This window comes from Actinomycetes bacterium (assembly GCA_035489715.1).
GTDB lineage: Bacteria > Actinomycetota > Actinomycetes > JACCUZ01 > JACCUZ01 > DATHAP01.
Genome location: DATHAP010000035.1, coordinates 1 through 40743 on the forward strand (window position 1 = coordinate 1; position 40743 = coordinate 40743).

The window sequence follows — 40743 nt, forward strand, 5'->3', positions numbered from 1 at the left end:
AGCCGCGACAGACATGGACAAGTGTTGACTTGACGCTCTATGCGCCCACGCGCATGGTGAAGCAGGGGTCGATCAAGGGGGGTCGAGACGCGCATGCCCGCGAACGACAGCGCGCAGGGACGATCGGGGGGCGACCGGCCGACGGACGGGTCCCCGTCCGGGTCCGCCGGCGACGGTGCGTCGCGACGGCTGATGGGGCGACGCCGCAACGGCCGCTACGACCCGCGGATCCTGGACCGGTCGGTCATCGCCATCCCGCTGCTCGACGACATCGACGACGCGCTGGAGGAGGCGCCGACGGAGACCATGCCGGTCGTCATCGACGTCAACCTGAACTACCCCGGCGGCCGGCCGGCAGCCACCAAGCGCACCCTCGAGCTGATCACCGCCGCGATCAAGACGGCGGGCAAGGGCGATGTCGTGCAGGGCTCCCCGGACCGGGCCCGCGGGGGGCAGTACATCGTCGCGGACCTGCAGCCCGCCGTGATCCGCGAGCTGGCCGTGCTCGACCGGTCGGTGGCAGCTGACAAGGGGACGCCGACCGCGATCTTCCACATCTGGCCCGACTTCGAGGCCCACACCCTGCTGGACCGCTCGGTGTCGACCGTCAAGGCCGACGCTGCCCGCGCGTCGTTCGCGGCCCAGGGCGAGAGCATCACCTGGGCGGTGCTGGACACGGGGGTCGACGTCAAGCACCGGCACTTCAAGCAGCACGGCAACACCGACGTCGCGCCGCTGCGGCACCGCGACTTCACCGGCACCGGCAAGGCGACCGTCGACGTGAACGGGCACGGGACCCACGTCGCGGGCATCATCGCCGGCTACGCCGCGGGCACGAAGAGCAAGCCGCTCGTCGCGGTGCGCTTCGAGCGCGACCAGAAGGGCGACGTGACCGAGCGCCGGGCGGCGCTGGAGTGCCTCTCCGGGATCGCGCCGATGTGCTCGATCGTGAGCTACAAGGTCCTCACTGACGACGGGGTCGGTCGCACCAGCGACATCCTCACCGCGCTGGAGCACATCCAGACGGTCAACGACCACGGCCGGATGATCAAGGTTCACGGCGTGAACCTCAGCCTCGGCTACGACTTCGACCCCGAGTGGTTCGCCTGCGGGCAGAGCCCGCTCTGCGTCGAGATCGACCGCCTGGTGCGCAGCGGGGTGGTCGTCGTGGTGGCGGCCGGCAACACCGGCTACGCCTACGCGGCGGACGCCCTGCAGAAGCGGGCGATCGCCGCGGCCCGCGCCCTGACCGTCAACGACCCGGGCAACGCCGACCTCGCCATCACGGTCGGCTCCACCCACCGCGAGATGCCCCACGTGTACGGCGTCTCCTACTTCTCATCGAAGGGACCGACCGGCGACGGGCGCGCCAAGCCCGACCTGGTGGCACCGGGGGAGCGGATCCTGTCCGCGGCGGCCGGCCGGATGAGGGAGGCCGCCGGCACGTCGGGAGACGGGGAAACCGACGGCGGGGCCGGCCCGACCGACGGCGTCGACTACGTGGAGTCGAGCGGCACCAGCATGGCAGCGCCGCACGTGTCGGGCGTGATCGCCGCCTTTCTGTCGATCCGTCGGGAGTTCATCGGCAGGCCCGAGCGGGTCAAGCACATCTTCACGTCCACGGCGACCGACCTCGGCCGGGTCCGGGACTTCCAGGGGCACGGCCTCGTCGATGCCATGCGTGCGATCCAGTCCGTCTGATCGACCCGTCTGGGGGACGTCATGTCAGCGCTCGACCACTACGACTACCACCCGCTGCAGGTCGCGAAGGACGGGTCGCTGGTCGACCGCGACCAGGTGCGCGCGCTGCGCCGGCTGGCCGACGAATCGACCGACGTGCTGGTCCTGGCCCACGGCTGGAACAACGACATGGAGGAGGCGCACGCCCTCTACGAGCGCATCGCGACCAGGCTGGACGATGTGCGCGGCCGGCCCGACGCCGGTGGCTCCGACCGGTCGGTCGCGATCTGCGGCGTGCTGTGGCCGTCCAAGCGCTTCGCCGAGCGGTCGCTGATCTCGGGCGGGGCTGCCGCGGCAGGTGCGGCCGACCCGCACCTCAGCGAGGACGTGCTCGACCTCGCAAGCGCGTTCGACGGCGTGGAGGCCGAGGCCGCCCTCAAGGAGGCGGCCGACCTGGCGCCCGAGCTGGAGCGCTCGGCGCAGGCCCGCCGCCGCTACGCCGACCTGCTGCGGTCGCTGGTGACGCGCGAGGAGAGCGAGCCGTCGGACGCGATCGACCAGTTCTTCGACCTCGACGGTGACGAGCTGATGGACAGGATCGAGGCCGCGGCCCTGGACCTGATGACCGAGATGCCTCCGCCGGAGGAGACCGGGGCGACCGCGGCGAACGGCTCTGCCGACGGCCTGGGGCTGGGCGCCGGCTTCGGCTCGGCGCAGGGGCTGCTAGGCGGGCTCGCCTCCAAGGGCCGGATGCTGCTCAACCTGGTGACGTACTACGAGATGAAGAACCGGGCCGGCACGATCGGGGCCGGAACGGTCGGCCCGGCGCTGGCCGACAACGTGGTGGGCCGGGCCCGGATTCACCTGGCCGGCCACAGCTTCGGCGGCCGGCTGGTGACGGCTGCCGCCTCGGTGCAGCAGCCCGGCGCGGTCGCCTCGTTGTCGCTCCTGCAGGCCGCCTTCTCGCACAACGCGTTCGCCCAGGACTGGAAGCCGGGTCGCGACGGTGCGTACCGCTCGCTCGTCACCTCCGGCATCGTGGACGGGCCGGTGGTGATCACCCACACCCGCCACGACGTGGCGGTCGGCATCGCCTACGCGATGGCCTCGCGGATCGCCGGCCAGCAGGACTCGGCGATCGGCGACGCGTCGAGCACCTACGGCGGGCTGGGCAGCAACGGCGCGCAGCACACGCCCGAGGCGGTCGACGGGCGGCTTCGCAAGGTCGGCTCCACCTACGACCTCGGGGCGGGCAGCCTGCACAACCTGCTCGCCGACGAGTTCGTCAGCGGGCACAGCGACGTCAGCGGTCCCGAGGTCGCGGCCGCCGTGTGGCAGGCGGTGCTGGCCGGCGGAGCTCCTCGGGAGCCGTGAACCGGCCGAGGACCTGCCTCCGGCCCGTGGTGGTGACCGGAGTCACGCGCGCCTCGGCTAATGACGGACAGGCGTCGGGGGCGCCGCCCTGTGCCGGACGACGCCCCCGGTTTCCCCCGCTCCTCCCAGTAAGCCCCCCGGGAGGAGAGGTCTGCTACTTGCGCTCCCCGTCCTCCTTGCGGCGGACCATCTCGACGACGTGGCCCTGCACGTCCTCGGGGAGCTCCCCGCCCCGCTGCCGCTCCGGTGCCGGGCTGACCGGGCCCCGCTCGCCGTTCTCGCCGATCGCGTAAGCCTGGTGGCCCTCGACCTCGGGTGCCTCTCGATCGCGCAGTCCGCGCGGTCCCTTCCGCCTGTCCACCATGTCCGGTCCTCCGAGCCCTGTCCTGACCGACCCCGCGTTTCGGGCTGTCGACGTGATCCTCAGTCTGGCCCGGCCGGACGTCTGTCGGCTGGCTGACACAGTGGAAAGATTCAGCTGGAGCCGGTGATTCAGCGGGTGGTGAAGCGCCAGGACTTGGGCTGCAGCCCGGTCCTCGTGGGGTTCTGGTCCAGGCGGTTGTCGGCCAGGTCCGTGACGGCGGTGGTGACGACGGCCTTGTACGTGGTGCCGGCACGCAGCCGCTTGCTGGGATCGATGACGACGCGCCTGGTGCCCGGCTCCCACGTCACGGTCGCCGCGACGTGGCGGGTGGACCCCTTGCGCACCAGGAAGGCGTTAGAGCCGGTCACGGTCGAGCGACGTACCGCCTCGTCGAGGTTGGCGACGACGTCCGCGCCCCGACGGACGCCGTCCGCCGACTTCCGCGGGTTGGTCGAGCTGACCTGCGGGTGCCGGGTGTCGCCGGCACCGCCTGCAGTTGGGGTCGGCGCCGCGGTGGTGGGTGTGGTCGGTGTCGGGCTCGGGGCGGGGTCGTTCGTGGTGATCCGCAGCGACCAGCCGCCGAGCACGCCGCGGTAGCCCTCCGAGTCGTCAGCGACGTAGAGCTTCCACTCGCCGTTTGGGTTGGTCCCGTTGAAGACGGACAGGGCCGTCGTGCCGGTAGAGGTCGGCGCCGGGGCCGGGAACGTGTCGGGCGTGCCGAGGTTGGTGGGCCGGTAGGTACCGCCCGGGCTGCTCGGACCCATGACGTAGGTCTCCGCGGAGTCGTCGAGCGTCAGAGTGAGGTCGGGGTACGGTTCGTCGGCCGGCCCCACGGCGTCGCTGAGCACCGTGGCCTGCTCGCCGGTGGGCCCGACGAGCAGCACGTCGACCTGGGCGAGGTCCGCGTGTCTCAAGCCGGAGAGGGTCACGTCCACGTCCAGGGTCGTCGTCGGCGCACCCGACACCGTGACCGTCGACGGGTACGGCAGCGGGCCGCTCGTGGTCACGTCCAGCGTCCAGTCCGTGATCTTGCCGAAGTAGTCGAACTGGTCGTCGAAGACGAACAGCTGCCACGAGCCCGTCGGGTCCGTCCCGTCGAAGGCCGACAGGGTGGACCCGACCGGGCCGGTCGGTGCAGGCGACGCGAAGGAGTCCCCGCCGGCCGCGTTGAGCGGTCGGTAGCTCGTGGACTGCATCGCACCGCTGGTCGGGAGCGACTGCGGTGCCTCGTCGTCGAGCACGATGTCGAGGTCGGTGGCGCCGATGCCGCCGGCGGCGACGTCGGACATGACGACGGAGGCGACTCCACTGGGCGACACCAGCATGAGGTCGACGTCGTCGGGTCGCTCGTGGGAGAAGTTCTCGAGGCGGAGGTCCACGTCGGTGACCGTCCCGGCCAGCCCGTCGACGAACTCCGCCGTCTGGACCGGGTAGGTCGAGGCCTTGCCGTCGTTGATCACCAGGCCGCTGGACGCATGGAGCACCTGGTGGGTGCCGCCTATGGGGATCGGCGTGGTGGAGCCGTACGTCGCGGCAGCCGCCTGCGCCTGCCCGGCGGAAGCGAGGCTGATCACGGCGGTCGCCGCAGTGAGCAGCGCGAGGCTGGCGGCGGTCGTGGCACGGGCGCGGGGCATGGCGGACTCCTGGTGCGGCGTGGTCGTGGGTCCGGCCGGGCACGCTGCCCGGCCGGTGCTCGGCAGCCGCTCGGCTGCCTGTGACCACGGTGCGCCGCGCCGGAGCCGGGCGAAACTACGGATAACCCGAGGGTTTGGCCTCGGGTTCCTGGTCGTAGGGCCCGAGGCTTGCCGTTCCGGCTGGGGCTCCGGGTAGGCGCGTCCGTGCACAGGTCACCCCGCTCCGCTCGCTGGGCCCTGCCTGCTGCCGGACCGCTGCTCGCATTGCTCCTTGTCCTCGGCGGCGCCCGCATACCCCCGGTGCGCAGCGGTTCCTGGCGGTGTCGATGCGGACGCAAAACGGACCTTTCACCTGCAGATGTCGGGCCGGCTGCGTCATGACAACCCGCAAACATCGGTAGGCGACCGCCTGGTCACGCCCGGTCTCCTTCGGCGCAGGGCGCATCGCACGGGCGCATCAGGTCCCGGGTACGCGTCATGCGATCCCGCCCGAGCCGTCTTCCGGGGTGACCGCACGTCCCCGGACCCGAGGTGACCCTGATGACCGTCCTGCCCTTCCCGTCCGACCGCGCCCTGCCGACGTCGCCTGCGAGGGCCCACGCCTCGACGCTGCCGTCGAACGGTGAGGTGACTGGTGCCTTCGCTACCCCGAGCGGCGCCCGCGGACTGTTCACCGGCACCTACCGCCTGGAGCGGCTCCGGTCGGATTTCGGCCAGATCACGGCAGCCGGCGTCATGACGGGCCAGCTCGTCGACGTCGACGGGACACCGGTCGCCGTGGGAAGCCGTCGGCACACCGCAGCGGCCACCCTGGTGTCCGACGAGACGAAGCACCTGGTGCGGATCGGCCCCGTCGACGTCAACATCGCGGGCTTCATGGTGACCGTGGAGCAGATCGAGGTCACCATGCCTCGGGATCTGCCGTCGGCGCGCTGAGCCCTTGCGCTACCTGGCGCTCGCCGGTCCGTTCGCGGCGCTCGCAATCATGCTGCTCATGCAACGCATCGAGAGTTGTCTGCAGGGGCGTCGCCTGGGGCGGCGTGTCGACCCGGACGCCAGGAGCTGAGGTTGCCTGCCGGGTCTGGCGGGCAGACCCTGGCCCAGTCCTTGCCACCGACGGCTGTTGCGCAGTTGCCGGACGCCGTAGGTTGATCCTTCGCAAGAGGCCCTTCATGGACGGAGCGGCAAGGTGACCGACGGCGGGGCGGCCGGCCCGTGGGAGGCCGATGTGCTGCGGGCGCTACGCGACCTCGCGGCCGTCGTCGGCCCGGCGCTGGCGCCGCCCGGCCACCACCAGCGGCTGCAGTCGCTGGTGGACGCGGCGCGCGACGCCTTCGGGTCGCAGGCGTGCTCCATCGCCCTGCTCGACCCGGACGAGCAGACGCTCACCTTCACCGTCGCGGCCGGCGTGGGGGCCACCTCGACGTTGGGCCTGCGGGTGCCGGTCAGCGTGGGGGTGGCCGGCTGGGTGGTGAGCTCGGGGCAGGCCCTCGAGATCACCGACGTGACCCAGGACCCGCGCTGGGCGGCCGACGTGGCGGAGAAGACGGGCTACCTGCCGCGCTCGATCCTCGCGGCGCCGCTCGAGACCGAGCAGACCCTGATCGGCGTGGTCGAGGTGCTCGACCGCGACGCCAGCCGCCCCGGGGCCGAGCGCGACCTGCTCATGCTGTCGCTGCTCGCCCAGCAGGCCGCGCTGTCGGTCGAGTCGGCGCGATTGTTCACCGACTCCGGCCGGATGCTGCTCGACGCGATCGCGACCGCCGGCGGCACCGAGCTCGAGTCACTCGCCCACGCCATGGACGACGTCATGTCCGACCGGTCGTCACCGGTCGACCCCGACCTCGCCGAGCTCGGCTCGCTGCTCGCCCGGCTCGCTGCCGCCGGCCCGGCCGAGCGACGGCTGGCCGTACGCCTGGTTGCCGACGTCCTGGACTACACAGACGGGAGAGCGACGCCGTGACCGGCGTGCTGCCCGCCTGGTCCTGGCAGTTCGCTCGCGGCCACCTGCCGTCGGTGGCGGCGCTGCCCGCCGAGCTGCCGCTCACCCGCGAGTGGGCGTGGGGCGACGCGACCGGCGCGGGGGTGAAGGTCGCGGTCATCGACAGCGGGGTCGACGGGGCGCACCCAGCGATCCGCGGGGTGGCAGGGGGAGTGGCGGTCGAGGTCGACGCGCGGACCGGCCGGACCACCCTGGTCGAGGGGCCGCACGCCGACCTCTACGGGCACGGGACGGCTTGCGCCGGCATCATCCGGCGGGCGGCTCCGGAGTGCGAGATCTACAGCGTGCGCGTGCTCGGTGCTCGGCTGTCCGGGCGCGCGGCGGCGTTCGTGACCGGGCTGCGGTGGGCCGTCGACAACGGGATGCACGTGGCCAACCTCAGCCTTTCGTCGGGCCGGGCCTCGCAGTTCGCGACGTTCCACCGGGTGGCCGACGAGGCCTACTTCGCCGGGACGGTGCTGGTCTGCGCGGTCAACAACATCCCGGTGCCGAGCTACCCGTCGGAGTTCGCGGCGGTGCTGTCGGTGGCGGCTCGGGCGGGGGACGACCCCTTCGACTACGACTACAACCCGGACCCGCCGGTGGAGTTCGGGGCGCCGGGCGTCGACGTGGACGTGGCGTGGACCGGCGGGCGGACGATCCGGGCCACTGGCAACTCGTTCGCCTGCCCGCACGTGACCGGGCTGGTGGCGCGGCTGCTGTCCAAGCACCCGGGGCTGACGCCGTTCCAGGTCAAGACGGTGCTGCACGCGCTGGCCTCCAACGCGCGTGCCGTGCCGACACCTCGGTAGCGTGCGGTCCGTGCCTGAGGTCGACTTCCGGATCCTGTCGTGGAACGTGCACGGGCTGCGCGACGACCGCGCCGTCCTGTCGCGGGTCGTGCGCGACCTCGACCCCGACGTGGTGTGCGTGCAGGAGTCGCCCAAGTACCTGCGGTGGCGGGCCAAGTGCGCGGCCCTCGCCCGCGGCTGCGGGCAGCTGTACGTCGCCGGCGGCGGGACCACCGGCGGTTCGGCGCTGCTCGGCTCGCTGAGGGTCGACGTCAAGAGCGCCACCGAGGTGTGCCTGTCGCGCCAGCTGCTCTGGCCGGCCCGCGGGGTCGCCGCTGCGGTGGTGTCCAAGGGCGGGGCGCGGCTGACCGTCCTGTCGGTGCACCTGCCCCTGGACGCCGCGCAGCGGCTGGAGCACACGATGCGGGTGCTGCAGGTGCGGGCCGCGCTGGGCGGCCGGCACGCGCTGGCGGCCGGCGACGTGAACGAGCGGCCCGGCCACGCGGCCTGGCAGGCGTTCGCCGACGCCGGGATGCCCGACCTGGCGCCGGACAGCGCGCCGACCTTCCCGGCCGCGGCACCCGACCGACGCATCGACGGCGTGTTCGGCACCGAGGGGCTGGTCGTGCGCGGCTATGAGGTGGTGTCTGCGCCGGGCGTCGAGCGCGCCAGCGACCACCGCCCGGTCCTCGTCACGGTCGGCGTCCCCACCGACTGACCACCGAAAATTGCGCCGACTGTCGGGTAATGCGCATGTTCATCATGCGGAATTCCCGACAGTCGGAGCCCTGAGGGCGGCTGACGAGGTCCACGTGAACGTCGGGTGCTCGGCCGCCATCGCCTCGAGGGCCGCCCGCCGCCGCTTCGTCGGTCGCCAGCCGCGTGACAGCAGCGCGTCGGCGGTGAGCAGCACCGCCAGGTTGCTGTCGTGGCGGACCGTCCAGCTCCCGATGTCGACGACCAGCCGGCCGCCGATGGCTAGCCGCGTGCGTCGGATGTCGTCCCACTCCTTCTGCCGGACGTCCATGTGGTGAGCGCCGTTGATCTCCACTGTGACCAGCCACGCGTCGAAGTCGGCATCGAGGACGTAGCGGCCGTCTGGGCGCCGCACGACACGTTCGCGGGTCGGCAACGGCAGCCTGGCCCGCCGCAGCACGCGCAGGTAGTCCTGCTCGGGGAGTGAGTGGCTCCCACCTTGCAGGTCGTCCAAGCATTCGAGGATGGTGGCTCGGCGGGGCAGGGTGCGCCGCTCGACCACCATCGGGCGAAGCAGCTGGACGTTGGCGAGCCGCTGCTGCACCGACATGGTCAGTATCGTCCGGCACGCGCGCTCGCTCACGGCAGCTGAGGCGGCGTCGACGGTAGCCCGGTCCTGGCGCATCCGGGGCGGCGACGCATGGCGGAGCAGGTGCTCGGCCGGCAGGTTGCGGCTCTCGTGCACCCGGACGTGGACCAGGTCGTGGACGAGGTCGTCGGTGTTGTCGCCCTGCCTGAGGCAGACGTGGATCCAGTCGTCGTGGAAGCCGGTCAGCCCAGCCGCCTCGAGCGCGGTCAGCCTGGCCAGCACGGCGTTGCCGCCCGCGTGCAGGACGCCGACCCACATCTGCTGGCAACGAGTGAGCTGGCCGGGGAAGAGGGCGACCACTTGAGGTCCGATTGCCTGCCACAGGCCGGAGCCGACGCGCCGGGCGACCAGCTGGTGCCCGACTCCGTGCACATCGAACTGGACCCGGCTGACCAGGTGCTCCTGGTGCGCCGCCAGTGCCCGGAACTCGTCGCTCCCGAGCTTGTGCAAGGTGGTGGGCACCCCGACAACCGTGCCGGACTCGACCGACGGGCGGCTGAGCTCGTCCACAGCCCGTCCCTGAGCCGGACTGTCGGAGAATCCGCATGGTCATCGTGCGGATTCTCCGACAGTCCGGCTAGGGGGCGTCGGAGCCGGGGCGCTCGCCGGCGCGGTAGGCCGGCGCGAGCTCGAGCGCGAGCTGCTCGAGGAAGAGCCCGATGTCGGTGACGATGCCGCGGGCTTGGGCCGAGCCGCGGTCGGCCAGCTTGGTGACCGTCGCGGGGTTGATGTCGACGCACACGAGCGGCACCGAGGCGGGGAGGATGTTGCCGGTCGCGACCGAGTGCAGCATCGTCGCCACCATGATCGCGAAGCCCACTTCGGCCAGCCCGGCCCGCATCGCGCGCTGCCCCTCGATCACGTCGGTGTAGACGTCGGGCAGCGGGCCGTCGTCGCGCACCGAGCCGACCAGCACCCACTGCTTGCCGCCGGTGACCATCGCGTGCATGACGCCCGAGGTGAGCACCCCGGACTCGACCGCCTTGGTGATCGAACCGGCCTTGCGGATCTGGTTGATCGCCCGGATGTGGTGCTCGTGCCCGTGCTCGACCCCCCGGCCCTGGCTGAGGTCGACCCCGAGCGAGGTGCCGAAGAGCGCCGCCTCGATGTCGTGGGTCGCCAGCGCGTTGCCCGCGAAGAGCACGTCGACGTACCCCGCCTCGACGAGCGCGACCATCGCCGGCGCAGCCCCGGTGTGCACGACCGCGGGCCCGCCGACCCAGAGCACCTTCTTGCCCTCGGCCTTGACGTCGCGCATCTGCTGGGCGATCTGGCGCACCAGCAGCGCCTGCGGCTTCTCCGACGACACCTCGGATTTCATGAACTCGAAGCCCCCGTGCGAGCGGTCGATCGCCGGCAGCGGCACCACCTTGACGCCGCCCGGCCCGCACACCACCCGGTCGCCGGCCCGCACGTCGCTGACCGCGATCGTGCGCGCCCGCTCGCCGACCACGACGATGCCGCAGTCCATCTCAGGGTTCTCGACCGGCACCCAGTGCCCGCCGAGGCGCACGACTGTCTCGAGGTTGGTCGTCGAGTAGAAGTCGTCGGGGAAGACGCCGTCCGTCTCCACCTCGCGCAGCGTCGCCTCGCCCGGGTCGGTGGAGTTGACGCCGTGGGCCATCAGCCGCATCACGACCCGGTCGACGTCCTCGGCGTCCTCGGACTTCACAGTGAGTCGCGCGTAGGACTCGTCGACCGGCGTCCGGCCGACCTCGAACCGGTCGATCGAGTAGTCGCAGTTGTACTCGAGGATGTCGTCGAGCACCCGCGACAGGACGCCCGAGTCGATCAGATGGCCGCGTACCTCGACGGTCTCGCTGTGCACGGTCGGTCCTTCCGTTGAACGACTGTCCTGACGAACAGCGGCTAGACGACTGCTCCGTCGTCCGGGCCGGAGTCCGTCGGGGGACGGTCCTTCATCCGGGCGACGAGCGTGACGAAGCCTGCCATGAAGGCGGCCAGCGCCAGCAACCCGACCCACCCGGCGACCGGGAGCCCCAGCAGCGTCGCCAGGACCAGCAGCAGCGGCCCGCCCACGGCCCCCGCCCACGCGAAGCGCCCGACCGTGTCGACCTTGGGCAGCGGCGGCGGGGCCGGCGGCTCGAAGTGCTCGTCCGGGTCGGGGCGCATGACCGGTGGCGCGGGGGTGGTGGCGCGCAGCTCCTCGAAGGAGGAGTACGTCGTCGAGGACTCGGCCGGGTCGCCGTCGGACGTACCCTCCTTTGCCGTCGACTCCGGCAGGTCCTCGCTGGCCGGCCACCGGGGCACCTCGTCGGCCGACTCCAGGTCGAAGTCGGCCACGATGCCGGCCCAGGCGACCTCGGCGGCGACCTCCTCGAGGTAGCGGTCGGTCACCTGCCTCGCCTCGTCGCGGCGGCGGCTGTCGACCCACACGGCGTCGCTCGGTCCGCCGGGGATGACGGTGTCGCCGTAGGGGCCGCGCCTGCCCGGCGTCGGCGCGCTGTAGGCGGCGACGTCGACGTCGCGCAGCCGGTCGAGGAGGCCGTCGACGAGGTGGGTCTCGACGTCGCGCAGCCGGTCGTACGACGGCGCGTGCAGGCCGTTGTCCCGACGGGGTGCGCTGTTGGTCATCTCGTGGTACCGGCCGCTCGCTCAGATCGGGGTCTTGGCCAGCTCGCGGACGAACTCGACGCTGCCCTCGAAGATGGTCGGCGCGTCGTTGTCGAGGGTGGCCACGTGGTAGCTGTCCTCGAGCACCACCTCGCGCACGTCGGTCGAGGACGCCTTGGCGTGGAACATCTCGCAGCTGTCCGGCTCGACGACGTGGTCCTCGGTCGACCGGAAGATCAGCACCGGCTGGGTCACCTTGGCCAGGTCGCCGCGGGTGGTCAGCCAGAGCCGGGTCAGCTGGTAGGACGCCTTGACCGGGATCTTGTCGTAGGCCAGCTCGGTCGCGCCCGGCTTCTTGATGTCGCTGGCGATGCCCGGCCAGGTCGGCACCACCCAGCGCAGCACCGGCAGCAGGAACCGGTCGGGGCGCTTGGTCAGCAGGCTCGGGTTGACCAGCACCAGTCCGGCCACGTCGTCGCCGTGGACCTCGGCGAGCCGGATGGCCAACGTGCCGCCCATCGACAGCCCCATGACGAACACCTGGTCGCACCGCTCCCGCAGCTGGGCGAGGTGGCGGTCCAGCTCGGCGTACCAGTCCTCCCAGTGGGTCAGGTTGGCCTCGGCCAGCGTCGTGCCGTGCCCGGGCAGCCGGGGCAGCGCGACGGTCAGCCCGGCGGCGGCGAGGTGCTCGGCCCAGGGGCGAAGCGACTGCGGCGTGCCGGTGAAGCCGTGGCAGAGGAGGACGCCGACGGACCCCCCGTCGTGGTGGAAGGGCTCGGCGCCGGGCATCACGGGCATGGTCGGCTTCCCATGGTCGGCATCGTCGCACGATCGGCCGGGCATCCCATAGTGTTCGCGTCACCAGGCACGACGGGCGGGCCTGGCACGTCGCGACGCGCAGGCCGCGGCGGCTGCCCGATCGGCACGGGAGGAGGTCCGCCGGTGTTCTACTGGTTCCTCAAGCGGATCGTCCTGGGTCCGATCCTCAAGCTGGTCTTCCGGCCCTACGTCATCGGGCTCGAGCACGTGCCGGCCACCGGCGGCGCCATCTTCGCCAGCAACCACCTCAGCTTCTCGGACTCGATCTTCTTCCCCCTCGTGGTGGACCGGCGGATCACCTTCCTGGCCAAGCAGGACTACTTCACCGGCCGCGGGCTCAAGGGCCGGCTGACCGCGGGGTTCTTCAAGGGCGTCGGGCAGCTCCCGGTCGACCGTTCGGGCGGCTCGGCGTCCGAGGCGGCGCTGCGCACCGGGCTCAAGGTGCTCCGCCGCGGCGACTGCCTCGGCATCTACCCCGAGGGCACCCGCTCTCCGGACGGCAAGCTCTACCGCGGCAAGACCGGGGTCGCCCGGATGGCGCTCGAGGGGAACGTCCCCGTGCTGCCGGTCGCGATGATCGACACCGAGAAGATCCAGCCGCCGGGACGCAAGATGCCGACCTTCGGCATCCGGGTCGGCATCAAGATCGGCGCCCCGCTCGACTTCTCTCGCTACGAGGGCATGGAGGGCGACCGGTTCGTCCTGCGGTCGATCACCGACGAGGTCATGTACGAGCTGATGGAGCTCTCCGGCCAGGAGTACGTCGACATCTACGCCCAGGTGGCCAAGGACCGGATCAAGGCCGAGAGGGCCGAGGCCAAGGCCGCCGGCAGGGCCGAGCGGACCGAGAAGGCCGACAAGGACGACAAGGCCGCCTGACCCGGGTGGGGATCGAGACGGCGGTGTGGCGGGCGCTGGCGGTGTTCCGCGCGCTCGGGCTGGCCTACGCGGTCGCGGTGTACGTCCGACGCGTCGACGAGTACGCCCACCCGCTGGCCGGCTGGATGGTCCTCGGGCTCATGGCCGCGTGGACCGTGGCCACCTACCTGATCTACGCCCGGCCGGCCGGGCGGACCTGGCCCGTCCTCGGCGTCGACCTGGCCGTGGCCGTGGCCGCGGTCGTCTCGACCCGGTGGCTGGACGACGTCGACCGGATCGAGGCCGGGGCCCAGACCCTGCCGGTCGTCTGGGCTGCCGCGCCGGTGCTCGCGTTCGGGATCAAGGGCGGCTGGCCGGCCGGTGTGGGCGCGGCGGCCGCCGTCGGCGCGGCCGACCTGGTCCACCGCGGCGCCCTCACCGTGTCGACCGCCAACAACATCGTCCTGCTGCTGCTCGCCGGCGCCGTGGTGGGCTACACCATGTCCCTTGCCCGGCGGGGCGAGCTCGCCCTGGCCCGGGCGCTCGCCGTGCAGGCGGCGACCCAGGAGCGCGAGCGGCTCTCCCGCGAGATCCACGACGGCGTGCTGCAGGTGCTCGCGCTGGTCGGGCGGCGCGGCCAGGACGCCGGCGGCGAGGCGGCCGAGATCGGCCGGCTCGCCGCCGAGCAGGAGCAGGCGCTGCGCGCCCTGGTGAGCGCCGCGCCCGACCCGGGTGCGGTCGAGGTCGACCTGCGCGGGTTGCTGGCGACGTACGCCTCGAGCGCCGTGACGGTCTCGACCCCCGCGACGCCGGTGGTGCTGACGGCGGCGCGCGCCCGCGAGCTGGCGGCCGCCGTCGGGGTGGCGCTGGCCAACGTGGCCGCGCACGCCGGTGACGCGGCGCGGGCCTGGGTGCTGGTCGAGGACGACGGCGACGAGGTTGTGGTCAGTGTGCGCGACGACGGGGCCGGGATGCCGCCCGGTCGGCTCGACGAGGCCGCGGCCGACGGACGCCTGGGGGTGGCGGCGTCGATCCTCGGGCGGGTGCGGCAGCTCGGCGGCACCGCGGCCGTCGAGTCGGCGCCGGGCGGCGGCACCGAGGTCGAGATGCGGGTGCCGCGGTGACGCGCGTGATGGTCGTCGACGACCACCCGATGTGGCGCGAAGGGGTGGCGCGGGACCTCACCGAGGGCGGTTTCGAGGTGGTGGCCACCGCGGGCGACGGCGCCGAGGCCGTACGTCGCGCGCCGGCTGCCCGTCCCGACGTCGTGGTGCTCGACCTGCAGCTGCCGGTGCTCTCGGGCGTCGAGGTGACCCGCGAGCTGGTCGGGTCGCTGGAACCGCCGCCCCGCGTGCTGGTGCTGTCGGCCTCGGGGGAGCAGGCCGACGTGCTCGAGGCGGTCAAGGCCGGCGCGACGGGCTACCTGGTGAAGTCCGCATCGCGCGAGGAGCTGCTCGACGCGGTGCGGCGGACCGCAGAGGGCGTGGCGGTCTTCACGCCGGGGCTGGCGGGGCTGGTGCTGGGGGAGTACCGACGGCTCTCGGCGGGGCCGCCGCCGGCGTCGGGACCGCCGGTGCCGCGGCTGACCGACCGCGAGACCGAGGTGCTGCGGCTGGTGGCGAAGGGGCTGTCGTACAAGGACATCGCGGAGCGGCTCGTGCTTTCGCACCGCACCGTGCAGAACCACGTGCAGAACACCCTGAACAAGCTGCAGCTGCACAACCGGGTCGAGCTGGTGCGCTTCGCGATCCAGCACGGGCTCGACGACGAGCTCGGGACCCCACCGAAGACCTGACCCCCGGCGACCCTGACCGGCCGGCGCCCCAGCCCGCGCGTCGGGTGGCTCCCTTCCGGATCCGTCGCTCAGGCGGCCCTGCCGGACGCCCGGATCGCCCGTCGATCCGGAAGGGGCGCACCCGTGGCCTCGGCGATCGTGGCCAGGACCCGCCGGGCGACCCACTTCGGATGGAACATCACCTGTTCCCAGGTGAACCGCAGCGGCCGCCAGCCCGCCGAGACCAGCGAGGTGAACCGCACCAGGTCCCGGACGAATGCCGGCCGGCCGCCATGGGTCTCGAAGCCCTCGCACTCGATGACGATGTGCAGCGCACGGTTGGCCAGGTCGACCCGGCCGATCCATCCGTCGCTGTCGCGGATCGACACCTGGGTCCGGAAGCCGGTGATGCCCGCCTCGAGCAAGATCGCCCTGGCGCAGGACTCGAAGGCGTTGGCCGCTCGCCCGTCGAGCATGGGCAGCCTGCTCCTGGCGACTGCCGCGCCCTTGCCGCGGAGTCCTCGGACGGCAGCGGCCAGCTCGGCATGGGTGACCAGACCGTCGCGCAGCGCCGAGTCGCCGACGGAGAGCGCGACCCTGAGGGACTCGTCACGTAGGCAGTCGACGACAGTTCGAAGCGGGGTCGTGACGTCACCGGAGTGCTCTGCAGCGTCGAGCCGCCGGTAGCTCAGCCGCGCGTCGGGCAGCCGAGTTTTGACGTTGGCGTGCGGCGGCAGCGTCAGTCGGACCACTTCCGACTCCTCGGGCGGCAGGGCCAGTCCCCAGTGCGCCGCTGCGGTGGCGTGGGACCGGACGCCTAGGAGGTCGGCGGCCAGCTGACGGTCACGCCCCGAGTCGACCAGCGCCCACAGCCCCTTGTGGCAGACGACCTGGGCGTCTGCCCTGGCACGCTTGAGCGCCCGCCAGCCGACGTGGTGCCGCAGGACCCGCCAGCGGGCCGCACCGCCGAGTGCGCGCAGCGCGTCCTGGACCTCCACACCGACCAGCCTGCCGGGCCGAGAGCGTCGGACCGGCATTGCGCCGACATCTGTGGACAACCCTGCGGTGCGTCCCTTCCGGATCGGCGCCGGTCGGCCTCGCTAGCTGCGGCTGGCGAGGTACGGGTCCGGAAGGGACACACCGCGCATGGGGTGGAGGCGGCTCGGCGAGGCCGCGGGGCGGGCGACGGGTGGTGGGGCGGTTGGAGGGCCGGCGACGCTGCGGCCGGGGGGCGGTGCCTCGCAGGCCGCGGCCGGCGGGCGGGTGGCCGGTCAGTCGGGGACGCGGACGGCGACGATGGCGATGTCGTCGCGCGGGGAGCCGACCTGGAAGGCCAGCACCTGGTCCAGCAGCCCGTCGACCGTCGCCGCGGCGGAGGCGGGTGAGCCGGCCAGCACCGACACGACCCGGTCGTCGCCGAAGAACTCGTCCTCGCGGCGCGCCTCGGTCACCCCGTCGGTGAGCAGCAGCAGGCTGTCGCCCGGGCCCAGCCTCACCTCGGTGTCGATGGTCCGCGCGGTCGCCATCACCCCGAGCAGGGTGCCGCGCGCGCCGGCGGTCGAGACCGAGCCGTCGGCCCGCCGGAGCAGCGGCAGCGGGTGCCCGCCGCAGCCGACCGCCGCCAGCCAACCCTCAGAGTCCTGCCGGAGCCGCACCATGCCCACCGTGCAGAACCGGTCGGTCTCGTGCCGCAGCAGCACCTCGTTGAGCACGGCGAGAGCGGCCGACGGAGCGTCGTGCTGCACAGCGGCCGCACGCAGCGTGTAGCGGACGAGGGCAGTCACCACCGCGGCCTGCACCCCCTTGCCGCAGACGTCGCCGATCGCAACCACCCAGTCGCCCTCGCCGACCTGGAAGACGTCGTAGAAGTCGCCGCCGACCTCGGCGCCGACCCGCCCGGCCGGCCGGTAGGCCGCCGCGACCTCCAGCCCGGGCACCACCGGGGCCGACGGCGGGACCAGCGTCTGCTGCAGCGTGCTGGCCAGCGCGACCGCGCGGGCCTGGGCCGCCTCGGCGTCGACCTTGGCCCGGAGCAGCTGGCGCTCGTACTCCCGGCGGTGCGTCGCGTCGAAGACCGCCGTCCGCACCGTGACCGGCTGCCCCGCGTCGTCGCGGACCAGCACCGAGTTGACCAGCACCGGCAGACGCGAGCCGTCGGCACGCAGCAGGTCGAAGGCGATCTCGTGCGCGGACCCCTGCATCTGCAGCATCGGCGCGAAGTGCGTCTCGTGGTAGATCCGCCCGCCCGGTGCCAGCAGGTCCACGAACCGGCGGACGCCGACCAGGTCCTCCCGCCGGTGCCCGGTCAGCGACAGGAACGTCTGGTTGACCTTGGTCACCGTGCCGTCGGGCATCGTCGAGAGGTAGCCGCACGGTGCGCTGTCGTAGAGCTGCTCGGCGTCGTCCTCGAGCAGCGCTCCGTAGAAGCGCTGGAGCGCATCCTCGCGCTGTGCCGTCACGCGGTCGCCGACCGCGCCGGGCTCGCCCCGCTCACGAACTCGTCGATGGCGGCGGTGGTGGCGTCGGGCGCCGAGAGGTTGGGGCAGTGCCCGGTCGCGTCGAGCACCACCAGTGAGGCGTCGGGCATGTGCTCGACGACGTACTCGCCGACGGACATCGGAGCGATGACGTCCTCGGTGCACTGCAGGACGAGGGTCGGCACCGTCACCTCGGCGAGGTCGGCCCGGTTGTCGGAGAGGAAGGTGACCCGGGCGAAGCGCCGGGCGATCTCGGGGTCGGTGCGACAGAAGCTCTCGGTCAGCTCCGCGCCGAGCTCGGGCACGTCGGAGTTGCCCATGATCACCGGGGCCATCGCACCCGACCAGCCGAGGTAGTTGCTCTCGAGCGACTCGAGCAGCCCGGCGATGTCCTCCTCGCTGAACCCGCCCACGTAGCCGTCGTCGAGGTCGTCGACGTAGCGCGGCGACGGCCCGACGAGCACCAGCCGCGCGAAGAGCTCGGGCGCCTGCCGGACGGCGAGGACGCCGATCATCGCCGACACCGAGTGGCCGACGTAGACCACGTCGCGCAGACCGAGGTCCCGGCAGATCTCGACGACGTCCTGGGCGTAGCCGTCGAGGGTGGAGTACCGCTCGATGTCGTACGCCGTCAGGTCGCTCCCGCCGGCGCCGACGTGGTCGAACGTTACGACCCGGAACCGGTCGGCGAACCGGGGGGCCACGAAGCGCCACATGTGCTGGTCGCAGCCGAACCCGTGGGCGAACAGCATCGGCTGACCGTCCGGCGGGCCGGTCTCTGTGACGTTGTGCCGACGCCGAATCTCCACGTCGGGAGGTTACCCCGCGCGACTTGCTCGGGAGGTGCCTGCATCCGGGACCGGGCCGGGCCAGGAACCCCATGGCACCAACCCCCTCTCCCAGGAGCGAACATGCGTCTACGCAATGCCGTTGCTGTCGTCTCGACCCTCGCTCTCGGTGCCGGCGCCGTCCTGGCGACCGCCCCGGCCGCCAGCGCCGCCCAGGGCAACCGGTCCCTGGCCAAGGTCCTCACCTCGGACGGCAACCGGTTCGACAAGAAGGCCGGCGACTTCGACATCGCCACCGAGGCCGTGCTCGCGGTCGTCAAGGCCAAGCCCGGCTCGCCGGTCGCCGTCCTGGCGGACGGCAAGACCCGGGTCACCGCGTTCGTGCCGACCGACCGGGCCTTCAAGGCGCTGGTCTTCGACCTGACCGGCACCTGGTTCTACAAGGAGCGCAAGGCCTTCGCGGCCGCCGCCTCGCTCGGCATCGACACCATCGAGACCGTCCTGCTCTACCACGTCGTGGCCGGCAAGACCCTGACCGCCGCCAAGGTCCTGGAAGCCGACGGCGCCTCGGTCGCGACCGCGCAGGGTGGCTCGGTCACGATCGACGTGCTCGACCCCACCCGTGGCGTGGTCCGGCTCCAGGACGCCGACCCCGACGACGTGGATCCGGCCACGATTCCGAGGTTGCTGAACCTCAACAAGGGCAACAAGCAGGTTGCGCACGGGATCGACTACGTGCTGCGCCCGGTGGACCTGTAGCCAACACACTGCAGGTGTCGCACCCACCGGGTGCGGGATGGGCCGCCGGCTGACACGACTGGGGTCAGTCGGCGGCCCATCCTTTCGCCCGGTCCACCGCCCGGCGCCACTGCTCGTAGGTGGTGGCGCCCTCCGCCGGTGTCCCCGGCTCGAAGGTCGCGTCCACCCGCCAGGTCGAGGCGAGCTCGTCGGTCGAGGACCACACCCCGGTACCGATCCCGGCCAGGAGAGCCGCCCCGAGGCCGGTGGTCTCGAGCACCGCCGGTCGCTCGACCGGCATCGCGAGGGTGTCGGCCTGCAGCTGCAGCAGCAGCTCGTTGGCGGCGGCCCCGCCGTCGACGCGCAGCGTGGTGACGTCGGGCAGAAGCTCGACGACGTCGCGCACCTCGAAGGCGATCGCCTCGAGCGTGGCCCGCGCGAGATGGGCCCGGGTGGTGCCTCGGGTGATGCCCACGATGGTCCCGCGCGCCGCCGGGTCCCAGTCCGGGGCGCCGAGCCCGGTCAGTGCCGGCACGAAGACCACCCCGCCCGAGTCGGGCACCGTCCGGGCCAGCGCCTCGGACTCCGGGGCGGCGCCGATGATGCCGAGCCCGTCGCGCAGCCACTGCACGGCCGACCCGGTCACGAAGATCGCGCCCTCTAGGGCGTAGGTCAGGTCGCCGGACGGCGCCTGCCACGCGACGGTCGTCAGCAGACCGGCATCGCTGCGTACGACGTCAGGGCCGGTGTTGACGAGCACGAACGACCCGGTGCCGTAGGTGCACTTGGACTCGCCGGGGGCGAAGCAGGCCTGGCCGAACAGCGCCGCCTGCTGGTCGCCCGCGATGCCTGCCACCGGCAGCCCGAGCCCGAGGAACGCGTCGGGCGTCGTCCGGCCGACCTCGCCCCACGACGCGACGACCTCGGGCAGCGCGGCCCGCGGCACGGACAGCAGGTCGCACAGCTCGTCGCTCCACCCGCCCTGGTCGATGTCGTAGAGCAGGGTGCGCGACGCGTTGGACGCGTCGGTCACGTGCCGGGCACCGCCGGTCAGCCGGGCCACCAGATAGGAGTCGACGGTGCCGACGGCCGTCGAGCCGTCGGTGACGCCGGCCCAGGCCGTCGGGTCGTGCTCGGCCAGCCAGGTCAGCTTGGTGCCGGTGAAGTAAGGGTCGAAGCGCAGGCCGGTCAGCTCACGGACCCGGTCCTCGTGGCCGGCGTCGCGCAGCCGGTCGCAGACCGCGGCCGACCGGCGGTCCTGCCAGACGACGGCGCGGCGGGGCGCGGCGAGGGTGCGCCGGTCCCACAGCACCGCGGTCTCGCGCTGGTTGGTGATGCCGACGGCCGTCACCTGCTGGCCGGCCAGCGCCTGCCGGGCGGCCGCCAGGGTCGCCTGCCAGATCTCCTCAGGCTCGTGCTCGACCCAGCCGGGCCGGGGGAAGTGCTGCGGGAACTCCTCGTAGCCGCGGGACACCACCCGGGCCTCCTCGTCGACCACCAGGCAGGTGACCCCGGTGGTGCCGGCGTCGATCGCCAGGACGCTCACGAGCTCGCCGCCCGCAGCCTGTCGAGGACCAGCGGGTCGATGTGGCCGTCGACCATCCGCTCCTCGAAGTTCTCGACGCCGGCCCAGTCCTCGAGGCTGCGGTAGCCGAGGGCGTCGAGCCGCCGCGCCACCTCTGCTGCGACCTCGCCCTCGAGGGGCAGCAGCGTCGCCGGGTCGGGCTTGCCGAAGTACAGCCGGTGCAGCTCGAGCAGCCGGCGCAGCTCGGAGACCGGCGACGGGTGGTCGTCGACGCGCAGGTCGACCTCGGTGTCGTCGCCGCCGTAGCCACCGTCGGGACGTACGACGACGAGCGCGGCGCTCTGCCGGCCGCGGCGGTCCCCGCCGGCCTGGTCACCGGCAGCGAGGGTCGCGAGCAGCCGCTCGGGCAGCGCATCGCCGGTCGTCGACCCGGCCAGCCAGGCCCGCTCCATCGCGTCGACGACCTCGGGGCCGACGAGGATGTTGCCCTGGACCGCGTACCCGTCGCCGGCCCGCCCGCCGGCCCAGTCGTGGCAGCCGCTGCCGGTGAAGGTGGCGCCGTCACCGGTCGCGCCGACGACGCCGGCCTGCCGCTGGTCGCGGCCATCGTCGGCGGCGGTGAGCCGGTCGAGCACCTGGTGCGACGTACCGCCCTCGGCGAGCAGCTCGAGGCCGTCCGCGCGGTAGGCGAGGTTGGCGTAGGACTGGGTCGCGACCGCGCCGACGCCGGCCCGCGCGGCGGGCACCATCGCCCCGACCGCCAGGAACCTCGACGCGACGGCGACCCCGACCCCGTCCCCCTGTCGTCCGACGACTGAGAACGTCATCCTGCGGACCCTAGCGGGGGCCGTAGGGTGCGACGCATGCGAATCGGCGTGCTCACCGGTGGTGGCGACTGTCCCGGCCTGAACGCGGTCATCCGCGCTGTCGTGCGCAAGGGGGTCACGGTCTACGGGCACGAGTTCGTCGGCTTCCGGGACGGCTGGCGCGGCCCGCTCGAAGGGCTGACGCGGACGCTGGACGTCGACGCGGTCCGCGGCATCCTGCCCCGCGGCGGCACCATCCTCGGGTCCTCGCGCACCAACCCCTTCAAGGTCGAGGGCGGCGTCGAGAAGATCGAGGCCAACCTCAAGGACATGGGCATCGACGCGCTGGTCGCCATCGGCGGCGAGGACACCCTGGGCGTCGCGACCCGGCTGCACGAGCACGGCGTCCAGGTGGTCGGTGTGCCCAAGACCATCGACAACGACCTCAACGCCACCGACTACACCTTCGGCTTCGACACCGCGGTCAACATCGCGATGGAGGCCATCGACCGGCTGCACACGACGGCCGAGTCGCACCACCGGGCGCTGATCGTCGAGGTGATGGGTCGCCACGCCGGGTGGATCGCGCTGCACGCCGGCATGGCCGGCGGCGCCAACGTGATCCTGATCCCCGAGGTGCCCTTCGACATCGACAAGGTGTGCGCCTACGTCGAGTCGCGCTTCGAGAGCCACTACTCGCCGATCATCGTGGTGTCCGAGGGAGCGACGCCGGCCGAGGGCACGATGACCCTGGCCGACGGCGAGCTCGACTCCTTCGGCCACGTGCGGCTCGGCGGCATCGGGCAGGTGCTCGAGAAGGAGATCGAGAAGCGCACCGGCAAGGAGGCCCGGACCACGGTGCTCGGCCACATCCAGCGCGGTGGCACCCCCACCGCGTTCGACCGGTGGCTGGCGACCCGCTTCGGGCTGCACGCGATCGACGCGGTCGAGGACGGCGACTGGGGCAAGATGGTGGCGCTGAACGGCACCACGATCGAGCGGGTGCCCCTCACCGACGCCACCACGGTGCTCAAGCTGGTGGAGCCGCACCTCTACGCCGAGGCCGAGACCTTCTTCGGCTGACCTGCCCGACCGGCCGCTGCGGGCTGCCCTGCACGGCAGGGCCCGGGCGGTTGCGCGCCCGCCCGGCCCCACCTGTCTCCCCTGCCGGAGGAGCCTGAGGGAACGGATCCGGATCCCGTTCGGCATGGACAACGACGCACCGGCCCGGAGGTCACGGGTTTTCTTCCGGTACGTCCTCGAGGCCCAGCCTGCGGCCCCCTCGACGCCCGTAGGCTGGACAGGTGCCCGCCCGCCCCGCCGCGCTCGCCGCGCAGCAGCCGACCTGGCCGGACCCGCTCGTCCTGGACGAGGTGGTCGCCGAGCTGCGCACGCTGCCGCCGCTGGTGTTCGCCGGCGAGTGCGACCAGCTGACCGAGCGGCTCGGCGCGGTCGCTCGCGGCGAGGCGTTCCTGCTGCAGGGCGGTGACTGCGCCGAGACCTTCGTCGACGCGACCGCCGACTCCATCCGCAACAAGATCAAGACGCTGCTGCAGATGGCGGTCGTCCTCACCTACGGGGCCCGCGTCCCGGTGGTCAAGGTGGGTCGGATCGCGGGGCAGTTCGCCAAGCCGCGCAGCGCCGACCTGGAGACGCGCGACGGCATCAGCCTGCCGGCGTACCGCGGTGACGCCGTCAACGGCCTGGAGTTCACCGCCGAGGCGCGAGCCCACGACCCCCGCCGGCTGCTCCGGGTCTACCACTCGTCGGCCGCGACCCTGAACCTGCTGCGGGCCTTCACCCAAGGAGGCTTCGCCGACCTGCGCGAGGTGCACGCGTGGAACCGCGGCTTCGTCCGGGGCAACCAGGCGCACCAGCGCTACGAGGCGATGGCCCGCGACATCGACCGCGCGCTGGCCTTCATGCACGCGTGCGGCGTCGACCCGGACGCTTTCCGGACCGTGGACCTCTACTCGTCGCACGAGGCCCTGCTGCTCGACTACGAGCGCGCGCTCACCCGCACCGACTCACGGACCGGACAGCCCTACGACGTCTCGGCCCACCTGGTCTGGATCGGGGAGCGGACCCGCGCGATCGACGGTGCGCACGTCGAGTTCGCCGCGTCGGTGCGCAACCCGGTGGCCGTCAAGCTCGGGCCGACGACGACGCCCGAGGAGGCGCTGGCCCTGGTGGACCGCCTCAACCCGGACGACCAGGCCGGTCGGCTGACCTTCGTCAGCCGGATGGGTGCCGCCCAGGTCCGCGACGCGCTGCCGCCGCTGGTCGACAAGGTCACGGCGAGCGGGGCGACCGTCGCGTGGGTCTGCGACCCGATGCACGGCAACACGTACGACGCGCCCGACGGCCGCAAGACCCGCCGCTTCGACGACGTGATCGAGGAGGTTCGCGGCTTCTTCGAGGTGCACCGCGCTCTTGGGACCCACCCGGGCGGGCTGCACATGGAGCTGACCGGCGACGACGTCACGGAGTGCATCGGCGGCTCCGGCGGGCTCGGCGAGACCGACCTGCCGCTGCGCTATCAGACCGCGTGCGACCCACGGCTCAACCACGGCCAGTCGCTGGAGCTCGCCTTCCTCGTCGCGGAGATGCTGGCCGAGCGCTGACCTTGGGGCTCCTCAAGATCGTTTGCGACGGTCGCAGCCCCGACACGCCGGCTGCGCGGCGTGTCGAGGCCCGCGACGTCGCAAACGATCAACAGTGGCGGGCCGGGCCGGGCCGGGCCGGGGTGGGGCGGGCGCTCGCGGGCGGCAGGCGGCGCCCGGGTGTCTAGGCTCACCGGGTGATCGACCTGCGCAGCGACACGGTGACCCGGCCGACCCGCGAGATGCGCGACGCGATGGCGGCGGCCCTGGTGGGCGACGACGTCTACGGCGAGGACCCGACCGTCAACGAGCTCGAGGAGCGGGTGGCGACCCTGCTCGGCCACGAGGCGGCGCTCTTCACCCCCACCGGGTCGATGGCCAACCAGCTCGGGCTGCGGCTGCTGGTGCGTCCCGGCACCGAGCTGCTGTGCGCCGACGACGCCCACGTCGTGCGGGCCGAGCTCGGGGCGGCCGCGGCCCTGGGCGGGATCACCACCCGCACCTGGTCGGCCGACCACGGCCGTCTCGACCCGGACCGGGTCGCCGGCATGGCCCGCCCGGACGCCGGTCCTCACCTGGTCTCGACCACTGTGATCGCGGTGGAGAACACCCACAACTTCGGTGGCGGAGCGGTCGTCGGCGTCGGCGAGATCGAGCGGCTGCGCGAGCTGACCCGCCCCGCGGGCATCGCGCTGCACCTCGACGGTGCGCGGCTGTGGAACGCCCATGTCGCCAGCGGCGTCGACCTCGCGACGTACGGACGGCTCTGCGACACGGTCTCGGTCGGCCTGTCGAAGGGCCTGGGAGCGCCGGTGGGGTCCCTGCTGGCGGCGAGCGCCGAGCGGGTCGCGGAGGCCCGCGTCTGGCGCAAGCGGCTCGGCGGCGGGATGCGCCAGGTCGGCGTGCTCGCCGCGGCCGGGCTGCACGCGCTGGACCACCACGTGCAGCGGCTGGCTGACGACCACGCACGGGCCCGCCGGCTGGCCGAGACCGTCGCGGCCGCCGCACCCCGGGCCGTCGATCCGGAGGTCGTCGAGACCAACATCGTCGTCGTGCAGACCGACGACGCGGCCGGCGTGGTCGCGCGGGCGAGGGCGGAGGGCGTGCTGCTCAGCCTGCTCGACCCGACGCACCTGCGCGCGGTCACCCACCTCGACGTCGATGACGACGCGGTGGGCGCCGGCGCCGAGGTGCTCGCCCGGCTCCTCGCCGGCTAGCGGCGCTGGGTCGGACCCGGCCCGCCCCCGGCCCGACCCTGCGGGCCCACGACCCCGGCCCGACCAAAGCCTCGGGTTATCCGTAGTTTCGCCGCGGACCGGGCGCGCGCACGGTGGTCCCAGGCGGCCGGACGGTCGCCGTTCCTGACCGTGGAGGACCTCATGTCTCGCATCGCGCGCCCCACCCGCACCCGTCCCACACGTCCCGTCGTCCGGCCGATCGTCCTGACCGTGCTGAGCATCGCCGCCTGGTTCGTGGCGCCGCTGGCCGCCGCACCGGCCCAGGCGCACGAGGACCAGTCCGGTCATACCGCCGCCCAGGAGACGTACGTCGCGTCGCTGGTCTGGCGCCACGACGCGGCCACCGGCTCGACGCCCCTGGAGGAGTACGCCCGGGTGCTCGAGTACTGGCACGACCACCCGGACTGGGGCATCTGACCGACGGGTCAGCTGACGTCGACGCCGGCCAGGCCGACGCCGCGGTGCGCCGCGAGCCGCTCGGCCTGGTCGGCGACGCCTGCCCTGGCGGTCCGGCGGGCCGACCACAGCACGACCTCGAGCCGCAGCCGCCCGCCCCTCGTCCGCGGCCGCCAGCTGCCCGCGACCTCCCCGTCGACCAGCACGACGCCGGGGCGCCCGATGACCGGCCACAGCGCCTTCGCACGAGCCGGATCGTTCACCAGCAGCGGCCGGTCCTTGCCCTGCAGGTAGAGGTCGTACGGCCCCAGCAGACGGGTGGTCGACGGCGGTGCCTCCAGCAGGTCGACCTCGTCGGCCAGCACCCAGCGCCGCTGGCCGTCCAGGTCGACCTCGACGACGTCGTCGGGCCAGCGTGCCTTGACGTCGGTGACCGGGGCGTCGAGGAAGCCGGCCACCAGCTGCGGCGTCGAGGGGCCGAAGAGCCGGAGGTAGATCCTCACCAGCTCGTGCCGGGCATCCGCCTGGCCGGCCGCCCGGAACCCGCGCACCCGCTGGAGCACCGGCGGCGACGTGCCTTGCTGCAGCTCGAGCCCCGCCCGCACCGCCGCCAGCCGGAACGGCAGCTCGTGGGGGTGGGTGGCCTGACAGGGGTTGCACCACCGCAGATAGGGCTCCGGCAGGAGCGCCGTCAGCCGGGTCGACACCTCGCCCTTGACCGTCGGCCTCGTCACGATGCGGCGCATCTCCGCGGCCACCGTGTCGAGCGCGTCGACGGTGCCGATGCCGGCGGCCTTGAGCGGCTTGCTGGCGTCGAAGATGCGCTTGGCCGCGTCGGCGTCCGACCACGGTGCGACGGCCGCCGCGACCGACCCCACGTCGGAGCGCCGGTAGGCGTGCGGGGCACCGCGCAGCGTCCAGAGCCAGACCAGGTCCTTCGCGTCGACGTCGGTGAGGCCGCGTACGGCCAGCGCCCACAGCGCACCGTCCGGGCCGGTGTCCTGCGCGCCGATGTCGAGAAGGGCGGTGTCGGCGACCGTGCCGCCGCCGTCGCGGTCGAGCTGCTGGGCGCGCACCCGCAGCCCGAGGACGTCGGAGCGCGAGACGTTCATGCCGGCGACGCGGTCACGCAGGGGCGGTCGCCGACGCCGGGGCCGGACGTCGGCCCAGCAGGGGCGGCAGCTGGCGGACGGCGGCGGCCAGGGCCCGCAGGTCGTCGTCGACGAGCGCCTGCGGCCCGTCGCACAGCGCCTGCTCCGGGTGCGGGTGCACGTCGACGATGATGCCGTCGGCGCCGACCGCGATGGCCGCGCGCGACAGCGGCACGACCAGGTCGCGACGTCCGCCTGAGTGCGACGGGTCGACGATGACGGGCAGGTGCGACAGGTCGTGCGACACCGGTACGGCGCTCACGTCGAGCGTGTTGCGGGTGGCGTTCTCGAACGTCCGGATCCCGCGCTCGCACAGCACGATGTCGAGGTTGCCCCGCTGGGCGATGTACTCCGCCGCCATCAGCCACTCCTCGACGGTGGCCTGCATGCCCCGCTTGAGCATCACCGGCTTGCCGGACTGGCCGACGGCTTGCAGCAGGCCGAAGTTCTGCATGTTGCGGGTGCCCACCTGGAGCATGTCGGCGTAGCCCGAGACCAGGTCGACGTCGTGCGCGTCGACCACCTCGGTGACGACCGGCAGACCGGTCGCCTCGCGGACGTCGGCCAGGATCTTCAGGCCGGCCTCGCCCAGCCCCTGGAAGGCGTAGGGGGAGGTGCGCGGCTTGTACGCGCCGCCGCGGAGCAGGGTCGCGCCGGCCGCCTTGGCCATCTCGGCGGCCTCGAGGGTCTGCTGCGCCGTCTCGACGGCGCACGGGCCGGCGATCAGCGTGAAGGTGTCGGGCCCGATCGGCACGCCCCGGACGTAGACCGTGGACATCTGCGGGTGGTGGATGCGGCTGACCAGCTTGTACGGCGCGCTGACCCGCATCACGTCGGCGACCCCGGCCATGCCACGCAGGTTGAGCCCGGCGAAGGTCTCGACGTCGCCGACCAGGCCGATGATGGTCCGCGTCACCCCGCGGCTGACGAACGCCTCGCCGCCGGCGGAGGTCACTCGCGCGACGACGGCGTCGACGTCCTCCGTCGACGCACCGGGCTGCATGACGACGACCACGGTCCCGAGCCTAGTCGGGCGCCCCGCCGGGCCACGGCGACGTCTCGGCAGTCAGGACCGCCTGGTCGCTCACCTCGCGAGTCGTGGCAGTTGGGGGTACGCAAACGCTTGCAGGGGGCCAACTCCCACCACTCGACGGAGCTCACCGCGGGACAGAGCTTCGGTCGCTCGACGAGAGGGCGGGCAGGTCAGAAGACGTACAGCGTGATGGTCGCGCCCTTGGGTGCCTTGCTCGAGCTCTGCTCGAGCACCAGGCCGGGCCCGCCCGGCAGCTGGTTGATGTTGACCACGAAGCCGGCGGCCTCGATCGCCGGCTGGGCCGAGGCGACCGGCTGGCCGACCACGTTGGGCACGTCGATCTCCCGCGGGCCCTTCGACACGACCAGCTGGACGACCGAGTTCTTGGGCGCGGTGGTGGGCGCCTCGGGCGTCTGGCGCATGACGACGCCCTCGGGCACGGCGTCGTCGAACTTCTCGGTCACGTTGTAGCGCAGCTTGGCCTCGGCGAGCTGGGCCTCGGCCTCCTCGAGCGGCAGCTCCACGACGTCGGGCACCGCGACCGGCTGCACGCCGTCGCTGATGACCAGGGTGATCGCGGTGCCGGGCTTGACCATGGTGCCGACCTTGGGGTCGGTCGAGATGACCGCACCCCGCTCGACCTTGCTGCTGTACCTGCGCTCCGGGCTGGCGACGGACAGGTTGCGGTCCTCGAGCATGGCGCGGGCCCGCTCCTCCTGCACGCCCTCGACGTCGGGCACGGCGTAGCGCTCGGGGCCGAGGGACATGAGCAGGCCGACGGTGCCGCCCTTGTCGATGCTGTCGCCGGGGTCGGGGTCGGTGCTGACGACACGACCCTTGGGGATGGTCTCGCTGTACTCCGTCTCCTTGACGGTGACGTCGAGCCCGTCTTTCTCGGCCTTCTCGGCAGCGGCGGCCTTGGTCATGCCGATCAACCCGGGGGTCGTGGTCTGCGAGAGCACGGCGACGTACAGCCAGACCAGACCGGACAGGACGACGGCGAGGCCGACGACGAGGATCAGGGCGAGCGGACCGCGGCTCTTGCGGCGGGGGACCGGTCCGGTGCCGCCGGGAGCACCGAGCGGACCGGTGTCGCCGCGGCGCGGTGCAGCCTCGCGGTCCTCGCGGAGGTCGACGACCATCGTCTTGTCGGTCGCCTGCGTCGGGATGGCGTCGAGGGCCGGGCCCAGGGTGTCGAGCTCGCCGTCGGACAGCAGCCGGCGGGTCGAGGAGACCTCGGCCAGCATCCGGCGGGCGTCGGCCGGCCGCTGGTCGGGGTCGCGGTTGGTCGCGTGGGCGACCAGGGCGTCCAGCTCGGCGGGCGTGCTCGGGATCAGCTGGGAGGGCGGCGGCACGTCGTCGTGCACGTGGCGGTAGGCGACCTGGATGGCGGTCTCGCCGTCGTACGGCTTCAGGCCGGTCAGCATCTCGTAGAGCAGGATGCCGGCCGCGTAGACGTCGGACCGCGGGTCGGCGACGCCGCGCTCGACCTGCTCGGGGGACAGGTAGGCGACCGTGCCCATCAGGACGCCGCTCGCCGTGGTGTGGCTGGTGTGCCCGGTCACCGCGCGGGCCAGCCCGAAGTCGGCGACCTTGATCCGGCCGTCGTCGGAGATCAGGACGTTCTCGGGCTTGACGTCGCGGTGGATGATGCCGGCCTGGTGGGCGGCGCCGAGGGCGGCGAGCACCGGCTCGAGGACCTCGAGCGCCTGCCGCGGGCTGAGGTGGCCGTGCTCGCGCACCAGGTCGCGCAGGGTGCGGCCGCGGACCAGCTCCATGACCAGGAAGACGTGCCCCTGGTCGGCGCCCTGGTCGTAGACCGCGACGACGTTGGGGTGGGACAGGCGGGCCGCCGAGTGGGCCTCGCGGATGAAGCGTGAGACGAACTCGTCGTCGTCGGCCAGGCTCGGATGCATGACCTTGAGGGCCACCACCCGGTCCAGCCGGGAGTCGTGCGCCTCGTAGACGGTGGCCATGCCACCGCGGGCCAGCCGGGACCCGACGCGGTACCTGCCGTCGAGCACACGCCCGACGAGAGGGTCCTTGACAGTCGTGTCCACGATCGGATTCTACGGGCCTCGGCGGCGTGCACCCGGCACGGACGCGCGGCGGCCACGCCCAGGCGCGCGGCCCGGGTGCGCTGTGAGGCCGGTCACCGGTCGTCCGCCCGGGCTCAGCTCCACCGGGCCTTGAGGGCCATCACGTTGGCGACGTACCGCTTGGTGTCGGAGTACATCCCGTTCTCCCGCACGCTCTTGAGGCCCTGGTAGTAGCCGGCGACCGCCTGCCGGTCGCTGTTCGCCGCCTGGGTGAGGATCTTGAGCAGGACCACGCCGGTGGTGGCGTTGTCGCGGGCGTCGAGCGGGTTCAGGCGGCGGCCGACCACGCCGGAGATCCAGTCGGTGGTCGTGGGGATGACCTGCATGGCACCGACGGCGTTGGCGACGCTCACGACTCCCTGGTTCCAGCCGGACTCCTGGTAGGACACCGCGAGCGCGAGCGCCGGGTCGACGCCGTTCGCCCGGGCGGTGGCGGCGATGATGTCGCGCATCTGCTCGCGCGAGGGCACGTTGCGGCGCGCGAGCCGGTTGCGGTTTGCGCTCGCCGCGTCGACGACCGAGTCGGAGTACGTCCGCCCGGCGAAGGTGTTGGAGCTGTTGGCCGTGCTGGAGCCGCTGCTGCTGCCGCCGGGGATGCGCAGGGTGGCGCCGAGCATGACGACGTTGTCGCGGCCGATGCCGTTGGCGCTGGCCAGCGCCTGCTGCGAGACGCCGTAGCGCACCGCGATGCCCGAGAGGGTGTCGCCCCGGACGACGAGGTGGCTGCGCCCGCCGCCGCTGCTGGAGCTCCCGCCGCCCTGGCCGGGCACCTTGAGCGTCTCGCCGGCGTAGATCAGGTTGCCGTTGCCGGGCAGCCGGTTGACCTTGACCAGCCGCGCCACCGTCGTGTCGTAGCGGTCGGCGATGTCGCTGAGCGTGTCGCCGCTGCGGATCGTGTACAGCCCCCAGCCGGGGGAGCCGGCCGTCACCAGGCCGGCCACGAGCAGCGGCGTTCCGACGACCTTGGCCAGCCGGACCAGGCGGCGTCCGCGCGGGGTGAGCCGGGCGCCGGTCCGGTCGGCGCGGCTGTGCTGGTCGGGCTGGTGGAACCGGACGGGCGGGACTGGTGGTGCGACGACTGGTGGGGCGACGAGCAGCTCAGACATCGAGAACGGGTCCTCACGGTCGGGGAAGGGTGGCCGCCGGCCCGGTGCTCGAGCCCCGCGGCGAACCGTGCGTCCGTGATACTGCCGTGACTTCTGTGACTGAAGTGACCAGAGGGGCAATTGTTACCGCTTCGTGGTACTACACCCGTGTAGTTCAGCGTGACCGCCGGCCGAGCTCCGTGCCCGGGCGGGCGATTGCTTGTATTGCCTGCACGGCCACTCCAGGCGATCGTCGACCACATGTACGTGGTCCACGCGCGCCGCTGGCGGCGGGTCCAGACCCGGCTGGGAGGCTGGGCCGGTGATCGTCGTCGTGGGCGCGGGGGTGGCCGGGCTGCACACCGTGGTCGCGCTGCGCGGGCAGGGCTACGCCGGACCGGTCACGCTGCTCGGGGCCGAGGGTCTCGAGCCGTACGACCGGCCGCCGCTCACCAAGGAGCTGCTGCGCGGCGACACCGACGACACCACCCTCGACGCCGACTGGGCGGCCCTCGACGTGGACCGGCGACTGTCGACGCGCGCGCTCGCCGTCGAGCCCTGGGCCGTGCAGACCGACGACGGGCCGATCGGGTTCGACTCCCTCGTGCTGGCGACCGGCGCCCGGCCGCGGCGGCTGCCCGGCGACGCGCTGACCCTACGGACCCGCGACGACGCGCACCGGTTGCGCGCGGCGCTCCGACCAGGTGCCCGGCTGGTCGTCGTAGGGGCCGGGTGGATCGGAGCCGAGGTGTCGACGGCTGCGCTGGCCGCAGGGACCCGGGTGACCGTCCTCGAGGGCGCGGGTGTCCCGCACGCGGGTGCGCTGCCCACCGAGGTCGGCACCCGGATGACGCCGTGGTGGTCCGACGTCGACCTGCGCTTCGGCGCGCTGGTCGACCGGGCCGACGCCGGTGCGGTGCACGTCGTCGGTGACGGAGTCGTCGATGGCGACGCGGTGCTGGTCGGGATCGGCGTCCGCCCGGTGGCGGTGCCCGGCGTCGAGCTGACGGCGGCGGGCGCTGTCGCAGTCGACGCCGGGCTGCGCAGCTCGGTGCCCGGTGTCCTCGCGGTCGGTGACTGCGCGGCTTGGGAGTCGCGCCGGTGGGGCGTACGGCTCAACGTCGAGCACTGGGACAACGCCCTGCACGCGCCGACGGTCGCCGCGGCCAACGCCCTCGGCGGCGACGCGACGTGGGACCCGGTGCCGTACTTCTGGTCGGAGCAGTGGGGGCGGATGGTGCAGTACGCCGGCCACCACCCGGCCGGCGAGCGCATCGTGTGGCGCGAGGACGGCGAACGCTGGGCCGCCTTCTGGCTGGCCCGAGACCGGCTGACCGCGGCGCTGACCGTGGACCGGCCGCGCGACCTGCTGCAGGCGCGGCGGCTCATCGAGCGCGGGACACGGGTGGACGACGCCCTGCTGGCCGACCCGTCGGTGGCCGTGAAGTCGGCCACCCTCTAGGCCGACGTGCTCCGGCCCGACCTGCCGCCGCCGGGCGACGCCGTGGCAGGCTTGCCGCCGTGACCGACCAGCGCTCCGAGGCCGACCAGCAGCACGCTGCCGCGTACGAGGATCTCGTGCCCCGATGGCTGACCCTGCCCGACGTGGCCGAGCAGATGGGGCTGCCGGTCACCCGGGCCCGCCAGCTGGTGTCGGACCGGCAGATCCTCGCGGTCCGCCGCGGCGAGAGCAACGCCCTGATGGTGCCGGCGGACTTCATCCAGGACGGCCGGGTGCTCAAGGGCCTGCCCGGGACGCTGACCCTGCTGGCCGACGCCAAGTTCTCCGACGAGGAGGCGGTGCGCTGGCTCTACACCGACGACGACCTCCCCGGCTCGCCGGTGCAGGCGCTCGTCGAGAACCGTGGCACGGAGGTCAAGCGCCGCGCGCAGGCGCTCGGGTTCTGAGTGCGCCACCTGTCGTACGCCGCGGTGCTCGCGTTCTGCGTCGTCGGGACGCTGCCGCTCGAGCTCTGGCTCGGCGTCCGGGTCTACCGGCAGTGGAAGCGGCTGCTGCTGACGTTGCTGCCAGTGGTTGCGGTCTTCGTGGTCTGGGACCTCTACGCGATCTCGGCCGGGCACTGGACCTTCGACGAGGAGCAGACGACGGGCGTCCTGCTGCCGGGTGACCTGCCGCTGGACGAGCTGCTCTTCTTCGTCGTGGTGCCGACCTGCGCGCTGCTGTCGGTCGAGGCGGTGCGCAAGGTACGCGGCTGGCCACTGGGTGACGAGTGAGCTATACGGCGCTCGCGGTCGTCGGCGTGGTGGCCGCCCTGGTGCTCGACGTGGCCCTGCTGCGCACCCGCGTGGTGACCCGTCGGGTGTTCTGGACGTCGTACATCATCGTCCTGACCTTCCAGCTGCTGACCAACGGATGGCTCACCGGGCGCGACATCGTGGTCTACGACGACGACGCGATCCTGGGCTGGCGGCTGGTGTTCGCGCCGGTCGAGGACCTGCTCTTCGGCTTCTCGCTGGTGCTCCAGACGACCGCGTGGTGGGTGTGGTGGGGCCGGCGGCTCACGCCGGCCGCAGGCTCGCCCGCGTCCGGCGGGCCCGCCGGGCCCTGACCAGGCCCGGGACGGCGACCGCGAGGCGCCGGGGCAGCGGGACGGCGACCCGGCGGTCGAGGACCTGGTGGTCGGCCTTCTCGACCGCGTCGAGGATGCCGCCGTAGAGGGCGAGCGCGGTGCGGATGCAGTCCCGACTGGTGGGGTGCAGGAGCTCGATGCCCGGCTGGGCGGTGGCGTACAGCGCGCGGGTGCGGGCGATCTCGAAGCGGAGCAGCTCGACGACGTGCGGCGGAGTCGGGCCCGGTGCGAGGTCGGCCCGGCTGACCCCGAACCGGTCGAGGTCCTCCTGCGGCAGGTAGACCCGGCCACGCCGCAGGTCCTCGGCCACGTCACGGATGAAGTTGGACAGCTGGAACGCCTCACCGAGCGCTCTGGCCCGGTCGGCCGCCTCCTGCTCGCGGCCGGGCAGCGGCTCGAGGATCGGAACCATCTGCAGCCCGATGACGGCGGCCGAGCCGTACATGTAGTGCTCGAGGTCGGCGTACGTCGGGTAGCCGGTGACGGTGATGTCCATCTGCATGGACTCGAGGAACGCCTCGAAGGTCCCGCTCGGGATGTCCCAGGTGCGCGCGGTGTGGATCGCCGCCCGGCTGACGGGATGGTCGACGTGGGCGACGCTGCCGCCGCTGCCGCCGCCGCTGCCGCCGCCGGTGCCGCCGCTGCCGCCGCCGCCGTCGGCAGCCGCGAGCTCGGCGAGGAACCGGTCGCCCCACCGCACGAGCTCGGCGGGGTCAGGGGAGTCGAGGTCGTCCACCAGCTCGTCGGCGTAGCGGGCGAATCCGTAGAGCGCGTGCACGTGCGGGCGCTTGGAGGCCGGCAGCAGCAAGGTGGACAGGTAGTAGGTGCGGCCGTGGGCGGCGTTGAGCAGCCGGCACTGCTCGTACGCGGCCCGCAGACCGGGGTCGGTGATCCCGGCCGCGTCCAGCTCCCGCCCGCTCACCGGCACAGCCTCGCGGACAAAGGAGCACACAGTCGCCGGCCGGTCGGCGGCCGGCGTCCGGTGCCGCCCCCTTGCACGGTGTTCGGCGTCGTGGGCGACGACACCGACTGTGTGCTGATCGGTCCGGCGAGCCCGTTGTCCACAAGCGCCTCGGCGTGATCTCGTGGGTTCCTGCCAGGCTCGATCGGGTGGATCCGGTCGCCGCGCTCGAGTCCATGGGTGGCTACGCCACCCTGGCGGCGCTCCGGTCTGCCGGCGTACGGCGCCGGGCCCTCGCGGCCGCGTTGAGCGACCGTCGCGTCGTCCGCGCTCGCCGCGGGGTCTACCGCCTCGGACTCGTCGAGGGCGTCGAGCACCTCAGGTGCGCTGCCGTCTCCCTGCGAGCCGTCGTCTCGCACGACTCCGCCGCGGTGCTGTGGGGGCTCGAGCTGGCCACCGACCCCAGCGCGGTCGTCACCGTGCCCCGCAACCGGAGCCGGGCACGGGCTGCCGGGGTCACGGTCAAGCGCGCGGACGTAGGCGAGACGGCCGTGCGGCTGGGGCTGCTGGTCACGACCCCGCTGCGGACCGTGCTCGACTGTGCCGCGACCCTGCCGCTCGAGGACGCTGTCGTCGTCGCTGACTCGGCTCTGCGCAAGGGGCTGGTCACCCATGACGAGCTCCGGTCGGCAGCAGATGCGTTGCACGGGCCGCACGGTCGCAGTTGCCGCCGGGTAGCGGCGATGGCCGATCCGCGGTCGGGCTCGGTGCTCGAGTCGCTGCTGCGCGTGCTGCTGGTGGAGGCGGGACTTGCTGCTGACGAGACGCAGTACCAGGTCGTCGACGTCGAGGGGCGGCTCGTGGCCCGCGTCGACTTCGCCTACCTCACGGCTCGTCTGATCGTCGAGGCCGACGGCTTCGAGTTCCACCGGGAGCGGGCCGACTATCGCAAGGACCGGCGACGCGCCAACGCCTACTGCCTGGCCGACTGGAGCCTGCTGCGCTTCACCTGGGAGGACGTGCGGTTCGACCCGGACTACGTCATTGCTGCTGTGCGCGCCGAGCTGGTCAAGCCGCCCCGACGGGTCCGCACAGTCGGCGGGCAGATCAGCACACAGTCGGCGGCCTGACGCCGGTGCCGCACGCTCACTGGCTCGCCCGGCAACCGGGGACTGTGTGCTGGTCGGCTCGGTCGGAAGCGCGGTCACGTCAGACCCAGGCTCGGGAGCGGTAGGACGTGTCCGGGCCGAGGACGCGCTCGGCGGCCAGCCGGCCGGACACCAGCACCATCGGCACGCCGACGCCGGGCACCGTGCCCGAGCCGGTGAACACGACGTTCTCGCCCCACAGGTTGCGCGGCCGGAACGGTCCGGTCTGCCCGAAGGTGTGCGCGGCCGCGAACGGCGTCCCGCGCTCCATGCCGCGGTCGGCCCAGTCGAGCGGGGTCGTCGTCGACGTCACCTCCAGGGCGTCGCCGAAGCCCGGCCAGCCGCGCGACTCGAGCGTCCCGACGACGTGCTCGAGGTAGCGGTCGCGCTCCGTCGTCCACGAGATCGGCGCGTCGAGGTTCGGCGTCGGGAACAGCACGTAGTACGACGACTTGCCGGCCGGTGCAAGCGACGGGTCGGACGCGGTCGGCGAGGTCACCAGGAACGAGGGGTCGCTCATCAGCCGGCCGCCGAGGAGCTCGTCGAAGACCTCCTTCCACGCGTGGCCGAAGGAGATCGTGTGGTGCGCGTCGCCGTACGACCGCGTCGACCCGCCGAGCAGGACGAAGCACGACGGCGACCAGCGCAGCCGCCGCCGCACCGGCGCCCCGATCAGCCGGCGGGACGCGGGCAGGTCCGGGTTGAGCACCACCGCGTCGCAGGGCACCCGCTCGCCCTCGGTCGTGACCACCGCCGTCGCGCGCGAACCGGTCCGCTCGACGTACGCCACCTCGGTGCCGTAGCGGAGCTCGACGCCGTGCTTCTCGGCGGCACCGGCCATCGCCCGCGGCACCGCGTGCATGCCGCCCTCGGGGAAGAACACCCCGGCCACCGAGTCCATGTAGCCGATGACCGCGTAGATCGCGAGGGCGTCGTAGGGCGAGAGCCCGGCGTACATCGCCTGGAACGAGAACACCCGCTGGGTCCGCTCGTCGCGCAGGAACTGCTCCACCTTCGGCGCGAGCCGGCGGAATCCACCGAGGGCCGCCAGCCGCGCGAGCGACGGCCGCACCAGTCCGAGCGGCGAGTCGACGTTGCGGTCGATGAAGTCACGCATCTCAAGCCGGTAGAGCTCGGACACGAACGCCACGAACTGCCGGTAGCCGTCGGCCTCGCCCGGCCCGCACACCGACGCGATCGATGCCGCCATCTCGTCGACCGAGGCGTGCACGTCCAGCGACGACCCGTCGGCGTACTGCGCACGGTAGAGCGGAGACACCGGCCGCAGGGTCAGCCAGTCGTCCATCGACTCGCCCACGCAGTCGAGCGCGTCGGCGATCAGGTCCGGCATGGTCAGCACGCTCGGGCCGGTGTCGAAGCTGTAGCCCCCGACCTCCAGCAGCCCGGCCCGCCCGCCCGGCACGGCCTCGCGCTCGAGCACGGTCACCCGTCGCCCGGCCCCCGCCAGCCGCAGCGCCGCCGACAGCCCGCCGAGCCCGGCCCCGACCACGACCACGTGGTCGGTCGGCCCGACGACCTTCCTCACTGGCTGCGCGCGGTCGCGGCCGCCACGAGCTGCTCCAGGACCTCGCGGGCCGGCTCGGCGACGTGGGCTCCCTCGAGCGAGCGCAGGGCCTTGGCCGACAGGTCGTCGATCATCGACTCGACCACGTCGAGCGCCCCGCACTCGGTCATCACCTCGCGCAGCCCGTCGACGCCGGCCGGGTCGAGGCGCGGGTCACCGAGGCTGCGACGTACCGCCGCTGCCTGGGCCGGGGAGCAGCGCTCGAGGGTCACCGCGACGAGCACGGTGCGCTTGCCCTCGCGCAGGTCGTCACCCGCCGGCTTGCCGGTGGCCCCGGGGTCGCCGAAGACCCCGAGCACGTCGTCGCGCAGCTGGAAGGCCTCGCCGAGTGCGCGGCCGTAGTCGTCGTACGTCCTCAGCAGCTCCTCCGGCGCCCCCGCGAGCGTCCCGCCCAGCAGCAGCGGCTGCTGCACGCTGTACTTGGCGCTCTTGTAGAGGATGACGTGGCGGGCCCGCTGGACCGAGGTCGACGCGAGCACCTGCTCGAGCATGTCGAGGTACTGCCCGCACATGAGCTCGGTGCGCATCCGGTCGAAGACCGCGCGCCCGGCGGCGAGCCGCTCGACCGGGAGCCCGGAGCCGGCGTACATCTCGTCGCACCACGACAGGCACAGGTCGCCGGCCAGGATCGCTCCGGCGACCCCGAAGTCCTCGGACGGGCCGAGCCAGCGGTTGCCGCGGTGCAGAGCGGCGAAGCGCCGGTGCACGGCGGGCTGGCCGCGCCGGGTGTCGCTGCCGTCCATGACGTCGTCGTGGATCAGTGCGGCGGCCTGGAAGAGCTCGAGGGCCGCGGCGACGGTCACGATGCCGGCCGAGTCGTCACCGCCGGCGCCGCGCCAGCCCCAGTAGCAGAAGGCCGGCCGCAGCCGCTTGCCGCCGCGCAGCAGGTCGCCGACGGCGTCCATCAGCGGGGCGAGCTCGTCGGACACGCCGTCGAGGACGTCGGACTGCCGGGCGAGCAGGTCGTCGAGGGACTTGTGGACCCGGTCGCGCAGGTCCTCGGCATCGAGCGGGTCGATGCGGTCTGCGGGCGAGCCGGTCGTCACACCTCGCGAGCCTACGGGCAGGGGCATGTCCCGTCTTCCGGTCGTCGGCCGGGGTCGGATGCGGCTCCGGGTTAGCCTCGTCGGGTGCCCCAGCAGCTGCGTGACCCCTGGTCCCGGGAGAGCGTCATGCCCGGCCGGGCCCCGGCGATCTCCGAGCTGCTCCGCGACGGCCGCCGTTCCTGGTCCTTCGAGTTCTTCCCGCCGAAGACCCCCGAGGGCGAGCGCAAGCTCTGGACGGTGCTCCGCCAGCTCGAGGGGCTAAAGCCGACCTTCGTCTCGGTGACCTACGGCGCCGGCGGCAGCACCCGGGACACCACGGTCGGCATGACCGGCCGGATCGCACGCGACACGACCCTCATGCCGGTCGGCCACTTCACCGCGGTCAACCACTCGACGGGCGAGCTGCGCCAGATCATCGGGCAGTACGCCGCGGCCGGTGTCCGCAACGTGCTGGCCCTGCGCGGTGACCCGCCCGGCGACCCGCGGGCCGAGTGGGTGCAGCACCCGGAGGGGGTCGAGTACGCCGAGGACCTGGTGCGGCTGCTCAAGGAGTCCGGCGACTTCTGCGTCGGCGTCGCGGCGTTCCCCGAGCGGCACCCGCGGTCGACCGACTGGGACACCGACACCCGCTACTTCGTGCAGAAGTGCCGGGCCGGCGCCGACTACGCGATCACCCAGATGTTCTTCTACGCCGAGGACTACCTGCGGCTGCGCGACCGGGTCGCCGCCACCGGCTGCGAGGTCCCGATCATCCCGGGCATCATGCCGGCCACCAACGTGAAGCAGATCGAGCGTTTCGCCCAGCTCTCCAACGCGGCCTTCCCGCCCGAGCTGGCCGAGCGCCTGCACGCGGTCGAGGACGACAACGACGCGATGCGCGCGGTCGGGGTCGAGGCGGCCACCGAGCTCTGCCAGCGGCTGCTCGACGAGGGCGTGCCGGGGCTGCACTTCATCACCCTCAACACCTCGACCGCGACGCGCGAGATCTACCAGCGGCTCGGCCTGCGCGACCGCGCCTGAGCGGCCGGCCCCGATGGACCGCGAGACCTACTTCTCCCGGTGGGCGGAGCTGCACGGGGGCTACGACCCGCGCGCGAACGGGCTGGTGCGCCTGTGGCTGACCTGGACGTACGTCATCGCGCGACCCCTGGCGCGCACCCGGGTGCCACCCGACGTGGTGACGGTGCTGGGTCTGCTGGTCAGTGTCGCGGCTGCCGCACTGGCGGTGGGCGGCGGCGGGTGGTGGCTGCTGGCGGCGGCGCTCGTCGTGGTGCTCTCGGCGCTGCTGGACAACCTGGACGGCGCCGTCGCGGTGCTTGCCGGCAGGGCGACCCGGTGGGGCTACGTGCTCGACTCGGTGACCGACCGGTGCAGCGACCTGCTCTACGTGACCGCGCTGGGGCTCGCCGGGGCGCCGCTGTGGGTCTGCGTCGCCGGCGGGGCGCTGGCCCTGCTGCAGGAGTACGCGCGGGCCCGGGCCGCGGCCGGCGGGATGAGCGAGGTCGGGGTCGTGACCGTGTGGGAGCGCCCGACGAGGGTGATCGTCACCGCCGCCTTCCTCGCGTCGGCGGCCGCGCTCGGCGACCCGTGGGCGTCCCTCGGTGCGTGGGCCTGGGTCGGCCTCGGCCTGGTCGGCCTGCTGCAGTTGCTCGTCGTGGTCCGCCGCCGCCTGGCGTGAGGCGGCCGGCCTGTCGCTGGCTCAGGCCGGGCCCACCAGGTCGGCCACGATTGCGGCCGAGAGCCCGACCAGCGGCAGCCCGCCGCCGGGGTGGGCCGACCCGCCGACCAGGAACAGCCCCGGCACCGGCGACCGGTTGGCCGGCCGCAGGAAGGCTGCCCGCGCACCGTTGGACGACGTGCCGTAGATCGCTCCGCCCGGCGACCGGGTCGCCTCCGCGAGGTCGGCCGGGGTTCGCACCTCGTGCCACAGCCGCCGGTCGCGGACGTCCAGCCCGCGCTCGGCCAGCCGGTCGACCAGGCGGGCGGCGTACGACTCCGCGAGCCCCGGCGCGCGCCAGTCGACGCACCCCGGTCCGGAGCCGTGCCGCGGCGCGTTGACGAGGACGAACCACGCCTCGTGCCCCTCCGGCCGCATCGCCGGGTCGTCGGGGGAGCAGACGTAGAGCGTGGGGTCCTCGACCGGCCGCGCGTCCCGGCCGAAGACGGCGTCGAACTCCGCGTCGTAGTCGTCCGGGAACAGCACGGTGTGATGGGCCAGCTCGGGCGTGCGCCCACGGACCGCAAGCAGCAGCACGAACCCCGACAGCGACGGCGTCGCGCGGGCCAGCCGGCGCCGGGCCGAGGCCGCCACCGTGCGCTGCACCAGGTCGCCGTAGAGA

General features: G+C 73.2%; 40 protein-coding genes. 21 read left to right on the plus strand and 19 right to left on the minus strand.

Annotation, left to right across the window (positions count from 1 at the left end; all coding sequences use genetic code 11):
- The first annotated feature begins 93 nt into the window (after window positions 1-93).
- On the plus strand, window positions 94-1701 hold the full coding sequence (locus VK640_02995) for a S8 family peptidase (GenBank protein ID HTE72151.1): 1608 nt from the start codon (window positions 94-96) through the stop codon (window positions 1699-1701).
- Window positions 1702-1722: 21 nt separating this feature from the next.
- Complete coding sequence (locus tag VK640_03000) at window positions 1723-3054, plus strand: hypothetical protein (GenBank protein HTE72152.1); 1332 nt, start codon at window positions 1723-1725, stop codon at window positions 3052-3054.
- Window positions 3055-3208: 154 nt separating this feature from the next.
- Here VK640_03000 and VK640_03005 read toward each other — a convergent pair whose 3' ends face one another.
- Both VK640_03005 and VK640_03010 read right to left on the minus strand, forming a co-directional pair.
- Window positions 3209-3418 (minus strand): hypothetical protein, encoded by a 210-nt coding sequence (locus VK640_03005; protein ID HTE72153.1) that lies wholly within the window; start codon window positions 3416-3418, stop codon window positions 3209-3211.
- A 128-nt stretch (window positions 3419-3546) separates the two neighbouring features.
- Window positions 3547-5052 (minus strand): Ig-like domain-containing protein, encoded by a 1506-nt coding sequence (locus VK640_03010; GenBank protein HTE72154.1) that lies wholly within the window; start codon window positions 5050-5052, stop codon window positions 3547-3549.
- A 540-nt stretch (window positions 5053-5592) separates the two neighbouring features.
- On the opposite strand from VK640_03010, the gene VK640_03015 reads away from it, so the two are divergent.
- The 4 genes from VK640_03015 (at window position 5593) to VK640_03030 (ending at window position 8542) form a co-directional block, all read left to right on the plus strand.
- Window positions 5593-5988: a hypothetical protein gene (locus tag VK640_03015; protein ID HTE72155.1), complete on the plus strand. Its 396-nt coding sequence runs from the start codon at window positions 5593-5595 to the stop codon at window positions 5986-5988.
- Between the two features lie 253 nt (window positions 5989-6241).
- Window positions 6242-7015 (plus strand): GAF domain-containing protein, encoded by a 774-nt coding sequence (locus VK640_03020; protein ID HTE72156.1) that lies wholly within the window; start codon window positions 6242-6244, stop codon window positions 7013-7015.
- Window positions 7012-7845: a S8 family serine peptidase gene (locus VK640_03025; protein ID HTE72157.1), complete on the plus strand. Its 834-nt coding sequence runs from the start codon at window positions 7012-7014 to the stop codon at window positions 7843-7845. Before VK640_03020 ends, VK640_03025 begins: the two co-directional genes overlap by 4 nt.
- 10 nt (window positions 7846-7855) lie before the next feature.
- Window positions 7856-8542, plus strand: a complete 687-nt coding sequence (locus VK640_03030) for an endonuclease/exonuclease/phosphatase family protein (GenBank protein ID HTE72158.1) — start codon at window positions 7856-7858, stop codon at window positions 8540-8542.
- A gap of 42 nt (window positions 8543-8584) precedes the next feature.
- Here the strand turns inward: VK640_03030 and VK640_03035 are convergent, their stop codons facing one another.
- From VK640_03035 to VK640_03050, 4 genes are all read right to left on the minus strand, one after another.
- Window positions 8585-9679 carry a hypothetical protein gene (locus VK640_03035; GenBank protein ID HTE72159.1) on the minus strand — a complete coding sequence of 365 codons (1095 nt, stop codon included), beginning with the start codon at window positions 9677-9679 and terminating at the stop codon, window positions 8585-8587.
- Between the two features lie 67 nt (window positions 9680-9746).
- Complete coding sequence (locus VK640_03040) at window positions 9747-10997, minus strand: TIGR00300 family protein (protein HTE72160.1); 1251 nt, start codon at window positions 10995-10997, stop codon at window positions 9747-9749.
- Between the two features lie 41 nt (window positions 10998-11038).
- Window positions 11039-11764: a hypothetical protein gene (locus VK640_03045; GenBank protein ID HTE72161.1), complete on the minus strand. Its 726-nt coding sequence runs from the start codon at window positions 11762-11764 to the stop codon at window positions 11039-11041.
- Between the two features lie 21 nt (window positions 11765-11785).
- Complete coding sequence (locus VK640_03050) at window positions 11786-12532, minus strand: alpha/beta fold hydrolase (GenBank protein HTE72162.1); 747 nt, start codon at window positions 12530-12532, stop codon at window positions 11786-11788.
- Between the two features lie 153 nt (window positions 12533-12685).
- On the opposite strand from VK640_03050, the gene VK640_03055 reads away from it, so the two are divergent.
- Genes VK640_03055 through VK640_03065 form a run of 3 tightly spaced genes read left to right on the plus strand, consistent with a single transcriptional unit; the run spans window position 12686 to window position 15215 of the window.
- On the plus strand, window positions 12686-13441 hold the full coding sequence (locus VK640_03055; GenBank protein ID HTE72163.1) for a lysophospholipid acyltransferase family protein: 756 nt from the start codon (window positions 12686-12688) through the stop codon (window positions 13439-13441).
- 5 nt (window positions 13442-13446) lie between these two features.
- Window positions 13447-14544: a DUF5931 domain-containing protein gene (locus VK640_03060; GenBank protein ID HTE72164.1), complete on the plus strand. Its 1098-nt coding sequence runs from the start codon at window positions 13447-13449 to the stop codon at window positions 14542-14544.
- An 8-nt stretch (window positions 14545-14552) separates the two neighbouring features.
- Entirely contained in the window at window positions 14553-15215 is a 663-nt protein-coding gene (locus VK640_03065; GenBank protein HTE72165.1) for a response regulator transcription factor, read from the plus strand.
- A gap of 68 nt (window positions 15216-15283) precedes the next feature.
- Here VK640_03065 and VK640_03070 read toward each other — a convergent pair whose 3' ends face one another.
- From VK640_03070 to VK640_03080, 3 genes are all read right to left on the minus strand, one after another.
- On the minus strand, window positions 15284-16192 hold the full coding sequence (locus VK640_03070; protein HTE72166.1) for a hypothetical protein: 909 nt from the start codon (window positions 16190-16192) through the stop codon (window positions 15284-15286).
- A gap of 273 nt (window positions 16193-16465) precedes the next feature.
- Window positions 16466-17653: a SpoIIE family protein phosphatase gene (locus VK640_03075; GenBank protein HTE72167.1), complete on the minus strand. Its 1188-nt coding sequence runs from the start codon at window positions 17651-17653 to the stop codon at window positions 16466-16468.
- Window positions 17650-18480 (minus strand): alpha/beta hydrolase, encoded by an 831-nt coding sequence (locus tag VK640_03080; protein ID HTE72168.1) that lies wholly within the window; start codon window positions 18478-18480, stop codon window positions 17650-17652. The genes VK640_03075 and VK640_03080 overlap by 4 nt, the downstream gene beginning before the upstream one ends.
- 102 nt (window positions 18481-18582) lie before the next feature.
- Between VK640_03080 and VK640_03085 the strand changes: the two genes are divergently transcribed.
- Window positions 18583-19218 (plus strand): fasciclin domain-containing protein, encoded by a 636-nt coding sequence (locus VK640_03085; GenBank protein ID HTE72169.1) that lies wholly within the window; start codon window positions 18583-18585, stop codon window positions 19216-19218.
- Window positions 19219-19282: 64 nt separating this feature from the next.
- On the opposite strand, the gene VK640_03090 is transcribed toward VK640_03085, so the two are convergent.
- Together VK640_03090 and VK640_03095 are read right to left on the minus strand one after the other, a co-directional pair.
- Entirely contained in the window at window positions 19283-20743 is a 1461-nt protein-coding gene (locus VK640_03090; protein HTE72170.1) for a glycerol kinase, read from the minus strand.
- Window positions 20740-21549, minus strand: a complete 810-nt coding sequence (locus tag VK640_03095) for a DUF1028 domain-containing protein (GenBank protein ID HTE72171.1) — start codon at window positions 21547-21549, stop codon at window positions 20740-20742. The genes VK640_03090 and VK640_03095 overlap by 4 nt, the downstream gene beginning before the upstream one ends.
- A gap of 36 nt (window positions 21550-21585) precedes the next feature.
- Here VK640_03095 and VK640_03100 point away from each other — a divergent pair, with 36 nt between their 5' ends.
- The 4 genes from VK640_03100 to VK640_03115 all read left to right on the plus strand — a co-directional run bounded on the left by VK640_03100 (window position 21586) and on the right by VK640_03115 (window position 25786).
- Window positions 21586-22611 carry a 6-phosphofructokinase gene (locus tag VK640_03100; GenBank protein HTE72172.1) on the plus strand — a complete coding sequence of 342 codons (1026 nt, stop codon included), beginning with the start codon at window positions 21586-21588 and terminating at the stop codon, window positions 22609-22611.
- A gap of 221 nt (window positions 22612-22832) precedes the next feature.
- Window positions 22833-24152: a 3-deoxy-7-phosphoheptulonate synthase class II gene (locus VK640_03105; GenBank protein HTE72173.1), complete on the plus strand. Its 1320-nt coding sequence runs from the start codon at window positions 22833-22835 to the stop codon at window positions 24150-24152.
- Window positions 24153-24328: 176 nt separating this feature from the next.
- Window positions 24329-25348: a GntG family PLP-dependent aldolase gene (locus VK640_03110; protein ID HTE72174.1), complete on the plus strand. Its 1020-nt coding sequence runs from the start codon at window positions 24329-24331 to the stop codon at window positions 25346-25348.
- A 162-nt stretch (window positions 25349-25510) separates the two neighbouring features.
- Window positions 25511-25786: a hypothetical protein gene (locus tag VK640_03115; GenBank protein HTE72175.1), complete on the plus strand. Its 276-nt coding sequence runs from the start codon at window positions 25511-25513 to the stop codon at window positions 25784-25786.
- A gap of 8 nt (window positions 25787-25794) precedes the next feature.
- Here the strand turns inward: VK640_03115 and VK640_03120 are convergent, their stop codons facing one another.
- From VK640_03120 to VK640_03135, 4 genes are all read right to left on the minus strand, one after another.
- Window positions 25795-26877: a winged helix DNA-binding domain-containing protein gene (locus tag VK640_03120; protein ID HTE72176.1), complete on the minus strand. Its 1083-nt coding sequence runs from the start codon at window positions 26875-26877 to the stop codon at window positions 25795-25797.
- A 13-nt stretch (window positions 26878-26890) separates the two neighbouring features.
- On the minus strand, window positions 26891-27931 hold the full coding sequence (aroF, locus tag VK640_03125; protein HTE72177.1) for a 3-deoxy-7-phosphoheptulonate synthase: 1041 nt from the start codon (window positions 27929-27931) through the stop codon (window positions 26891-26893).
- Between the two features lie 188 nt (window positions 27932-28119).
- Window positions 28120-30009, minus strand: coding sequence for a Stk1 family PASTA domain-containing Ser/Thr kinase (gene pknB / locus VK640_03130; protein HTE72178.1), 1890 nt, complete (start codon window positions 30007-30009; stop codon window positions 28120-28122).
- Between the two features lie 113 nt (window positions 30010-30122).
- Complete coding sequence (locus VK640_03135) at window positions 30123-31154, minus strand: LysM peptidoglycan-binding domain-containing protein (GenBank protein ID HTE72179.1); 1032 nt, start codon at window positions 31152-31154, stop codon at window positions 30123-30125.
- A 301-nt stretch (window positions 31155-31455) separates the two neighbouring features.
- Here VK640_03135 and VK640_03140 point away from each other — a divergent pair, with 301 nt between their 5' ends.
- From VK640_03140 to VK640_03155, 4 genes are read left to right on the plus strand one after another with little or no spacing between them, the layout of a single operon-like run.
- Window positions 31456-32595, plus strand: coding sequence for an FAD-dependent oxidoreductase (locus VK640_03140; protein ID HTE72180.1), 1140 nt, complete (start codon window positions 31456-31458; stop codon window positions 32593-32595).
- 59 nt (window positions 32596-32654) lie between these two features.
- A complete protein-coding gene (locus VK640_03145; GenBank protein HTE72181.1) occupies window positions 32655-33041 on the plus strand; it encodes an Rv2175c family DNA-binding protein in 387 nt (128 codons plus the stop codon).
- Window positions 33042-33368: a lycopene cyclase domain-containing protein gene (locus VK640_03150; protein HTE72182.1), complete on the plus strand. Its 327-nt coding sequence runs from the start codon at window positions 33042-33044 to the stop codon at window positions 33366-33368.
- On the plus strand, window positions 33365-33703 hold the full coding sequence (locus VK640_03155; GenBank protein HTE72183.1) for a lycopene cyclase domain-containing protein: 339 nt from the start codon (window positions 33365-33367) through the stop codon (window positions 33701-33703). Before VK640_03150 ends, VK640_03155 begins: the two co-directional genes overlap by 4 nt.
- On the opposite strand, the gene VK640_03160 is transcribed toward VK640_03155, so the two are convergent.
- Window positions 33654-34646, minus strand: a complete 993-nt coding sequence (locus tag VK640_03160) for a phytoene/squalene synthase family protein (protein HTE72184.1) — start codon at window positions 34644-34646, stop codon at window positions 33654-33656. The two genes, VK640_03155 and VK640_03160, sit on opposite strands and share 50 nt — an antisense overlap.
- A 188-nt stretch (window positions 34647-34834) precedes the next feature.
- On the opposite strand from VK640_03160, the gene VK640_03165 reads away from it, so the two are divergent.
- Window positions 34835-35755, plus strand: coding sequence for a DUF559 domain-containing protein (locus VK640_03165; GenBank protein ID HTE72185.1), 921 nt, complete (start codon window positions 34835-34837; stop codon window positions 35753-35755).
- Between the two features lie 79 nt (window positions 35756-35834).
- On the opposite strand, the gene crtI is transcribed toward VK640_03165, so the two are convergent.
- Both crtI and VK640_03175 read right to left on the minus strand, forming a co-directional pair.
- The gene (gene crtI / locus VK640_03170; protein HTE72186.1) at window positions 35835-37319 is read right to left on the minus strand and encodes a phytoene desaturase family protein; all 1485 of its coding nucleotides are present in this window, start codon (window positions 37317-37319) and stop codon (window positions 35835-35837) included.
- On the minus strand, window positions 37316-38404 hold the full coding sequence (locus VK640_03175; GenBank protein ID HTE72187.1) for a polyprenyl synthetase family protein: 1089 nt from the start codon (window positions 38402-38404) through the stop codon (window positions 37316-37318). Before VK640_03175 ends, crtI begins: the two co-directional genes overlap by 4 nt.
- 147 nt (window positions 38405-38551) lie before the next feature.
- Here VK640_03175 and metF point away from each other — a divergent pair, with 147 nt between their 5' ends.
- Both metF and VK640_03185 read left to right on the plus strand, forming a co-directional pair.
- Window positions 38552-39424: a methylenetetrahydrofolate reductase [NAD(P)H] gene (gene metF, locus VK640_03180; protein ID HTE72188.1), complete on the plus strand. Its 873-nt coding sequence runs from the start codon at window positions 38552-38554 to the stop codon at window positions 39422-39424.
- 13 nt (window positions 39425-39437) lie between these two features.
- Window positions 39438-40082, plus strand: coding sequence for a CDP-alcohol phosphatidyltransferase family protein (locus tag VK640_03185; GenBank protein ID HTE72189.1), 645 nt, complete (start codon window positions 39438-39440; stop codon window positions 40080-40082).
- A 21-nt stretch (window positions 40083-40103) separates the two neighbouring features.
- Here VK640_03185 and VK640_03190 read toward each other — a convergent pair.
- On the minus strand, window positions 40104-40743 hold a 640-nt coding region (locus VK640_03190), incomplete at its 5' end, for a phytoene desaturase (GenBank protein ID HTE72190.1).

Bases quoted from the DNA above. Each gene is read 5' to 3' on its own strand.
- VK640_03115 (HTE72175.1), top strand. From the start codon at position 25,511: ATGTCTCGCATCGCGCGCCCCACCCGCACCCGTCCCACACGTCCCGTC.
- VK640_03185 (HTE72189.1), top strand. From the start codon at position 39,438: ATGGACCGCGAGACCTACTTCTCCCGGTGGGCGGAGCTGCACGGGGGC.
- VK640_03000 (HTE72152.1), top strand. From the start codon at position 1,723: ATGTCAGCGCTCGACCACTACGACTACCACCCGCTGCAGGTCGCGAAG.
- VK640_03135 (HTE72179.1), bottom strand. From the start codon at position 31,154: ATGTCTGAGCTGCTCGTCGCCCCACCAGTCGTCGCACCACCAGTCCCG.
- VK640_03085 (HTE72169.1), top strand. From the start codon at position 18,583: ATGCGTCTACGCAATGCCGTTGCTGTCGTCTCGACCCTCGCTCTCGGT.
- VK640_03120 (HTE72176.1), bottom strand. From the start codon at position 26,877: ATGAACGTCTCGCGCTCCGACGTCCTCGGGCTGCGGGTGCGCGCCCAG.
- VK640_03045 (HTE72161.1), bottom strand. From the start codon at position 11,764: ATGACCAACAGCGCACCCCGTCGGGACAACGGCCTGCACGCGCCGTCG.
- VK640_03065 (HTE72165.1), top strand. From the start codon at position 14,553: ATGGTCGTCGACGACCACCCGATGTGGCGCGAAGGGGTGGCGCGGGAC.
- VK640_03100 (HTE72172.1), top strand. From the start codon at position 21,586: ATGCGAATCGGCGTGCTCACCGGTGGTGGCGACTGTCCCGGCCTGAAC.
- VK640_03005 (HTE72153.1), bottom strand. From the start codon at position 3,418: ATGGTGGACAGGCGGAAGGGACCGCGCGGACTGCGCGATCGAGAGGCA.
- VK640_03050 (HTE72162.1), bottom strand. From the start codon at position 12,532: ATGCCCGGCGCCGAGCCCTTCCACCACGACGGGGGGTCCGTCGGCGTC.
- VK640_03010 (HTE72154.1), bottom strand. From the start codon at position 5,052: ATGCCCCGCGCCCGTGCCACGACCGCCGCCAGCCTCGCGCTGCTCACT.
- VK640_03015 (HTE72155.1), top strand. From the start codon at position 5,593: ATGACCGTCCTGCCCTTCCCGTCCGACCGCGCCCTGCCGACGTCGCCT.
- VK640_02995 (HTE72151.1), top strand. From the start codon at position 94: ATGCCCGCGAACGACAGCGCGCAGGGACGATCGGGGGGCGACCGGCCG.
- VK640_03095 (HTE72171.1), bottom strand. From the start codon at position 21,549: ATGACGTTCTCAGTCGTCGGACGACAGGGGGACGGGGTCGGGGTCGCC.